Genomic DNA, 55499 nt, shown 5'->3' with positions numbered 1-55499 from the left:
GCCAGCGCGCGATCCGCATGGCCTCGTCCAGATGGCTGCGGGGCACACCGTGCACGAGGTGCACGAAGCGCTCGGGCGGATGGTCCGCCGTCCACTCGGCCACCTGTGACCACCGGTAGTCGGTCCACGGTCCGCTGAAGGTGACCAACTGGTCGGCGATGTCGGCGTATCCGCGGTACGGATGTGTCCCGTGGCCGAGGACCAGATGCCCGCCGGGCACGATCGTGTCCAGCGTCGCCGTCGTGAGCCTGACGTCCGCGAGGTACGGGGCCTCCGCCGGACACCGGTCCAGATAGAAGCCGTCGACGCGGTACCAGTCGTGGAAGTCGTGCGCGTCGCTGACGATCTCGCCGAAGCTCCGGGCGCCGTACGCGAGATCGAGATGCCCAAGCACCCGCACGCCCGCGTTCCTGAGCCGGCCCGCGGCCTCCAGACAGTGCGGGTCCGGCATACTGCCCGGCCCGTCCGCGACGTTCAGCACGGCCCAGTGCAACGGCGTTCCGGGGCGGGTCAGTTCGGCCCACTCGACCGGGGCGAGCAGTGGATGGGCGTAACCGGGGATGCCGAAGCCGAGCCCGGCGGCGCCGGTGGCCGACGGGCTGCTGTCGGCGGATCTCAGATGCGGCATGCCGCCTCCATCCAGATGTCGGCGAGCGACTCCTCCAGGTTGATACGGGGACGCCAGCCGAGCCGGTCGCGCGCGGTGCGGACATCGGCCTGCTGCCAGCCGCCGCAGCCGTCGGGGTACGGGAACGGGCCGCCGCCGCCCAGCTGCTCCGACGGGTGCTCGCCGCGCTGCGGGCCGAGCGTGCCGTGCCCCTGCGGGGGGCGGGGCGGACCGGTGGGAGTGTCCAGCTCGTGCAGGGCGCCGCCGTATCCGGCGACCCTCGCGAGGACCGCCGCGGCGTCCCTGAGCCGGACCGCGCGCCCCGTACCGATGTTGACGACGCCCTGTGCGGCGGAGAGCGAGGCGGCGTGCACGGCGCGCGCCACGTCGCGTACGTCGACGAAGTCGCGCTGCACGCCGAGTCCGCCGAGCTTCAACTCGCCGTCACCGGACTGCATGGCGCGGCGCATCGCCTCGGCGAGCCGGCCGAGCGGAGAGCCCGCGGGCGTGCCGGGCCCGACGGGTGAGAAGACCCGGAGCACGACGGCGTCGAGCCCGGCGCCGAGCACCAGCTCACTGGCGGCCAGCTTGCTCACACCGTACGGGCCGCCGGGCCGGGGCACCGCGTCCTCGGCGGTGGACGAGCCGGGCTGGGAGGGCCCGTACTCGGAGGAGCAGCCGAGCTGGACGAGGCGGGCGCCGCAGCCGCTGCGACGCAGCGCCTCGCACACCGTCGCCACGGCGACGGTGTTGTGCCGGGTCAGATCGCGGGCGCCGCCCCGGGTGGCGCCGGCGCAGTTGATGACGACTCCGGGGTGGACGGCGTCCAGGAAGCGGGTGAGGGCTCCGGGACTGCCTCCGGCGAGGTCGAACCGTACGTCGGCGTCGTCGCCTCTGCCGAGTGCGGTCAGATGCACGGCCGGGTCGGCGAGCAGCCGGTCGGCGACGAAGCGCCCGAGGAAGCCGTTGGCACCGAGCAGCAGGACCCTCATCGCGCCGCCCCTTGGTTCCGACGCGCCGGTGCTGGGGGTTGAGGGGTCATGTTCTGTCGTCTCCTTAGAGGTGTTGCCGTGTGCTTCGGGTTACGCCCGCGGCGTCGGCTCCGCGGGAGGTCGGTGGGTCCGGACGAGCGGCCCGGACGGGCGTGCGCCGGAGGCCGGTGGCCGCCGGTCACGTGTGGGCCGAGGCCCGGGACAGTGCGACGGTGGCGTGGATCAGCAGTCCGAGCGCGGCGGCGCCGCAGGCGAGGGCAGGTACGGCTCCGGCTCCCCACGCCTCGACGAGGGCCCGGACGGGGGCGGAGACGGACGCGAAGCCGGGGACGCGGCCCGCGGTCGTAAGAAGGAGGGCCGCCGCCTCGACGGCGCAGGCGGTGGCGAGGCCGGTCGCCGCCGCCCCGGGGAAGCCGTGGACGGTGAGCAGCCGGGCGAGGAGCAGCAGACAGCCGAGGGCGACGGTCGTGACGGGGTGGCCGGTGCCCGCGCCCCGGTCACCGCCGAGGACGAGTTCGGCGAGGACGGCGAGAACGGCCAGCGCGACGGCGTACAGCGCGAGCAGGCCGAGCAGCACCGGCCGGGTCCGGGAGGCGAACTCGGCCAGCGATCGGCTGTGGGCGAGCCTGCGCCGCGCCTGTACGGCCAGCAGATGGGCGCACCACGCGGCGGGGGCCACGGCGAACGCCAGGGCGACGAGCGGCGCCGCGGCGTGGGCCAGGGGGTCCGTCCCGTGGGGCCCGTCGCCGGCCGTCGCGTGCGTCAGCACGTCGCCGTACAGCACGTACGCCAGCAGCCAGCACACCCACAGGCGGGAGACGCCTGCCGTGTGGCCCTCGACGCGCAGCGGGCCGCGCCGGAGGGCGACGGTCAGCGCGACGGCGAGGGCGACGCCCCCCACCAGGCCTGTCGCGGGCCGCAGCCCCCCGGCGGCGCTGTCGGCGCCGTCCGCGTAACGCAGGGCGACGACGGCCGTGGCGCACACCGCGCCCGGGAGCAGGGTGCGCAGCGCCCACCCGGCGCGCGGATCGGTGGAGCGCGCCGGGTGGGGTGTGGTCGCCTCCGCGGTGTCCCGGCCGCCGTCGGCGGAGCGCGGCACGCGCGCGTACAGCTCCTCGGCGAGTGAGAAGACGTCCCGGTGCCGGAAGCGGGCGGCTGCCCGGTCGGTGACGCCGTGCGCCTCCAGTCCGGCCGCGATCTCCAGCGGGTCGACCGCGTGCTCGCACAGCTCGCGGTGGCTGTGCATCAGCGTCTTGACGGGGTCGGCCGGGCCGGGACGCCGCGCGAGTCTCGTCGTGAGCACGGGGGTGCTCGCCCCGTCGGGGGTGCCCGTGTCAGACATCGCTCTCCCCCAGGGCCTGTCCGGCGCCCACTCCGACCGCCTCCGTAGGACGCGGCGCTCGCGCGGCCACGGGTGAGGAGGCGGGGTGGGACGGCAGGGTCGTCGTCGCGGGGGGCGCCGGCTGCCGCGGTGCCGGCATCGGTACGGTCGTCGCCTGTCCGGCGGTCCAGTGGCCGGGTACGTACGCCTCCGCCGGGTTGGCGAACGGCAGCGGCTCGCCGTGCGCGTCCACCGTCTCGGCCGGGCGCCGGACCGGGGTGTGCGAGATCAGCTCCAGGTAGATGCGGCGGAACGCCGCCAGGTTCTGCTCGACGGTGAAGAGTTCGAGTGCGCGGGCCCGCGCGGCGGCGCCCAGCCGTGTCCGCCGCTCCGGGTCGCGCAACAGCGCGACACAGGCGTCGGCGAGCGCCCGCGGATTGCGCGGGGGCACGACGAGTCCCGTACCGCCGATGACTTCGACGACCGCGCCGACGTCGGTGGAGACCGTCGCGCGCCCGCAGAACATCGCCTCGACCAGGCTGACCGGGAAGCCCTCGACGATGCTGGACAGGACGACCACACCGCCCGCCGCGTAGGCGTCGACCAGCTCCGGGGCGCCCGGCCCGCCGACCTCCTCGAAGGAGACGCAGTTGTCGCCCACGGCGTGCGCGTCGGCCGCCTCGTCGGGGAACAACTGGGCAGCCAGCGCGCGGCAGTGGGCGAGATAGGCCGTCGCCTCCGCGCCCCGCGCCGCCGCTCCGATGATCCGCAGCCGTGCCTCCGGCTCCTCCTTACGGATGTCGGCGAAGGCGTGCAGCAGGGAGATGAGGTCCTTGGCGGGCTCGATCCGCCCGACCCAGACGAGGGTGTTCGGGTCTCCGTCGTCATCGCCGCCCCGACCGCCGCCGCCACCGCGTTCACAGCCTTCGCCCAGGGCGGAGAAGCGGTCCGTCTCCATGCCGGGGTAGACGGTGCGCAGTTTGGCGCGGTCGGCGCCGCAGCGCTCCTGCCACCGTCTGGCGTGCGTGTTGCCGGGGGTGATGACGGTGGCCTGCCGGTAGACCTCGGCCGCGAGCAGGCCCTGGAAGGCCGCGAGCAGGGCGCGCACCGGCGCGCGCAGGGGCGCGTCACCCCCGGGTCCGGCGGCCAGATAGTGGGCGCGGAGCTGGACGCCGTACTCGGTGACCAGCAGCGGCGCGCCGAAGAAGCGTTTGCCCAGAAGTCCGGGCAGGGCGGCGGATCCGCCGGTCGTCGCGTGACAGAGATCGACGGCCCCGAGGCCTTCGTCGTCGTACCAGTCGAGGGAGAGCGGGCGCAGCGCCCGCTCCAACTGGTCGGCGAAGACCAGGTAGTCGCAGACGGTGGCGCCGCGCACGCTCCGGCGTGCGCGGGGGGTATGGCAGGCGGATTCCAGGATCCGGAGGGCGGCCTCCGAACGCAGAGCCGTGGACAGGCCGCCATGGTCGCGCGCCAGTTCCGCGAGCCCGTACAGCCCTTCGGCGAAGGCGCTCGCGTCGCGCGCGCCGTCGCCGCGCGCGCTCTGGGCCGCGCTCCCGCCGCCGGAAGCGCCGTCGTCCGGGGCGCAGACGGCGGTGATCAGATCTCCGAAGTGCCCCACGAAGCGTCGTCGTTCGCGCCGTCCGTACGCCCTCCCGTCGCCTTCCGCCGACCAGAGGGACGCGGTGCGCACCCGCAGTACGGAGGGCGGGAGCTGGATCCAGCCTCTGCCCTCCTGGTGGGCGCTGCGGCTGAGCGCGTAGATGTCGAACTCGTGCTGCGCGAGCCCGCGTACGAGCCGGTCGCACCAGAGCCTGGACTCACCCGTCGCGTACGGGTAGCCACCGTCCGTGAGTAGTCCGATCCGCACGAGCACACCCCCGATCTCCCTTGTGGGAAGCCGCCGTTGGATCGGCGACTCACAGCGGGACGACCGTAAGCGGACATGACGGTGGAACGACGGACGGTTGTCCGTCGCACCACCAGAAGGGGTGAATGCACGTAACTTTCCCACCGCGGTAGCGTTCCGTCGCGGTAAGGGCTCATCCGGTCACTGTGCGTCAAGCCAGGGCCGACGCCTCAATTGCCCGGGAACGCCCAGGGGTTGGGCCTGCACTTCACGCCGCCGAGATCGAGCGTCTTCGTCTGCTGCTGCATCACCGGCGCGAGCGCGCCCGGTGTCTGGCAGCTCACGTGGCCGTACCCGAGCCGGTGCCCGATCTCATGGTTGATCAGCATCTGCCGGTAGGCGAGCATCGCCTTGGAGCCGTACGTCTTGGCCCCCCGCGCCCAGCGAAACGCGTTGATCATCACGCGGTCGGTGGAGGCGGAGTCGCAGGACACGTTGTCGACGGTGGTGTCCAGTCCGGACTTGGCGCACCACTCGGCCGTGGTGCCGGGGCTGGCCAGCGTGATCACGAAGTCGGGCGAGCCACCGGCGATCCGCTCGAAGGTCATTGCCCCGTTGTGGGCCCAACTCCGGTCGTCGTTCAGGGTTTTCTGTACGGCGTCGGCGAACAGCTTCGGGTCGAGCCCGATGCCCTTCTCGACATCGATCCGGTATCGGACCTTACGGCCCTCCCCTGGCGCCTTCGCCAGTCCCGGCACCGCCTCGAACTCGCCCGAGCCGTTCAGATCGGCGGCCAGCGGGAACTGCCTGGCCATCAGCTGGGAGTAGGTGGGCGGCGGCGCCGGCACCTTCGCCACGGGCTCCTTCGGCGGGGTCGCCCTGCCGTCCGAGCGCGAGGCGGGTTCGTCGCCGTCGCGGGCGAGCCCGCCGGAGGGCAGCGCGTCGGCCCGCGGTCCGTCGCCGTCGGTGACCTGACCGGCCACCACGACCACGAGCACCGTGGTCACCGCCGCGGCGACGATCCCGGTGAGGGTGCGGCCCAGATTGCCCTTCTCCGGCCGCTCCTTGGAGCCGTCGGCGTCCAGGGCGGCGTCGGGGTCGTCCCGGTCGGAGCCGCGGCCGGAGTCGGCGGCGGAGGCGGCACGGGGGCGGCTGCTCTCGTCGTCCCAGTCGGTGACGGAGGCGTACGGATCCGGCCGCCACTGCGCCGAGTCGGTGTCGAAGCCCGTGGCACCGCCGCCTCCGTAAGGAGAGGGCGGTGTGTCGAAAGCGTCGATGAACTCACGGCGCGGTCCCGGGACGGGGACCTGGCGCTGGCCGGTCGGCGCCGTGCGCGGCTGCCTGCGCGGCCCTCCCGGCCCCTGCGGCTGCGGAGCGGGCCCCCCGGGGCCCTCCGGATACGGAGGCCGCTGCTGACCCTGACCACCCCGGCCCGGCCGGCCGGCCGGCCAGTCCCCGTACCGCTGTTGACCGCCCCAGCCGCCGCCCTGTTCACGGTGCTCGGGATGCCCGCCGCGTACCGGCACGCCGTGCGCGGGGGTGCCGTACGGCGGTGCCGTCCGTTCCCGCTCGCCTGGGGGCGGCGTGGGCCGCGCCTCCCGTTCGCCGGCCGGCGGCCCGCTCGCGGCGGGCGCGCGCTTCCTGCCGTCGGACGCCTTGGGCGCGGGGCCTTTACGGCTGTGTCGTCCCACGCCCCGGATCAGCTCCCGCCACTGTCGTTGTCGCCTTCGTAGTCACCGTCGCCGCGGCTCGCGCCACTGCCACTGAAGACGCCGCCGTCCCTACCGTCATTACGGCCGGGACGCCCGTTCGTCTCATCCGTCGCCCGGTCCGACTCCTCGATCAGGCTCCGCACCGCCTCCGCGACCACTTCCGGGTACTCCATCATGGCAACATGACCGGCGTCCGGAAGCGTCAGGAGCCGCGAATCCCGGAAAGCGGCGGACGCCTTTCGTGCCATTCGGTACGAAACAAGCTGATCCCGCCCTCCGTACACCAGCAGTGTCGGCGCGAGGACCCGCTCCGCCTGCCGCCACAGCCCCTGCTGTCCGCCGAGAGTGTAGGCGTCGACGATGCCCCGCGCGGAACGGGTCATCGCCTCCCAGAAGTACGGAAGACCCTGCCGCCGCTCCATCTCCTCCACCGCGTGCCGCAGCCCTTCCTCCGAGACCCTGCTCGGGTCGCCGTAACAGAGGGCCATCACCCCGCGGGTGCGCTGCTCGGCCGACCACTCGCGGGTCATCCGCCCGAACAGCGTGGCGACACCGGGCAGGGCCAGCAGGGCGGTCGGCACGGCGCTGCGCTGCACGCGGATCTCGGGCAGCGCGGGTGACACGAGGGTGAGGGTGCGCACCAGGTCGGGACGGGCGGCGGCGACCCGGGTCGCGACGGCGCCTCCCATGGAGTTGCCGAAGAGATGCACCGCGCCGTGCCCGCCCGCGTCGAGCAGCCGGACGACGGCACGCGCGTGGGCGGTGATCGAGTAGTTGCGGTCCTCGGGCGGCGGGGAGTCCCCGAAGCCGGGCAGGTCGACCGCCTCGCCGTCGACCACGTCGGCCAGCAGCGGCATCAGGTCGGACCAGTTCTGCGAGGACCCGCCGAGGCCGTGCACGTACAGCGCGCGCGGCACTCCGGGGCGCGTGGGGGGCCGTGAGCGCACGTTCAGGGTCAGCCCCGGCAGCGCGACCGACCGCAGCCGCTCGCCGTCGGCGACCCTGACGGCACTCACGCGCGGAACGGCGGCGGCGAGTGTTTCCGGCAGCTCGGTCGAAGACATGCGGCAATGTTACGAGACGATCACACGCGGGTCCGCGTGTTCGCGGTCACAGGACGCATAGCGTCGCGGGTACGGACCTCCTACCCTCGTAAGTACGCGTACGTATTCGTCTCGTTTCGCGAAAGGCACACGGAAGACGACCGGAGAAGAAAGGGCGCCCCCATGCCGGCGGACCCGAACGACCCGGACACATTCCCGAACGACAGCGACGACGGCATCGACCAGGAAGAGCGGGCCGCCGGGGCGGACTCCGGTGAACTCGAAGAACTCGACGAGGAGACGCCGGAGGCCGACGCCGCCGAGCAGCACAGGGACGTGCGCCCGTCGGACGACGATCCACCGGCCCCCATCGGTACGGAGGAGGCCGACGAGGCCGACGCCGCCGAACAGGCGCGTATCGTCTCTCTCGACGAGGACGACTACCGCTGAGCATCCACTCAGGACCGGGTTCGCCTTTTGTCAGCATTGGATACTTTTCTCCGTCGCCGCCCTCGCGGCCGGACGGACAACCGGCTCCCGTGAGTGTCCGGTCCGTGAAATTCTGCGACCTGACCACGCACAGCCGGGTTACCCAAAAGTACGATGGCAAGGCGGCGCACAGCGCGCACGGAACGATTCTGGGAGGCGGCGTGACAGCCATAGAGCAGACCGAGGCGGCGCGCCCGCGAGGCACGCGCCTGCCCCGCCGCGCTCGACGCAATCAGCTTCTGGGCGCGGCTCAGGAAGTCTTCGTCGCACAGGGTTACCACGCCGCGGCGATGGACGACATCGCGGAGCGGGCCGGGGTCAGCAAGCCCGTCCTCTACCAGCACTTCCCGGGGAAGCTGGACCTCTACCTGGCGCTTCTCGACCAGCACTGCGAGGCGCTGCTGCAGGCCGTACGTACGGCCCTGGCCTCGACGACCGACAACAAGCTCCGGGTCGCGGCCACGATGGACGCGTACTTCGCCTACGTCGAGGACGAGGGCGGCGCGTTCCGGCTGGTCTTCGAGTCCGACCTGACGAACGAGCCCGCCGTGCGTGAGCGCGTCGACCGGGTGGCGCTCCAGTGCGCGGAGGCGATCTCCGACGTGATCGCGTCGGACACGGGCCTCTCCAAGGAGGAGTCCATGATGCTGGCCGTCGGGCTCGGCGGCGTCTCCCAGGTGGTGGCGCGCTACTGGCTCTCCAGCGAGTCGGTCATCCCGCGCGACAAGGCCGTGGAACTTCTCACCTCGCTCGCCTGGCGCGGCATCGCGGGGTTCCCGCTGCACGGCAGCGAGCAGCACCCCGGCGCCTGACCGGGCGCGCGGCGCCTGGCGGAGGGCCCGGAGCGGTCCACCGACGAACGGGCGGCCCTCGTCGTCCGTGTTCGCTGCGGGCGTGTCCCACCACCGTCCTGAGCGCCTTCCCGCCGGGCTAATGTGTGCTGCGTACCGCGCGGTTGACCGCGCAACGCACCGACCGTTCGGAGGGACATAGCGGTGGAGGTCAAGATCGGCGTGCAGCACACGCCCCGCGAGATCGTTCTGGAGAGCTCGCAGTCCGCCGAGGACGTCGAGAGCGCCGTGGGCGACGCACTCGCCGGCAAGGCGAAGCTGCTCAGCCTCACGGACGAGAAGGGGCGGAAGGTGCTCGTACCGGCCGAACGGATCGCGTACGTGGAGATCGGCGAGCCGACGACCCGACGGGTGGGCTTCGGCGCGCTCTAGCTCGAATCGGCGCAACGGCACCACAGAGCGACAGCAGGAGTGGCCCGGCGGAAGATTCCGCCGGGCCACTCCTTTCGTCGTCTCCTGGTGTCGCGGAGGGTTGCTCGGTGTGCACTCCGGGTAGACGGGCTACGACCCAGTCGGCCAGCGCGCTTGGTGAGGTGATCAGCGGTGATCTTGGAAGCTCTCGGTGCGGTCCTGCTCGGACTCGGTGCTTCGTGGGCCGCGCTCCAGCGGCTGCCCCACCGGCTCCCCTCGCGCCGCCTCGTGCTCGCCGCGGGGTCCCTGGGCTCCCTCTTCGGCGCGATGCTCACGCACGCGGCGCTCGGCCCCGGTCATGTCGTCGCGACGCTGATCGGCGCGGTCGCCGTCGGGGTGGTCCTGCTCTCGCTGCTGCTCCGCCCGTCGAGCGCGGTCCTGCGCCGCCCAATGCCTTCCTGATCCGATCCGCCGGGCGCGGAAGCCCGGAAGCCCGGCAGCGGGGAACGGCGGCGGCGCGGGAGCGGCGGCGGCCTCAGGCGGCCAGTCCGAGGGCCGCCATCCGCTTCGTGTGCGCCTCGGTGATCCGCGAGAACATCCGGCCCACCTCTGCCAGGTCGAAGCCGTCCGCGACCCCGCCCACGAGCATCGTGGAGAGCGCGTCCCGGTCCGCGACCACGCGCTGCGCCTGCGACAGTGCCTCACCCATCAGCCGTCGCGCCCAGAGGGCGAGCCGCCCGCCGACCCGCGGCTCGGCCTCGATCGCCGCCCTGACCTTCTCGACCGCGAAATTGCCGTGCCCTGTGTCGTCGAGCACAGCGAGCACCAGACCGCGGGTGTCGGAGTCCAGCCGCGCGGCCACCTCGCGGTAGAAGTCGCTGGCGATCGAGTCGCCCACATATGCCTTGACCAGGCCCTCCAGCCAATCCGATGGCGCGGTCTGGCGGTGGAAGTCGTCCAGCGCGGTGGCAAAGGGATCCATCGCGCCCGTCGGATCGGCGTCAATTTCGCCGAGCCGGTCGCGCAGCCTCTCGAAATGGTGGAATTCGGCGGAGGCCATCTTCGCGAGTTCCGCCTTGTCGTCCAGAGTCGGCGCGAGTTTGGCGTCCTCGGCGAGCCGCTCGAAGGCCGCCAGTTCGCCGTAGGCGAGCGCTCCCAGCAGATCCACGACCGCGGCCCGGTACTTCGGGTCGGCGGAGGCGGTCGCCCAGTCCTGGGCGGCGATCCCGGTGAGTTCCGCGGGCGCGGAACCGGTCGGGGTCCCAGGTGTGGACTTGGGCTCAATGGCGTTGTCAGACGTCTCCATGGAGCGCACAATAGCCCGCTCGGCGCATGGCGTAGAGCCCACTTCGCGCACCGTTCAAGAGCCCGGTCGGGCAGTGCCCTCGCACCGTTCCGACGAATTCGTCCAACACACCTGCGCGATTCCGGGGTACAGTGGTAATGCGCCTGCCGAGTATTCGGTGGGCCATCGCAGTGTTTGACCGGGAGATCTGTCCCGGACAGGCCCCATGAGGATGCCCGGTCGGTGGCCCGATCGGCTCCGACCCCGACCGCCCTCCGCGCGGACCGTGCGCACAGCTGCGTACGACCTGCAGATGAGGGGCCCCCTCAGCGGCACGAGCGCTCGAGCGACGGCAGTGGTCCCGCGCCATCCGGCCAATCCACGGCCGGCCGAGTACCCAGGTGCGGTACGACCCCCAGCGTTCGCCTCGGGTCGCGTCTCACAGAAGAGGCAGCACCCTGACTACGACTTTCCGAGACCTCGGAATCCTCCCCGAGACGGCCGAAGCACTAGAGGCCGTCGGCATCATGTCTCCCTTCCCCATCCAGGAGATGACCCTCCCGGTCGCACTGTCCGGCAAGGACGTCATCGGCCAGGCCAAGACCGGCACGGGCAAGACGCTCGGCTTCGGACTGCCGCTCCTGGAGCGTGTCACCGTCCCCGCCGACGTCGAGGCGGGCCGGGCCGTTCCCGAGCAGCTCACCAACGCCCCGCAGGCCCTCGTGGTCGTCCCCACCCGCGAGCTGTGCCAGCAGGTCACCAACGACCTCCAGACCGCCGGCAAGGTGCGCAACGTGCGCGTGCTGGCGATCTACGGCGGCCGTGCCTACGAACCGCAGGTCGAGGCCCTCAAGAAGGGCGTCGACGTGATCGTCGGCACCCCGGGCCGGCTGCTGGACCTGGCGGGCCAGCGCAAGCTCGACCTGTCGCACGTGCGCGGGCTCGTCCTGGACGAGGCCGACGAGATGCTCGACCTGGGCTTCCTGCCCGACGTCGAGCGGATCATCCAGCTGCTGCCGGCCAAGCGCCAGACGATGCTGTTCTCGGCGACCATGCCGGGCGCGGTCATCGGTCTCGCGCGCCGCTACATGTCGCAGCCGACGCACATCAGCGCCACGTCGCCGGACGACGCGGGCGCGACGGTCGCCAACACCACGCAGCGTGTCTACCGCGCCCACTCCATGGACAAGCCGGAGCTGGTCGCGCGCATCCTCCAGGCCGAGGGCCGCGGGCTCGCGATGATCTTCTGCCGTACGAAGCGGACGGCCGCCGACATCGCCGACCAGCTCGCCCAGCGCGGCTTCGCCTCGGGCGCCGTCCACGGTGACCTGGGCCAGGGTGCGCGTGAGCAGGCGCTGCGCGCGTTCCGCAACGGCAAGGTGGACGTTCTCGTCTGCACCGACGTCGCCGCGCGCGGTATCGACGTCGAAGGCGTGACGCACGTCATCAACTATCAGTCGCCCGAGGAGGAGAAGACCTACCTCCACCGCATCGGCCGCACCGGCCGCGCGGGCGCGTCCGGCATCGCCGTGACGCTCGTCGACTGGGACGACATCCCGCGCTGGCAGCTGATCAACAAGGCGCTGGACCTGGGCTTCCCGGACCCGCCGGAGACCTACTCGACCTCGCCGCACCTCTTCGAGGAGCTCAACATCCCCGCGGGGACGAAGGGCATCCTGCCGCGTACGGACCGGACACGTGCCGGTCTGTCCGCGGAGCAGGTCGAGGACCTGGGCGAGACGGGCGGACGCGGCCGTAAGTCCGGCGCTCCGTCCTCCTCCGCCCGGTCGGCGGCCGCCACCGCGGTGCAGGAGGAGCGTCCGGCCCGTACACGTACACCGCGGCAGCGCCGCCGCACGCGCGGCGGGACTCCCCTGGAGGCCGGCGAGGCGCAGACGCAGACAGTGGCGGCGACGGCTCCGTCGGCGACCGGAGCGGTCGACACCGCCGAGGGCGTGGACGCGGCCGAGCCGCGCATCCCGCGCCGCCGCCGGCGTACGCGCGTGGCCGTGCCCGCCGAGGCGGCGGCAGCGGTCGCCACGACCGTGGCGCAGCCGGGGAGCGACCTGTTCGTCGAGCCGGTGGCCGAACAGGGCGACGCCGACGCCGAGGTGGTCACCAAGCCGCGCCGTCGTCGTACGCGGGCCGCCAAGCCCGCTGTCGAGGCCGTGGAGACGGTCGAGAGCGCGGCGACGGCCACGGTCACCGACGCGGGGACCGAGACCAAGCCCCGGCGCCGTACGCGGGCCGCCAAGGCCCCGGTCGAGGCCGGCACGGCGAAGGCCGCGGAGCCGGCGGAGGGCGACGCCCCCGCCGCCGAGGCCAAGCCGCGCCGGCGCCGTACGCGCACGGCGGCCGCCCAGCCCGAGAGCTGACCCGCACGCCCGATGGCCCGGCCCCCCTGTGGGTGCCGGGCCATCGGTGTGTTCGCGGCCCCTCGGCCGCGCCTCCTGGGGAGGGCCCGGGCGGGTGAGGCGGCGGTGGGTGCGGGGACTTACGCTCGTCGCATGAGCAGGCCGCCCACGTTCACTCCGCCGCCTTGTGCCCGCGCGCTCCAGTTGCCGACGCGCCGCGGGCACTTCGCCGTGCTCGACGCGCGCCCCGAGGGGACGCCTCGGGGCACCGCCCTTCTGATGCCCGGATTCACCGGCAGTAAGGAGGACTTCATCGCGATGCTGGAGCCGCTCACCGCGGCCGGCTACCGCGTCGTCGCCGTCGACGGCCGCGGGCAGTACGAGTCCGAGGGACCTCACTCCCAAGAGGCTTACGCCCAGGAGGAGTTGGCGGCGGACGTACTGGCGCAGGCGGACGCGGTCGGGGCGCCGGTCCATCTCGTGGGGCACTCGCTGGGCGGGCAGATCGCCCGCGCGGCCGTCCTGACGGACGCGGAGCCGTTCCGCACGCTGACGCTGATCTCCTCGGGCCCCGCCCGTATCGCCCCTTCCCAGGAGGAGCGGGTACGGCTGCTGAGCGAGGCCCTGGCGCTCACGAACATGGACATGGAGCGGGTCTGGGAGGGCATCCAGGCGATGGAGCCGCCGGAGGAGACCTCCGTCGACGGCACGGATCTGCGCCGCCGCTGGCTGCGTCACAACCCGGTCCAACTGATCACCACGGGGCGGCAGTTGACGGTGGAGCCGGACCGGGTGGCCGAGCTGGCCGCCGTAAGTCCGCTCCCCAAGCATGTGATGTCCGGCGTGCGGGACGACACCTGGCCGGTGCCGCTGCTCGACACCATGGCGCGGCGGCTGGAGGCGCGCAGGACCGTGATCGAGGGCGCCGAGCACTCGCCGAACACCGATCAGCCGCTGCGTACCGCGGCCGCGCTCAGCGCCTTCTGGGACGACTCCGAGCGCTGAGGGGGACCCCGGGGGCCGGAGGGCTCAGAACTGCGTCTGCAGGTGCTGCCAGAACCCGTCCCGCAGTGCCCGCCGCAGGACGGCGTGCCCCCGCAGCGACCGTTGCAGCAGTTTCTCCGCCTCGATCAGCAGGTCCTGGTCGACGGGGCCCGGCAGATACGGATGGCCCGGCAGCAGTTCGGCCATCGCCACCCGCCCGCGCCCGACCAGCCATGTCGCGGCGATCTGCGCGCCGATGAAGCGCACCTGGTCGCGCGAGGGCGGCGGGTCGCCCTCGTTCTCGTACGTGGTGACCGCCCGCCGTGTCACGTACGGCCGCCAGAAGTCGAGGTCGAAGGTGCGCTGGCTGTCGACCTCCCACAGCAGCGGCTCGGCCTGGTTGCGTCCCTCGCCGGCCTCGATGCCCCAGAGATGGACGCGTGCGCCGTACCCCTGCGCGGCCTCCACCGCCGACACCAGGTCCTCGTCGCCGCCCACGAGCGCGGCGTCGCTGATGGCGCGGTGTCTGGCGAGCGATTCGAGATCCGTGCGGATCAGGGAGTCGACGCCCTTCTGCTGGTTGTTGGCGTTGAGATTGGCGAGGCGGACCTTGACGTCGGGCAGTTCGGCGATGGCCTGCTGCTCGGGCGTGTGGATACGGCGCCGCGCGCCGTCGTACCAGTAGACCCGCAGCAGCCGACTGTCCGCGAAGATCGTGCGCGCCTTGTCGATGAACGCCTCGATGAGCCCCTCGGCGTCGAGATCGAAGGACCGCCGGTCCTCGGTCCCCGCCACCAGTAATCCTGCCGCAGCGTAGACGTAACCCGCGTCGACGAATATGGCGTGGGTGGACGGGGTCTTCGCGACCTCGGCGAGCATCCGCTGGAGCAGTTCGTTGGTGCGCTCCAGGCGGGCGCCGACCTCGGCGATGTCGGGATTGATCTCTGCCTCGCTCATACGCGGTCCATTGTCCGTGGGTACGGCTTTACTCGCCAGTAATTAGCCATCCGAAAAATTTCTTTAGTGTAGGGAATGTTTGCAGAGGGCAAGGCGTTGTCGCCTGATGTAATCAACGATGGGTCATCCGTCACACACAGTTCTCCTACGGAGGATCAGACGAAGGGAGAAGCGATATGCGCTTCGAGATCATGCGACTGAACGATGCTGACGGCACCGCCGTCGACAGCACCGTCGTGGACGCCGCCTCCGTCAATCAGATCGTGCAGCAGGCCGCCTCAACAGGGCAGCGCCTCTACATCCGCCCGGCCGAAACCCCGGCCTCGTAATTCCCGGATCCCCCCGGATCCACTGATCGGCTACATGTCGAGACGCCCCCGTACGGAGATCCGTACGGGGGCGCTTTGGTCTCACGCGGCCTGGACGACCTGGGTGACGCCGTTGATGATCTGCTGCACGGCGATGGCGGAGAGCATCATTCCGGCGAGCCTGGTCACCAGCACCACACCGCCGTCCTTGATGAGGCGGATGATCACCAGCGAGTAGCGCATCGTCAGCCAGAGCACGGCGTGCATCGCCACGATCGCCGCCCACACCGAGACCCGCGCCGCCGTGCCGTCGGCGTGCTGGACGGCGAGGATGACGGAGACGATCGCGCCGGGGCCGGCCAGGAGCGGCATGCCGAGCGGTACGAGGGCGACGTTGACGTCCTTCGTCTGCTTGGGCTCGTCGTTCTTGCCGGTGAGCAGATCGAGCGCGATGAGCAGCAGGAGCAGTCCTCCCGCGATCATTAGCGCGGGAACGGAGACATGCAGATAGTCGAGGATCTGCTGGCCGAGGAGGCCGAAGACGGAGATCACACCGAAGGCGACGGCCACCGCCTGCCAGGCCATCCGGCGCTGGACCTTGGCGGGGCGGCCGGAGGTGAGGCCGAGGAAGATCGGTGTGATCCCGGGCGGGTCCATGATCACGAAGAGGGTCAGGAAGAGGGAGCCGAAAACGGCGGCGTCGAACACGGTGTGGCCTTGCGGGAGGAGGGCGGGGCGGGATTCGGGGCGCGGTACGCGGCCGGGCGCGGCGCAGTACACGGCCCCGGACGGCGCGGCACGGGGCGCGCGCTACGACGGGCACGTGGTGCGGGTCGGTCAGGCGTGTCCGCCCGTGCCGGGCACCGGGAAGGCGCCCGACGCACGCCGGACGATCTCGCCGTAGATCTCCGGGTCGGTGCTGTACTCCCCGAGCCGGACGGTCTTCCGGCTGCCGTGGTAGTCGCTGGAGCCGGTCGTGAGCAGACCCAGCTCGGCGGCGAGTCCGCGCAGCCGGGCGCGCGTGGGCTCGTCGTGGTTCATGTGGTCGACCTCGATGCCGTCGAGTCCCGCCTCGGCCAGCCGCACCAGCGCCGACTCGGCGACGACGGCGCCACGGGTCACGGCCAGCGGGTGGGCGACGACGGTGACGCCGCCGGCGGCCTTGACCAGCCGGATCGCGTCGAAGGGGTTCAACTCGTGCCGGGGCACGTGCACCCGGCCGTGGTCGGAGAGCCACTGGGAGGAGAACGCCTCGTCGACCGAGTCCACGACGCCCAGTTCGACGAGCGCCGAAGCGACGTGCGGGCGGCCGATGGAGCCGTCTCCGGCGATCCGGGCGACCTGCTCCCAGGTGATGGCCACGCCGAGCTCCTGGAGCTTGGCCACCATCGCCCTCGCGCGCGGCACCCGGTCGTCGCGCACCAGTTCGCGCTGGCGCAGCAGTTCGGGCTCGTCGGCGTCGAAGAGGTACGCCAGCATGTGCAGGCTCACACCGTCGGTGCGGCAGGAGAGTTCGGCGCCGGTGACGAGGGTGAGGCCGGTGTCGAGATCGGCGAGGGTCTTGAGCGCCTCGGCGTGGCCCCGGGTCGTGTCGTGGTCGGTGAGGGCGACGACGTCCAGACCGGCGGCCACCGCGTTGCGTACCAGCTCGGCCGGGGTGTCCGTACCGTCCGACGCCGTGGAGTGGGTGTGCAGGTCGATGCGCACGACGCGTACTCCCGGGGCTCGGGCGGGCAGGGACGCTCCAGGATAACGGGCGTTCGAAGACGTCCCGGACGGTCGGACCCGTGTGCGAGCCGGTCCGGCCGGCCGCCGGTCAGCTCAGCAGGCGCGGCGAGAGCGCCCCGCAGGGCAGCAGATCCACTTCGGCCCCGGCGTCCCGCAGATCGGTGAGCACCAGTTCGTCGTACATCAGCAGCCCCGTCTGCTCGGGCCAGACGATCGCCCAGAGCCAGAGTCCGAGCGCCTCTCCGGCGAAGACCGCGCGGTCCGGCGGCGCGTCGGGCACGTGCCAGAGCGGGGTGGGGCGCCCGGCGGCCAGCAGTTTGGCGTGCGGAGGCTTGTCGGCGCAGATGTGCGGGCCTGGGTCGGGCCCGTCGATCCCGGCGTAGCGGGCCCCGAGTCCGACGCCGAGCTCCTCGGCGACCAGCAGCAGTTCTCCCGACCCGCCGAGCGGGCCGGGTCCCGAGCACGCGACGGCGGTGGCCCGGCCGCCGCTGCGGTCGTCACCCGCGTACGCGACACCGGTGTAGAGCCAGCCGACCGGGAGCGGCCAGGGCATCCAGACGGGGACTCGGGCGCGGTTCACCACGACCCCGAGGGCTTCGACGCTGGGCGGTATGACCGGCTGCAGCGGATGCACGGTGCCGTGCATGTCGCACTGCCAGGAGTCGGCGAAGAGACCGGGCGCCCTGACCCGGCCACCGCACTTCGGGCAACCTGGTTCGCCCCTCATAGCGCCCCACGGTCCTCCCCGGCCGACGCCCCGTCAAGGACGATCACCCGTCCGGCACAGAACGGCGGCAAATCCCGGCGGCCTGTACGAGACGGGTCCTCCTCACGGCGGCGTACGGGGTTCAGCGGCGCACGTACGCCGCCGCGTCGGACGGCGCGACGCCGGCCGGCCGCGACCGCCGGGACGAAGAGCGGGTCAGTCCAACGCGACCGAGCCGCGCAGCGGGTCGCGCAGATCCGTCCCGTGCGCCAGCCACCGCTCCTGGAGCGCCTGCGCGCCCTTCACCCGCTTCCACGCGGCCTCGTTGGCCGTCATCGGGAGCAGCGGCAGGAACCGTACGGGGTCGAGCGGCGCGTCCAGCTCCAGATCGGGGACCAGCCCGCCGGACTCCGCGACGAGCACGGAGCTGAACTGCGCGCCCGGCCACAGGGGTTCGCCGACCTCCAGCGAGGCACCGGGGGTCACCACCAGCCCCTCGACCTGGGGGGACGCGGCCAGTACGGCGAGGGGGCGCAGCACCTTGTCGGTGTCGGCGAGCCCGGCCCGTACCGACAGGACCAGCTCGGCGCGCGGCCCCCGGGCCGGGTCGGGCACGACGACGGTGGGGTCGGCCATCGGCCGCGCGGACATCCCGAGCGTGGCGTAACGCACAACGGCGCCCCCGGAGCCGGTGCCGTCTCCGGGGGCCGCGGAATCCCCGTCCCTCTCCCGGTCCCCCGGGTCGAGAAACCGCAGGACCTCGACCCGGTCCGTGCCCACGAACGTCATCGCCGCGCGCGCGTCCGGCTCGCCGAGCGCCGTACGCAACCGTGCCTCGACCAGAGAGAGAACTTCTGCCATCCGGTGAGCATAGAACGCCGTCTTAACGGGCAGGAGACGGAATTGGCGTCGATCGGCTGCTAGTCTGGGCCGCCGGTCGGGCAGCACGCGGAAAGCGTCGCCTTCCAGTCCCGACATACGTCATCCCCTACGGGGGACCGGCAGGAGGAGGTGGGGCTGCGGTGGATCGAAGTCACCCGGCCAGTACCAGCCGCTCTTCCTCGCGCTGTACCGCCTCTCGCATCTGAGGCCCTGCCCCGTACAGGCCCGCGGCTTGTCGCACGACGGAAGAGCACCGCACCAGCTCTGTTTTGCCTGTCTGTAGCGAATGCCGTCACCGCGTCCTCGCGGTGCCGCCCGCTTTGCGGACGTATGCGCGCCGCGTCGTGTCACGCCGTCTCGATCCTTGTCGGCACGTACGCGCCTCACGTCCTCGTTCCGGGCTGCGCCACGCCCCGCCGACGGCCTCTCCGGGAGGAGCCAGCCATGTCGATGATCCGTGACCTGCGTGCGGCGGTCCGTCCGTCCCTGCGCAAGAGCAACACCGCGTACAGCACGTACGACTCCACGCGCGACCCCTCGGCCTCCAGCGCCGTCGTCGACTGCGCCGTCTACCGCGGCGGCCGCCGGGTGAAGGACGAGCCGTGCCTCACCCCGCACGAGGCGATGCTGGAGGTGCGACGGGGCGGCGGTTTCGCCTGGATCGGTCTCCACGAGCCGACCGAGGCCGAATTCGCCGGTATCGCGGCCGAGTTCGGGCTGCACCCGCTCGCCGTCGAGGACGCCGTGCACGCCCACCAGCGGCCCAAGCTGGAGCGGTACGACGACACCCTCTTCGCCGTCTTCAAGACCATCCACTACGTCGAGCACGCCGAGCTCACCGCGACCAGCGAGGTCGTGGAGACGGGCGAGGTGATGTGCTTCACCGGCCGGGACTTCGTCATCACGGTGCGGCACGGCGGCAAGGGCTCGCTGCGCGCGCTGCGCCACCGCTTGGAGGAGGACAGCGAGCTGCTGGCCAAGGGCCCGTCGTCCGTGCTGCACGCCATCGCCGACCATGTCGTGGACGGCTACATCGCGGTGGCGGCGGCCGTGCAGGACGACATCGACGAGGTCGAGATCGATGTGTTCTCGGCGCCCGCGAAGGGCAGCCCGCGCGGCTCGGACGCGGGGCGGATCTACCAGCTCAAGCGTGAGGTGCTGGAGTTCAAGCGGGCCGTGGCACCGCTGCTGCGGCCGATGCAGCTGCTGAGCGAGCGCCCGATGCGGCTGGTCGAGCCCGACGTGCAGAAGTACTTCCGCGACGTCGCCGACCATCTGGCCAGGGTGCACGAGGAGGTCGTCGGCTTCGACGAGCTGCTGAACTCGATCCTCCAGGCCAATCTGGCTCAGGCGACCGTCGCGCAGAACGAGGACATGCGCAAGATCACGTCCTGGGCGGCGATCATCGCCGTACCGACGGCCGTCTGCGGGGTCTACGGCATGAACTTCGAGCACATGCCCGAGCTGGGATGGAAGTACGGCTACCCGATGGTGCTGGGCGGCATCGCCGTCGTCTGCCTCACCATCCACCGGATGCTGAAGCGCAACGGGTGGCTCTAGCACGCTCTAGGCTGCCGGGCATGACAGAAACCCTGCCCGGCTCCCCCCTCCTCGGCAAGGCGCTCGTCGAGGAGGCCACCAAGAAGTCCGGTCTCATCTGGGTGCGGGCGGGCGGTCCCGCCCGTGCCCTGTGGCACGTCTGGCTCGACGGCGCCGCGCTGGTCGTCGGGGACGGCGACGGCGAGCAGCCGCTGCCGGGGCTGACCGACGGCTCCACCGCCGAGGTGACCGTACGGAGCAAGGACAAAGGCGGGCGGCTGGTGGCCTGGACCGCGTCCGTCACCGAACTCGCTCCTCGTACGGAGGCGTGGGAGACGGCCGTCGCCGAACTGAAGGGCAAGCGGCTGAACGCGCCGGACTTCGACGGGATGACCGACCGGTGGGCGCGGGAGTCGCGGGTGCTGCGGCTGGAGCCGCGCGACGCGATCACCGAGATGCCGCACGGCTCGCAGGCGGCGGCGCCGCTGCCCACACCGGCGACGACGCGTCAGCCGGCGCCGGCGGCCGTGCCGCGTCTGCTGTTCAAGCGCGCGAAGAAGAAGGGCTGAGCCCGTCCGGGCCGGCTCAGCTGCTCGGCAGCGTGCTGCCGTAGTCGACCGTCTCGCCCTTGGAGGGCGCCTTCAGTGGGAAGTCCTTGCCCCAGTCGCTGAGCGTGAGTGTTCCCGCGCCGCCCGCGCGGGCCAGCTGGAGCGGGTACGGCGTGCCTTCCAGGGAGACGTTCAGCGAGCCGCCGGCGCCGTCGCTGCCGTTGACCTCGATGGTGCGTATACCGCCGATCTCGGATCGGTCGCCCTTGCCGAGCTTGCCGTGCAGCCCCAGCAGCCCGTCGAGCAGCACGGTCTTGTCGGTGAAGCCCCGCAGCTGGTCGTAGGACGGGTCGTCCTCGGGGACCTTCACGTACTTGTCGTCGAGCTTGTCCGCGGCCTCGGAGTCGGCCTCGCTCGGCGGGGTGCTCGTGCCCTCGCCGCCCTTGCCGTCCGGGTGGGTCCAGAATTCGGCGTCCGCCTTGAGGAACAGCTCGTCCCCGACCCGCAGCAGCTCGAACGTGCCCAGGGCCTCGGAACTGACCGATCCGGTACCGCCGGCCTCCTTGAGGGACATGCTGAGCTTGTACGTCTGCCCGTCGGTGACGACCGTGCCCGCCAGGCGCACCGCGTCCGCGCCCCGGGCCGCCGTCTTCGCCTTCTTCTCGATCCCGGCGGGCGACAGTTTGCCGACGCCGTTGGTGCCCGCGTCCGGATCCTCGTCGCCGCCGCACGCCGTGAGCGCGACGGTCATCCCGACGCAGAGAGCCACCGGAAACGCGGTCCGGCCAAGACGGGCAAGGGACCGGGAAAGGGTCACGAACGCACTGCCTCTCATGCGAGACGGGGGACGGCAGACCGCAGCGTACCCGTGCCGCCGACACCCATCGACAACGAGCCCCGGCGGCGGATCGCCCGTACCGTACGGACGGATCCGGCGGGGCGGCACGGAGTGGTACGGGCTAGCCTGAACCCGTTGTCGCGGTCGATACGGGGACAGCCACGGACACGGCAGGGACAGTCGCGGGCAAGGAGGAGCGCATGATGGCGTCGGGCGCCTCCCGGGTCTTCGTCTCGCACCTCGCCGGTGTGCCGGTCTTCGACCCCAACGGTGATCAGGTGGGGCGGGTACGTGACCTGGTGGCGATGCTGCGCGTCGGCGGCCGGCCGCCGCGCGTGCTCGGCATGGTCGTCGAGGTGCTCAGCCGACGGCGGATCTTCCTGCCGATGACCCGCATCACGGGCGTCGCGTCGGGTCAGGTGATCACGACGGGCGTGGTCAACATGCGGCGCTTCGAGCAGCGCCCCACGGAGCGGCTGGTCCTGGGCGAACTGCTCGACCGCCGCGTGGAGCTCGTGGAGAACGGCGAGCGGGTGACCGTCCTCGATGTCGCGGTCCAGCAGCTGCCCGCCCGCCGCGAGTGGGAGATCGGGAAGGTCTTCGTCCGGCGCGGCAAGAGCGGCGCGCTGCGCCGGCGCGGCGAGACGCTGACCCTCGACTGGTCGGCGGTCACCGGCTTCACGCTGGAGGAGGACGGCCAGGGCGCGGAGAACCTCGTCGCGACCTTCGAGCGGCTGCGCCCCGCCGACCTGGCCAACGTGCTGCATCATCTATCGCCCAAGCGGCGCGCGGAGGTGGCCGCCGCCCTCGACGACGACCGGCTCGCCGACGTCCTGGAGGAGCTGCCCGAGGACGACCAGGTGGAGATCCTGGGGAAGCTGAAGGACGACCGGGCCGCCGACGTCCTGGAGGCCATGGACCCGGACGACGCGGCCGACCTCCTCGCCGAACTGCCCGAGGAGGACAAGGAGCGGCTGCTGGCGCTGATGCGGCCCGGCGAGGCCGCCGACGTACGCCGGCTGCTGGCGTACGAGGACCGGACGGCGGGCGGTCTGATGACCACCGAGCCGATCGTGCTGCGTCCGGACGCGACGGTCGCCGACGCGCTGGCGCGGGTGCGCCGGCAGACCCTCTCGCCCGCGCTGGCCGCCCAGGTCTATGTGTGCCGGGCGCCGGACGAGACACCGACGGGCAAGTATCTGGGCATGGTCCACTTCCAACGGCTCCTGCGCGAGCCGCCGTTCACCCTGGTCGGCTCGATCGTGGAGAGCGACCTGCCGCCACTGGCCCCCGATACGCCGCTGCCCGAGGTCACCGGCTATCTCGCCGCGTACAACATGGTGGCCGCGCCGGTCGTGGACGAGAGCGGTTCGCTGCTCGGCGCCGTGACCGTCGACGACGTCCTGGACCACCTGCTGCCCGACGACTGGCGGGAGACCGGGTTCAACGGCGTGGAGGAGGCCGCGAGTGGCCACTGAGCGCCCGGACAGGGAGTCGCCGAGGGAACGGGCCGCCGCGGGCTCGGGAGCGAGCACGGCGCCGCGCGGGCCGCGCGGACGGCTCGACCAGCCGCGTACGCCGAGGCGCAGGCTCCTGCCCGAGTACGACCCCGAGGCGTTCGCCCGGTTCTCGGAACGGATCGCGCGCTTCCTGGGGACGGGCCGCTTCATCGTCTGGATGACGCTGATCATCATCCTCTGGGTGCTGTGGAACGTCTTCGCGCCCGAGGAACTGCGGTGGGACGAGTACCCGTTCATCTTCCTGACCCTGATGCTGTCCCTCCAGGCCTCGTACGCGGCCCCGCTGATCCTGCTGGCACAGAACCGCCAGGACGACCGGGACCGGGTCACCCACGAGCAGGAGCGCAAGCAGAACGAGCGCTCCATCGCCGACACGGAGTACCTGACCCGTGAGATCGCCTCGCTGCGGATGGGGCTCGGTGAGGTCGCCACGCGCGACTGGATCCGCTCGGAACTCCAGGACCTGGTACGGGACCTGGCCGAGCAGCATGTCCTGCTGCCCGCGGAGCGGACGCGCGGACGTGACGAACCAGACCGCCCGGAGGACTGACGCCCTTTCCGGAGCGTGCGCGCCGCGCCGTACCATCTCCGTATGGCTACCGACACGCACGGGACCGTCGCTCCCGCGGAGGACGCGGTGCGCGCAGCACTGGCGACGGTGAACGACCCCGAGATCCACCGGCCGATCACCGACCTCGGCATGGTCAAATCGGTCGACATCGGGGCGGACGGCGCGGTGGCCGTCACGATCTATCTCACGGTGTCCGGCTGCCCCATGCGCGAGACGATCACCACGAACGTGACGGCGGCGGTCGCCTCGGTCGCGGGCGTCACCCGCGTCGACGTCACGCTGGACGTGATGAGCGACGAGCAGCGCAAGGAGCTCGCGACGTCGCTGCGCGGCGGTACGGCCGAGCGTGAGGTGCCGTTCGCCAAGCCCGGTTCGCTGACCCGGGTGTACGCGGTGGCCTCCGGCAAGGGCGGCGTCGGCAAGTCGTCGGTGACGGTCAACCTGGCGGCCGCGATGGCCGCCGACGGTCTGAAGGTCGGCGTCGTCGACGCGGACATCTACGGGCACAGCGTGCCGCGCATGCTGGGTGCGGACGGCAAGCCCACCCAGGTCGAGAACATGATCATGCCGCCGTCGGCGCACGGTGTGAAGGTCATCTCGATCGGCATGTTCACCCCGGGCAACTCGCCGGTGGTGTGGCGCGGGCCGATGCTGCACCGCGCGCTCCAGCAGTTCCTCGCCGATGTGTTCTGGGGCGATCTGGACGTGCTGCTGCTGGACCTGCCGCCGGGGACGGGCGACATCGCGATCTCGGTGGCGCAGCTCGTGCCGAACGCAGAGATCCTGGTGGTCACCACCCCGCAGCAGGCCGCCGCCGAGGTGGCGGAGCGGGCGGGTTCCATCGCCGTACAGACCCATCAGAAGATCGTCGGCGTGGTCGAGAACATGGCGGGCCTGCCGTGCCCGCACTGCGACGAGATCGTCGACGTGTTCGGGACGGGCGGCGGCCAGCGGGTCGCCGAGGGGCTGACGAAGACCACGGGCGCCTCGGTGCCGGTGCTCGGCTCGATCCCGATCGACGTACGGCTGCGGGAGGGCGGCGACGAGGGCAAGCCGGTCGTGCTCTCCGACCCCGACTCCCCCGCGGGTGCGGCGCTGCGCTCGATCGCCGGCAAGCTCGGCGGCCGGCAGCGCGGTCTGGCGGGCATGACGCTGGGTCTGACGCCGCGCAACAAGTTCTGACAGCTCCGGCACGCGTAAGGGGCGCCCGCCAATGGCGGGCGCCCCTTACGCGTGTGACGGACGGCGTCCCGCGGCTACTGGGGGGCGTACGAGTTGATGTCCTCGATCGCCGAGAAGCCGAGGCCGTACGCGCTCATGCCGCGCCCGTACGCGCCGATGTGCACCCCGCTCCCGGTCGCTTCGCCGGGGCTCGTCGAGCCGGCGAGCACCCAGCCGAATTCGGATTCGCGATAGTGGAACGTGGTCGGCACCCCGTCCACGGGGAGCGAGAGCACCGACCAGGCGGAGCCGTTCAGATCGTCGGCCAGCGCGAAGGCCGTCTCGGTCTGCTGGTCCAGCCAGTCGTCGCGCAGCGAATGGTCGAGCTGTGCGGGCCAGGTGGACAGCAGCAGCGCCGAACCGGCCAGCCAGGCCGCCGAGGACACCGTCGTGGCGTCGAGGATGCCCGTGCCGTCACCGCTGTGCCGTACGGGGCTCGCCGCGACCGTGACGACCGCAGCGAAGCGTTCCTTCTCCGCGCCTGACGCGTCCGGTCTTATCGACGGCTCGTCGCCGTGTCCCGTGGAACCGTGCTGGACGGTGCCGTCCGCCGCCGTGCCCACCTGCATCAGCCACCGGGGGCCGGTGAACGCGTCGTCCAGTCCGTACCAGGGGAAGTTCGCCCGCAGATAGCCCTCGACCGTGCGCCTGGCTCCCGACACCCCGTTCGCCGTGCCGGCCGCGCCATGGGCCCCTACCCGACTTGTCGTCTCCATCTGTCCGGACCGCCTCCTCTATCTCGGAGTCCGGAGCGGCCCGCCCTCACGGACGTCTCACCACCGGACAGATGGAGGATAGCCACCCGTTACCTGTCGGCCGGGCAGGGCGGGGCTCAGGTGGCGTCTGCGTCGAAAGGAGGACGATCGGCCTGCTGGGGCTTTTCGGGCTTCTTGAGCAGGTCAGCGGTGCCGGAGGGGCTTTTCGTCAGGCTGGTCGCCGGTGTGTCGCTTGCGCCGGTCGGGTCGTCCTTGCCGTGCACCGAGTCGGCGACGTCGTTGATTTCCTTCTTGAGGTTGAAGCTGCTGCGGATCTCCTTCAGCCCCAGATCGTCCTCATGCTCCGACAACTGCTTCCGGACGAATTTCTTCGGGTTCAGGTCCTCGAAATCGAAGTCCTTGAACTCCGGTCCCAGCTCGGAACGGATGTCCTCCTTGGCGTTGTCGGAGAACTCGCGCACCTTGCGGATGAAACGGGAGACGTCCTGGATGACCTTGGGCAGCTTGTCCGGGCCGAAGACGAGCACGGCGAGAATCACGAGCGTCACCAGCTCAAGCGCGCCTATGTCATTGAACACCTAGCTGCTCCTTGTGTTCTCCGTGCCCGCAGGCGAGACCTCGTCGGCCTGGCCTGTGGTGGGTCGAGGCCCGGGCCGCTCCACGGTACCCGGCGGACCTGGCCGGACGGTACCTTCATTCGACACTCACCTACCTTCCGCGCTGCCGAGGACCAGAGTCATGGTCTGCTCTTTACCTCCGCGCTTCAGAGTGAGCTCCAGTTCGTCACCGGGGCGGTGCGAGCGGACCTTCACGATCAGCTCCTCGCCGCTGTGCACCCGCTGGCCGTCCACCTCGGTGATGATGTCGCCGGTCCTGATGCCCGCCTTCGCGGCCGGGCCGCCTTCCTCCACCGCGGGTCCGCCCTCGGCGCCCTTCGCGCCGACCTTGGCGCCGTCGCCCGTGTACTCCATGTCGAGCGTGACACCGATCACAGGGTGCGATGCCTTGCCGGTGTTGATCAGCTCTTCGGCGACGCGCTTGCCCTGGTTGATCGGTATCGCGAAGCCGAGCCCGATGGAGCCGGCCTGGGCGCCGTCCGGAGTACCGCCGCCGTCGGCGCCGCGGATCGCGCTGTTGATGCCGATGACCTGGGCCTTCGAATTCACCAGCGGACCGCCGGAGTTGCCGGGGTTGATCGGCGCGTCGGTCTGGAGGGCGTCGACGTAGCTGATGTCGCTGCCGTCGCCGTTCTCGCCGCCGGCGGTGATCGGGCGCTCCTTGGCGCTGATGATCCCCGCCGTGACGGTGTTCTGGAGGTCGAAGGGCGCGCCGATCGCCACGACCGGGTCGCCGACCTGGACGTTGTCGGAATTGCCGAGCGGCAGCGGCTTGAGTCCGGAGACTCCGGTGACCTTCACCACGGCGAGGTCGTAGCCGCTGTCCTTGCCGACGAGCTTCGCCTTGGCGGTCTCGCCGCCGCTGAAGGTGATCGAGATGTCGCCGGAGTCGCCGGCGGGGTCGACCACGTGGTTGTTGGTCAGGATGTGGCCGGAACGGTCCAGGACGAAGCCGGTCCCGGTGCCCTGCTCACCGCCTCCGCTGACATGGAGGGTGACGACGCTCGGCAGGGCGCTGGCGGCGATCCCCGCGACGCTGTCGGCCGGGCGGCCGCCGCTGTCGTTGCCCGCCTGGGGCAGTTCGACGCTGCTGAGGCCGCCGTTGCGCTCGATGTACGAGCCGACGCCACCGCCGATGACGGCGGCGCAGAGCGCGAGCGCCAGGGCGCCCACGAGGCCGATGCCGCGGCGCTTTCTCCGCGGCTCGCCCGGGTCGGGGTGCGTCAGGGTCTGCTGGCCGGGTGCGCCCCAGGGGTCGTACTGGAGCCACTGGTTTGGCGGGGGGTGCGGGCCCTGGGGCGGGGGGAGTTGCTGGGTCCCCGACTGCGTGTGGGCGACAGGGCCCGGGTGGCCGTGCTGCGGGTGGGGCTGCGACTGCTGCGGGGGTACCTGCCCCGGCATGGGCTGCTGGGCACCCTGGGGCGGGACGCCGTACCCCGAGGCCGGTTGGGGCTGGGGCTGGGGTGCGCCGGGGCCGGGCGCACCGGTCTGCCCGGTGTAGTGCTGCGGCGGGATGGGTGTGCCCTGCGCGGGGGTGGGCACCGGTCGCTGCACGGGAGGGGCGGGCGCCCAGGGGCCGGGGCCGCCGTAGGGCGGTGTGCTGTACGGGTCGGGCTCGTGCAGCGGCTGCGGGCGGCCCTGCGTGCCGGTCGGCGTCTCCGCGGTGCCGCCTGTTCCCGTCGCGGCGCTCACCGCGGAGGGGGTGCGCTCGGGCGGGGCGAGCAGATGGTCCTCCGGATCCGGATCCGGGTCGGCGGCCCGCTCCGGGGCGCCCGCTCGCACGGGCGCGCTTTCGGCAGGCTCGGTGCCCGGCGTGCGGTCGGGACCAGGGACTTCATCGGTGACCGGCGACAGTTCCGTCGTCTCCTCAGTGATCCGGTGCTCCGGTACGTCGGAGTCCCGCGGTATCGCGCGCCCCGACGCCGGGCGGCTCCACCACTTCGCCTTGGGTCCGGTGGCCTTGCCGTCGTCCATGCTCTCCCCGCACCTGCCTCGTCCGTGCCCCGATCAGGGCACCCGTGCAGGGATTCAACCAGGTTTACGAATGTTCGCGCAGGGACCCTGTCACCGACGCTGCGAAAGCGGCACACCGGGCTGCGTGGGCGCGGCGAGGTGGGTGGGGTCCGGTGTGGCGGTGGGGGTGGTCAGTCCTGGATTCGCGGCCAGCTGAAACGCCGTCCCCGTGGGACGTATCAAGGGCGCTGCGGGGTAGTGGTTGAGCACCGCCGACTGGAACGGGTGGGGCATGAGCGGGGTCTTCATCGTGCCGGGAGCGAGCACCGGCGCGCTGTCGACGGACTGCGGAAGGATGGCACTCCGCTCGCCGCCCTGCCTGCCCCGCGCTCCGCTGCCGGGCGGTGTGGTCGCCCTGGTCAGCGGCGTGACGCTGTTGGGCGTGCCCGCCCCGCGCGCCGTGGTGTCCGCCGTGGCACCCATGGGCAGCGCGCCGCCCAGGGCCATCGCGGCGAAGGACACCGCGCTCGCGGCGGCGAAGGCGAACCTCCGGCCGCGCCAGGGTGAACGCTCGGCCTCCACGCGGCCGACCTCGTGGATCCTGAAGCCGGCACCGGAGCTGGAGCCGCCGCGCAGGGGGGATCCATGGGGTCCCGCGCCGCGGTAGCCGAAAGCGTCGCTCCGTACGCCGAAGACACCGCCGCTGAACGCCGAACCGTCGAACGGACCCGGGGTCTCGTCCTCGTCCTTCTCGGTGGCCCCGCCGGGCAGCCCCTGGAGACGGGCGAGGAACCCTTCGGACAGCGGCGGCGGCGCCGACTGCGCGAACGCGTTCTTCAGCCGGCGCTGGGCGTCTGCCTCCGCCTTGCACTTGGCGCAGGTCGCGAGGTGCGCAAGCACCCGCTCCCGGGCATCGTGACCGAGCTCCCCGTCCACCAGGGCGGCGAGCCGGTCCCCCAGGTGCTGCTCCGCGGGGGTCGGACCTGTGCCACTCACGCGAGTCCGCCCTCCCCGGCCACGCTCGCGAACGTGCGCTGCTCGGCCCGAGCCTCGGGAGAACGGTGCTGAAGGGCCTTGCGCAGATGCGAACGGCCACGGTGGATCCTGCTGCGCACCGTGCCGAGCTTCACGCCGAGCGTGGCGGCGATTTCCTCGTACGACAGTCCCTCGATGTCGCACAGGACGACCGCGGCCCGGAACTCGGGAGCGAGGGTGTCCAGCGCCTGCTGCACGTCCGCGTCGAAGTGGGTGTCGTGGAAGACCTGCTGCGGTGAGGGCTCACGGCTGGGCAGCCGCTCCGCCGCGTCCTCACCGAGCGCGTCGAAGCGGATCCGCTGCTTACGGCGGACCATGTCCAGGAAGAGATTGGTGGTGATGCGGTGCAGCCAGCCCTCGAACGTGCCGGGCGTGTACGTGGACAGCGACCTGAAGACCCGGACGAAGACTTCCTGGGTCAGATCCTCGGCATCGTGCTGGTTGCCCGTGAGACGGTAGGCAAGGCGATACACGCGGGCGCTGTGCGTGCTGACGATCTCCTCCCAGGTGGGAGGCGTCCACGCCTGCGATTCCGCATCCGATGCGAAGGTCGCCGTAACTGCGGAGTCGGTCGAGCGAGAACGGTCAGCGAAGTTGGTCACGGATTTCGGCTCACCGGCCGACCTGAGAAAGCGCTTCAACGCTCCTCCCCGATCCGCAGGCGCAGCCGCACCTCCCCTATCGACTCTGGTGGTGTCCAGCGGAGCACCTACCATAGCTACCTCGCCCGTTAGCTCCGGATAAGAATCTTTGCCTGAATTTGCGACTGGTCCCAGGTCTTCATCCATGCGTTCCCCCACCCCTTCTTAACGCCCGGTCCCATCAGCGGGTTCCCGCGTGCAGCGGATACAGTCACCGGTGCGCCAACTACGGGGACAGGAGAGGGTCATTACCGCCAACCGGCAGACAAGCTGGGCGTTCGCCGACGCTTTTGTCGCCGAGGACGAGGCACTGCGCTGGGCCCGCGACAGGGCCCGGGACATGGGGCTCCGCTCGGTGTCACCAGGCACGGGCGCCGCGCTTCGTCTGCTTGCCGCCACGGCGGGCGCCAAGGCGGTGGCGGAGATCGGCACGGGTACCGGCGTCTCCGGCATCTATCTGCTGAGCGGTATGCGGTCCGACGGCGTACTGACCACGGTCGACACGGAGCCGGAGCGGCAGCAGTTCGCCCGCGAGGCGTTCCGCGCGGCCGGCTTCACCAACAATCGCGCCCGCTTCATTCCCGGCGGGGCCCGTGACGTACTCCCGCGCCTCGCCGACGGCGGATACGACCTCGTCTTCTGCGACGGTGACCGGCTCGAGTGCCTCGACTATCTCGCTGAATCGTTGCGCCTTCTGCGACCTGGGGGCCTCGTCTGCTTCGAGGGGGTCTTCGCGGACGGCCGCACCGTCGATTCGGCGGCCCAGCCCCACGAGGTGCTGCGGCTGCGTGAGCTGCTGCGCACGGTGCGGGAGATGCAGGACGAGCTGCTGCCGTCACTGCTGCCCGTAGGCGACGGACTGCTCTGCGCCGTACGCCGCTGAACCTCGGCCCTTCCTAGGAGGACGCACGAGGCGGGAAGGGACATAAAGCTGCCCCGGCACGGAGGTAGGTCCGCGACGGGGCAGCACGAGAGTGCGCGTTCTGTCCGCGTCAGCCGACGACCTTCTTCAGAGCGTCACCCAGCGCATCCGCCTCGTCGGGGGTCAGCTCGACGACCAGCCGACCGCCGCCTTCGAGCGGAACGCGCATGACGATGCCCCGCCCCTCCTTGGTCACCTCGAGCGGGCCGTCGCCCGTCCGCGGCTTCATGGCCGCCATGCTCGTTCCCCTTCCTGAAACCAGCTCATCGCAGCCGGCGGCCCCATGACAGGCGCTGTGTCACCGGCATCGAACACATTGCTTCCAGGCCATTATCCCGCATGGCGGGACCCGATGACCAACATCGGACGGCATCGCTTGCGCAACGCGCTCTCTCAAAACGACTCAATTCGGCGATCCGCCTGCGATACTTCGCCGCTGTTCACGGCTTCACGGCCGTGGATTCTTTGACGCAGGTCACATGCCGACCTGCGGTGATCTCCGCCATGCTGGGGCCGGACAGGACAGTTGGACGGGCAGTCAGAGCCGCAGAGGAGATCCGATCATGGCCGACACGGTGCTGTACGAGGTGGGCGACGGGCTCGCGACCGTCACGATCAACCGGCCCGAGGCCATGAACGCGCTGAACGTCGCGGCCAAGGTCGCCCTGCGGGAAGCGCTGCGTACCGCCGCGGACGACCCCGCCGTACGGGCCGTGCTCCTCACCGCCACCGGGCGGGCCTTCTGCGTGGGGCAGGACCTGAAGGAGCACGTCTCCCTCCTGGCGGCCGACACGGCCGACGGCAGCGGCGGGACCATGCGGACCGTGGGCGAGCACTACAACCCCATCGTGCGGACCCTGACCGAGATGGCGAAGCCGGTCGTGGCGGGGGTCAACGGGGTCGCGGCCGGAGCCGGGCTGGGCTTCGCGCTCGCCTGCGACTACCGCGTCGTCGCCGACACGGCCTCCTTCAACACCTCGTTCGCGGGGGTGGCACTGACGGCCGACTCCGGCGTGTCGTGGACGCTGCCCCGGCTGATCGGCGCGAGCAGAGCGGCCGACCTGCTGATGTTCCCGCGCTCGGTCACGGCGGGGCAGGCGTACGAGCTGGGGATCGTCAACAAGCTGGTCCCCGCGGCCGACCTCGCCGCAGAGGCGGCGGCGGTCGCGCGCGCCCTCGCGGAGGGCCCCACGCTGGCGTACGCGGCGCTGAAGGAGTCCCTGGCGTACGGCGCCGGCCATTCGCTGGCCGAGACGCTGGAGAAGGAGGACGAACTCCAGAACCGGGCGGGCGCGTCGCAGGACCACGGCATCGCGGTCCAGGCCTTCCTCGACAAGGCGAAGCCCCGCTACGTGGGCCGCTGACACGGCCCGGGACTCCCGGCGGCGGCGAACCGCCGGGAGCCCCGGGCCGTTCGAAGGCGGAGGGTCGGCGTTGTGGATGGACCGGCCGTACGCGCACGATCCGACGGCGCGGTGCGGCGCCGTACAGGGCCGGGCCGGCGAGGGTCCGCCGGCCCGGTCCTACGCCGCCTCGGCCAGCTTGCGGCGGACCAGGCAGCCGGCCAGGTGGTCGTCCACCAGGCCGCACGCCTGCATCAGCGCGTACGCCGTCGTCGGGCCCACGAACCGGATGCCGCGCTTCTTCAGCGCCTTGGCCAGCGCGGTGGACTCGTCGCTGACCGGCGGGACGTCCGCGACCGTCTTCGGTACCGGGCGCGTCGCCGGGTCCGGGGCGTACGACCAGATGAGCGTGTCCAGCTCCCCGGCGGACCAGCCGGCCAGCTCGCGCGCGTTGGCGAGGGTGGCGTCGATCTTGGCGCGGTTGCGGATGATGCCCTCGTCGGTCAGCAGCCGCGCGGCGTCCGCGTCGGTGAAGGCGGCGACCGCCGGGATGTGGAATCCGGCGAAGGCCCGGCGGAAGCCCTCACGGCGGCGCAGGATCGTGATCCAGGAGAGGCCGGACTGGAACGCCTCCAGGCACAGCCGCTCGAAGAGCGCGTCGTCGCCGTGGACGGGGCGCCCCCACTCCTCGTCGTGATACTTCACGTAGTCCTCGGTCGACAGGCCCCAGGGACAGCGCAGCTCGCCGTCCGGCCCCGCCACCGCTCCGCCGTCGGTCACCGCCTGTCCTCCTCGCCCGGGTTCTTGAAGAGGTCGGGCCCGCCGACCGCCGCCGCCTGGGCGCCCGCCAGGGTGGACTCCAGCTCGGCGATCCGGGAGTCCCTCTCGGCCAGCTCTGCGCCGACCCTCGCCAGCACCTCGTCCACGTCCGCCATCCGGTAGCCCCGGAGGGCGAGCGGCAGCCGCAGGGCCTCTATGTCGGCCCGGCCCACCGGGCGTGTCGTGGGCAGCGGGTCCACGAGGAGTTCGGGCGCGGCCTCGGGCAGCACCTCGCGGTCGCCGCCGCCGACCACCGCGAGGGTGACCGAGGCCACCACCACGACCATCGCGATGAGCAAGAACAAGAACACGTGCTTCTCCCCGGGGCAGGAAAACGTCCGGTGCCGATCGTGCCATGCGGGACCGACAGTTAGGGTCTGTTGGCAACGGCACGGACGGCTGGAACGGGCGGTGACCAGGGGATGAGCAGCGGCACTCTGCGGCTGGGACGGCGGGAGTTCGGCCCGTACGAGCCGGTGATCATGGCCATCGTCAACCGGACGCCGGACTCCTTCTACGACCAGGGCGCGACCTTCCGCGACCAGCCCGCGCTCGACCGGGTGGAGCGGGCGGTGTCCGAGGGCGCCGCGATCATCGACATCGGCGGGGTGAAGGCCGGACCGGGTGACGAGGTGACGGCGGAGGAGGAGGCGCGCCGGACGGTCGGCTTCGTCGCCGAGGTCCGCAGGCGCTACCCGGACGTGGTGATCAGCGTCGACACCTGGCGGCACGAGGTCGGCGAGGCCGTCTGCGAGGCGGGCGCCGATGTGCTCAACGATGCCTGGGGCGGGGTGGATCCGGCGCTCGCCGAGGTCGCGGCCCGGTACGGCGCGGGGCTGGTCTGTACGCACGCGGGCGGGGCCGAGCCGCGGACCCGGCCGCACCGGATCGCCTACAACGACGTGGTCGCGGACATTCTCCGGGTGACGCTCGGGCTGGCCGACCGGGCCGTGGAGCTGGGCGTGCGCAGGGACGCGATCATGATCGATCCGGGGCACGACTTCGGGAAGAGCACCCGGCATTCACTGGAGGCGACCCGCAGGCTCGACGAGATGACGGAGACCGGCTGGCCGGTGCTCGTGTCGCTGTCCAACAAGGACTTCGTCGGCGAGACGCTCGACAGACCGGTGAAGGAGCGGGTGATCGGGACACTCGCGACGACCGCCGTCTCGGCCTGGCTCGGCGCGCGGATCTACCGCGTGCACGAGGTGGCCGAGACGAAGCAGGTGCTGGACATGGTGGCGTCCATCGCGGGCCACCGGCCCCCGGCGGTGGCCCGCCGGGGACTGGCCTGAGCACTACTTGCCGGTCTCCTTGGTCACCAGCGCCACCGCCTCGTCCACGTCGTCCGTGACGTGGAACAGCAGCAGGTCCTTCTCGGACGCCTTGCCCTGCGCCACGACGGTGTCCCGCAGCCAGTCGATGAGCCCGGTCCAGTACCGCGTCCCGAAGAGGACGATGGGGAAGCGGGTCACCTTGCGGGTCTGGACCAGCGTGAGCGCCTCGAACAGTTCGTCCAGCGTGCCGAGGCCGCCGGGCAGCACCACGAAGCCCTGCGCATACTTCACGAACATCGTCTTCCGGACAAAGAAGTAACGGAAGTTGACCCCGATGTCGACGTGCGGGTTGAGCCCCTGCTCGAAGGGCAGCTCGATGCCGAGCCCCACGGAGATGCCCTTGGCCTCCCGCGCGCCCTTGTTCGCCGCCTCCATCGCGCCGGGGCCGCCCCCGGTGATCACCGCGAAACCGGCCTCGACCAGTGCCCGGCCGATCCGGACGCCCGACTCGTAGTCCGGCGAGTCGACGGGCGTGCGGGCCGATCCGAAGACGCTGATGGCGCTGGGGAGTTCGGCGAGCGCGCCGAAGCCCTCCACGAACTCGGACTGGATGCGCATGACCCGCCAGGGATCGGTGTGCACCCACTCGGAGTCGCCCTCGGTGTCCAGCAGCCGCTGGTCGGTGGTGCCTGCCTGCACCTGGTCCCGGCGACGCAGCACCGGCCCGAGACGCTGCGTGTCCGGCTTCCGTGCTTCCTCAGGACTGCCCATGGACTGCTCCCTCCGCTGCTGTGCCAGTTCCGGGCCAGCGTAGATCCATGGAGGTGACAAACGGCGAAATTCCGGCGGACGGTCCGGCTCCCCTGCCCTGCCGACCGCCGTATCCCGCCGGACACGACCCGCCCGGGGCCGTCCCGGGCAGGTCCGCCGGACACCCCTCAGGCGCTCAGCCACTCCCGCAGCCGGTTCTCGCAGTGCGTGATCCGCTCGACGGCCACGTGCTCGTCGCGCTTGTGGGCCAGGAGCGCGTCCCCCGGGCCGTAATTGACCGCGGGCACCCCCAGCGCGCCGAAGCGCGAGACGTCCGTCCAGCCGAACTTGGGCTGCGCGGTGCCGCCCACGGCCGCCATGAACGCGGCCGCCGCGGGGTGCGAGAGACCGGGCAGGGCCGCGCCCGAGTGATCGTCCACGACGAACTCCCGGACCCCGCAGTCGGCGAACACCTCGCGCACGTGCGCCACCGCCTCCTCCTCGCCACGGTCCGGCGCGTAGCGGTAGTTGACCACCACGGTGCAGGCGTCGGGGATGACGTTGTTCGCCACACCCCCCTCGATCGCCACGGCGTTCAGCCCCTCCCGGTACTCCAGTCCGTCGATCACCGGGCGGCGCGGTTCGTACGCGGCGAGGCGGGCCAGGATCGGCGCGGCGGCGTGGATGGCGTTCGACCCCATCCAGCCGCGCGCGGAGTGCGCGCGCTCGCCCTCCGTACGGAGGTGGACCCGCAGCGTCCCCTGGCAGCCGCCCTCGACCTGCGCGTCCGAGGGTTCGAGCAGGACGGCGAAGTCCGCCTCCAGGAGGTCGGGGCGGGCCGCGGCCACGTGCCCCAGGCCGTTGAGGTCGGCGGCGACCTCCTCGTTGTCGTAGAAGACGAAGGTGAGGTCGCGGTTGGGCTCGGGGACGGTCGCGGCGATGCGCAGCTGGACGGCGACGCCCGACTTCATGTCGGTGGTGCCGCAGCCCCAGAGGATGCCGTTCTCGTCCAGCCTGGAGGGCACGTTGTCCGCGATCGGGACGGTGTCGATGTGGCCGGCCAGGATGACCCGCTCGGCCCGCCCGAGATCCGTACGCGCCACGACGTTGTTGCCGTACCGCTCGACGGAGAGATGCGGCAGCGCGCGCAGCGCCTCCTCCACGGCGTCGGCGAGGGGCTTCTCGGCGCCGCTGACGGACGGGATGTCGACGAGCCGGGCGGTGAGCTCCGGGGCGTCCAGCGTGAGGTCCAGCGTGGTTCCGGGCTTTGTTTCAGGCATGGCCAGACCCTACGACGTGGCCCGTGTCCGGCGGGGGCGGCAGGGGAAGGGCGAACGGGTCCTGGCCCACCGGCGGGGCCGGTACGGTGGGCGGCGTGTCCGAGACCGCCCCCTCTCCCCGTCGCGGCCGACTCCTGCGTATCGCGGCCGGGTTCGCCGTGCTCGTCGCGCTGGCCGGCTACCTCGTGGTGCGCCACATCTCCGGCGACGGCGGCCCGCCGCGCTGCACCGCGCGGGCCACCGACTCGTCCGACGGCGACGTCCCCACGTACGAGATGAGCCCGGAGCAGGCCGCGAACGCCGCCACGATCTCCGCGGTCGGCACCACCCGCGGCATGCCCGAGCGCGCCGTCACGATCGCTCTGGCGACCGCTCTCCAGGAGTCGGCGCTGCGCAATATCGACCACGGAGACCGGGACTCCGTCGGCCTCTTCCAGCAGCGCCCTTCGAAGGGCTGGGGGACGGTGGAGCAGATCCTCGACCCGGTGTACTCGGCCGGGAAGTTCTACGCGGGACTCGCCGAGGTCCCCGGCTACTCACGGCTTCCTCTTACGGAGGCGGCGCAGCGCGTCCAGCGCAGCGGTTTCCCGCAGGCGTACGCGAAGCACGAGCCGGACGCGACGCTGCTGTCCGCCGCGCTCACCGGCCGGGCGGCCGCGACGCTGACCTGCACGGGCGGGAGCGACGGCGAACCGGGCGATCCGGCGAAGGTACGGGCGGCCCTGACGCGCGCCTTCGGGCCCGAGGTCCTGCCGAAGGCCGACGCCGCCGACGCCGCCAGCACGTCCGCGGAAGGCGGCGAGGCGCCGGGACGGGCCGACGGACAGGCGGGCGGCGAGAGGGCCGAACAGACCGACGTCAAAAGCCCGGCCGAGGTCGCGGTGCCGGTCGGCGGCTCGGACGAGGCGCGCGGCTGGGAACTCGCCCACTGGGCTGTGGCGCACTCCGCCGATCTGCGCATCACCGAGGTCTCCGTGGGAGACCGGGTGTGGAGCGTGGAGAGGTCCGACCAGGGCTGGCGGAAGACCGACGGCGCATCGGGCCCGGAGAAATCCGGCGGGAACGACGTTCGAATGCGGATCGCGCAGTAGTACGTCCGGGTCGCCCGAACGGAGTAGCTCCGGCATATCCGAACGGCATTGCGCGGCCCCACTCGGCGATTCCGTGGCGTGTCGCCAAATTCCTTGTCACAAAAGCGAAGTGACGGTTCGCCAGATCTCCGCACCGAGGATCCTTTGACCGTTTTTATCCGTAACCGATAATGCGACGCATTACCAATTCTTTACCCTCGCGCACCGCAACCTCCGATGCCCTTCGAGGGGTTGTCACAGCGTCCGATCGCTGGACACGACAATTTCCTCTCCCGCTCGAAGGAGCATCATGTCCCTCCCCCTGACCCGTCGGATCGCCCGTGCCGCGCTGCTCATCGCGGCGGGCGCAGCCCCCGTGGTCGGTGCGGCCGGCTCCGCCAGCGCAGCAGCCCTCCCGCAGACCGCCGACCTCGGCAGCGTCTCCCAGCTGGACGGCGCCGCCCTTGGTGAGACGCTCGACAACGGCGCGCGTCAGGCGACCGGTCTGGCGGGCGAGGCGGGCAGCGAGACGATCGCCGCGTCCGTCCCGGCGGCCGGCAAGACCCTCGGCGGCGTGGCCAAGTCCGCCACCCCCGTCGCTCAGCGGGCGGCCGGTGAAGCCGCCGGCGGCGCGGGTCAGACCCTCGGTGACGCGGCCACGTCCGTCACCGAGAACGGCCTGCCGACCGACTCCCTCGGAAACGGCCTGCCCACCGACAAGCTGCCGGTCAACACCCTGCCGCTCGGCTGATACAGGCCGGTCCGGCAAGCACGGACACACGCGAAGGGGCCCGGGGAGCACGTGCTCCCCGGGCCCCTTCGCGTCGCTCCGGACCCCCACGCGTCGGACGGGCCTCAGCCGAGCCTCTTGACCGCGGCCTCCACACGCTCGTCGGTCGCCGTGAGCGCCACCCGTACGAAAGCCGCGCCCGCGGGGCCGTAGAAGTCCCCCGGCGCCACCAGGATCCCCAGCTGCGCGAGGTGCGCCACCGTCTGCCAGCACGGCTCGTCGCGCGTCGCCCACAGGTACAGGCTCGCCTCGCTGTGCTCGATCCGGAAGCCGTGGCCCACCAGGGCAGCGCGCAGGGCGGTACGGCGGGCCGCGTACCGCGCGCGCTGCTCCGCCACGTGGGTGTCGTCGCCGAGCGCCGCGACGGTCGCCGCCTGCACCGGCGCCGGCGTCATCATGCCGCCGTGCTTGCGGATCTGGAGCAGCTCGCCCAGGACGGCCGCGTCGCCCACGACGAAGGCCGCCCGGTAGCCGGCCAGGTTGGAGCGCTTGGAGAGCGAGTGGACGGCCACGACGCCCTCGTACGAGCCTCCGCAGACGTCCGGGTGGAGCACGGAGACGGGCTCGGCCTCCCAGCCGAGTTCCAGATAGCACTCGTCGCTGACGAGCAGCACGCCGTGCTCCCGGGCCCAGGCGACGATCCGGGTCAGCTCGGCCTTGTCCAGGACCCGTCCGGTCGGGTTCGACGGCGAGTTGAGCCAGAGCAGCTTCAGGCCCGCCGGGTCGAGTTCGGTCGGGTCCTCGTAGGAGACGGGCTCCGCCCCGGACAGCCGGGCCCCCACCTCGTACGTCGGGTAGGCCAGCCGGGGGTAGGCGACCCGGTCGCCGGCGCCGAGGCCGAGCTGGGTCGGCAGCCAGGCGACCAGTTCCTTGGAGCCGACCACCGGGAGGACGTTGGTGTGCGCGACGTCGCGCGCCCCGAGCCGCCGTTCCGCCCAGCCCGTCAGCGCGTCACGCAGCTCGGCCGTGCCCCACACCGTCGGATAGCCGGGCGAGTTCGCCGCGCCGACCAGGGCCCGCTGGATCAGCTCGGGGACCGGGTCCACAGGCGTCCCCACGGACAGGTCCACGATGCCGTCCGGATGGGCCGACGCGGTCGCCTTGTGGGGCTCCAGCTTGTCCCAGGGGAAGACCGGAAGTCGCGAAGAGACTGCGGACACGGTGCTCACTCTCTCGGTGGTGCTCAGTTGTCGGTACGACAAGGGAAACACCTCGGTCCCGTACGGCGAGTCGCCGTACGGGACCGAGGGCACGCTCGTCAGTCGTTCTGAGGCTGCGGCGGCAGTGCGGCGATGAAGGGGTGATCACGCTCGATCAGACCGAGCTTGGACGCACCACCGGGAGAACCGAGCTCGTCGAAGAACTCGACGTTCGCCTTGTAGTAGTCCTTCCACTCCTCCGGGGTGTCGTCCTCGTAGAAGATCGCCTCGACCGGGCAGACCGGCTCACAGGCGCCACAGTCGACGCATTCGTCCGGGTGAATGTACAAGGACCGGGAGCCCTCGTAGATGCAGTCGACCGGGCACTCTTCGATGCACGCCTTGTCCTTGAGATCCACACAAGGCTGCGCGATGACGTAGGTCACGCTGTCGTTCCTCCTCGATAGGGCGCGGCGGGCCATCTGCGGCTCCGTCCACGGGCGCGCGGGAGCGCGGCGTCGTCGATGCCCGCACCTAGTATCTCCGTTCCTGGGCACGATCCGCACAGGAGGGGCGCACAGAGCTGTGGAATTCACAACCGGAGGACGGCTGACGGTCCGGATCACCCCCGCCGACGTGGGGAAACGCGTGTCCGTCCGCCGTCTGACCGGCTCCATGGACGGCATGGAGAAGTTCACCGACACGGTCGGTGTGCTCACATCCTGGGACGACAATGTGGTCCTCATCACACGCCGTACGGGTGAAACGGTCCGGATCGCGGAGTCCTCGCTCGTCGCGGGCAAGGTCGTCCCGGCCGCGCCGGCCCGGCGGAGGGGCCCCGCCGCCTCCTTCGGGGAGCTGGCCCGGGTGGCCGCGCGTGCGTGGCAGCCGGTGGAGCGCGAGGCGCTCGGCGACTGGGAGTTGAGGGCGTCCGGCGGGTTCACCCGGCGCGCCAACTCGGTGCTGCCGCTGGGCGAGCCGGGAATGGCCCTGGACGAGGCTCTGAGGCGCGTACGGCGCTGGTACGGCCTGCGGAGCCTCCCCGCGTACATCCAGACCGCCACGGGCGCCGAGGGGACGCAGGAGCTGCTCTGCACCGAGCTCGAGGCGCGCGGCTGGCGGCGGGAGGTCACGGCCGAACTGCGCGTCGGCGCTCTCGCGCCGCTGGTGGACGGCGGGCCGGACACGGACGCGGCGCCGGTGCGGCTCGGCCGCTCCTTCGACGAGGGGTGGCTCCGCCGCTACCAGCGCTTCGACGAGCCGGGTCCGCATGTGCTGGAGGTGCTCGGCGGCGGGCCGTCCGTCTGGTTCGCCTCGGTCGACGGCGACGGCGGGGTGCCCGCCGCGATCGGCCGGTGTGTGGTGGACGGGCGCTGGGCGGGCTTCATGGCCGTCGAGGTCGATCCCGACCGGCGGCGGCAGGGGCTGGCGAGCGCCGTGATGCGCGCCCTGGCCGCCCGCGCGCTGGAGGAGGGCGCGTCCGCCGCATGGCTCCAGGTCGAGTCGGACAACGAGGCCGCGGGCGCGCTGTACGACGGCATGGGCTTCGCCACGCATCACCGGTACCACCACTTCCGACCCGCGTGAGGAGCGACGGACCGAGCATGGAACCACCTCAACCGCCCTCGTCCGACCTGCGGAGCCGGTTCGCCGCAGAGGCCCGTGCCGAACGGCCCGACGTCGCCCTGCTCTGCCTCCTCATCGGTACGGAGGCCGACCCGGCGCTGGGCGAGGACGGGATCGACGCGGCGCAGATCGAGCTCGACCGGCTGGCCGGGATGCTGCCCTTCGGGCTCGACGGCCCGCGCGCCTGGGGCGCGGCGCTGGAGGACCTGCTCGGCACGCGCCTCGGCTTCCGGGGCACACCGGGCGAGTACGGGCGGCTGGAGGCCTCCCTGCTGCACGAGGTCCTGCGCCGCCGACGCGGGTTGCCGATCCTGCTCTCGGTGCTGTGGACCGAGGTCGCGCGCCGCGCGGGGGCGCCGGTGTACGGGGTGGCCCTGCCCGGTCACTTCGTCGTCGGCATCGGCCCGGCCGACGACCCCGACGAGGGGGTTCTGGTCGACCCGTTCACGGGCGGCAGGATCCTGACCCGGCAGGACACCGAGACGCTGGTGAGAGGGGCCACGGGCGCCCCGCTGGTGCCGTCGATGCTGAGCCCGGCCGAACCGCTCCACGTCGTGATCCGCATCCTGAACAATCTCCGCGCGTGGGCGTCGACGCGCCCGGAGCGCGGCGATGTCGCGCTGTGGGCCCTCGAACTGAGCCTCCTGCTGCCGTCCCACCCGGCCCGGCTCCGCTACGAACGCGCCCAACTGCTGGTGCGGCGCGGGGACTTCCTGACGGGGGCGGCGGAGATGGACGAGTACGCGGAGGTGGTCGCCGCGGTGGAACCGGCGACGGCGGAGGCCATCCGACACAAGGCACGGGCCGCCCGCGCGATGCTGAACTGAGCGCCGCCGGCGCCACGGACGCACGCACCGGGCCGGGCCCACGAACGCGAACACCGGACGGGCCGCGCACGCGACCCGTCCGGTGCCTGTGTGGAGCGTCTACCCCTGCGGGTCGAGCTCGATCTCCGCGGTGCGTTCCTCCGGCGTCGTGCCCAGCAGCGGCTTCTGCATCGCCTGCGCCACGTCCGCCGCCGACACCGGGTGTTCCTTGCCGTCGGCCTTGGTGATCGTCAGGCCGTCGAAGACGCCGTCCAGCAGCTCCTCGATCGCCGCCCTGTCGTAGACCTCGACCAGCTTGCCGTCGATCGGCTTCATGGAGAGGATCCGCGGCAGCGACCGGTCGGGGCCGAACTGGATCTGCTTGCCGCCGGCCTTGATCGTGATCAGGCCCGACATCGCGGGTTCGGCGAACTCCTTCATCGCCCGGTCGAGTTCGGCCTGGTCGATCGTCGGTTCGCGGCTGCTGATGGGCAGTTCGACACTGTTCGGCCTGCCCGTCTCTACCTGGGCGCGGTAGGCGTCCCGTACCGAGATCATCGAGCGCTCGACATCAAGTGCCTTGCCCGCCTTGCCCGGTACGGCGACGGCCTTGCCCGGCTCGAACTTGATCGTGCCGTCGGCCGCCGAGCCCGAGTCGCCCGCGAGGTCGGTGAGCGCGACGCGCAGCTTCTCCTCGTCGACCGGGATCACCGGCTCGGTGACCCGTTCGCCCCCGAAGAGCGAGCCGATCACGGAGACCGGGTTGTAGTCGCTGCCCGCGGCGTTGCGGACCGTCGCCTGGCTGTCGAAGGTGAGGCCCGCCTTGTCCGGCCCGAGCTCCTCCTTCTTGCCGCCGACGGTCAGCTGGAGCGGCGCGGTCGACCGCTCGCCGAGTGTCGCCTCCAGCTTGTCCACCGCGTCGTCGCGGGTGCCGCCGCCGATGTCCACCCCGAAGACGGTGGTGCCCTTGGGAACGTCGGAGTGGTTCAGCAGCAGTCCGGCGCCGTAGGCGATCGCGACCAGCGTGATGATGCCCGCGCCGGCCGCCATCAGCTTCGAGCGGCCCTTCTTCTTCTTGGGAGGCGGGCTCGTCGTCCGCGCGGGGCCGGGGCTCGCGGGCGTGCCGGACGCCGGTCCGGGCGGGCCGGGGAAGTCCGGCGACGAGAAGTCGGGGTTGCCTCCTCCGTGGGAGGAGGGCCCCGCGGACATGGGGCCGCCGGCCGACGGGCCGGGAGGCGGGGGCAGTTGGCCGTCCTGGAACCGGCCGGCGGACGGGTCGGTGCGCGGCACCGCGCCCGTCTGTGATCCGGCGGGCGGGAACGGCGAACGGTTGTCGGAGGGCACCACCGGGATACCGCTGGAGAGCGTGTCGCCCGAGACATGGATGCCGGCCCCGCCCGGAGGCTCGGGGGCGGGCTGCTGCGGGGTCAGGATCGCGGTGTCGTCGGACATGCGCGGCGCCCCGCCACGGTCGTCCCGGTCGTCACGCCGGGCCGGCCCCGAGGGGCTTCCCGGCGGGCCCGTGGGGCCGCCCGAGGCGCCCAGGTCGGCGCCTGGCGGCAGGTCCAGGAAGGCCAGCGACGAGGTGCCGCTCGCCGGGCCCGTGGTCGGCCCGTCGGGCGCGCCGACGCCGAACGCCGGTGTACCGCCCCTGCCGGGCGGCATGAAGGCGTTGCCCCCGGAAGCCGGCGGGCGCGGAACGCCCGCGCCGCCCCTGGTGTCCGGCCCGCTGTCTGAGCCGTACGGAAGGTCGGTACGACCGCCCGTGCCGGGGCCGGGAGCGGGAGCGGGCGGTGGGACCTTCGGGCCCGGTGCCGTCACGGCGGCTCCGGCGCCCATCCCGCCGGCGAGCGTGCCCCCGCTCGGGGGCTTGCGCGGCGCGAACCAGTCGCTCGCCGGGGGCTTGTCGGCCGCCGGCGCGTCCTCGTCGGGCGCACCGGCCTCGGGGGCCGCGCCGCCGGAGCGCTTCATGCCGCCCGTGTCGTCGTCGCCCCGGCCCGGCCGCGCGTCGGGGCCGGCAGGTGCGCCCGATCCGGACGGGCCGCTGTCCGTGTCGCTCATGGGCGTACGCATGACGACGGGCGGAATCGGCCGCGAACCCGGGATGTTGATCCGGATGCGCGTGGTCAGAGTGGTCTCGGTCTTCGGCTCTTCCGGCTGGGCCGGGGCCTCGGCTGTCTCCTCCGGAGCGTCCTGCTCAGGATGCAGCGACGGATACTGGCGGGATCCGTACGGCGGTGTCCCCGAGGGGTACGCGGCTCCGCCGCGCCCCTGGGGCCCGGAGGACGAACTGTCAGTTTCACGACTCAAAGCAGGTTCTCCCGGGTTGGCTCCGCCGCCCGTTCTTACTGGTACTCAACTGTGTGGGTCCCCCAAGCCGGAGGCCAGGGGACGGCCCGGAGCGCGCACCACCATACTGTCCTGCGCCGGAACTCACCCGACGACCGGGGGAAGCGTTTATTCCACCGACCGTACGGACGTGGTCAATTCGGGCCGACGGGTCACTGGACGGGCGTATCACTTTCCAAGTCGGCCGGACTCCGTAGCCGGTTGCGGTGACCGCGACATGGTGGCACACATCACAGCCACCAGTGCACCGCCCAGCAGATAGACGACAGGGCCGAGCCCCGCGTCGAATACGCCGTCGCCCTCCGGCCGCCCGAGACTGAGCACGATGACGGCGATCAGCCAGCCCGCCGCGGGAGCCCCGACGCCGAACGCGGTCCCGGTCGCGGTCCGGCCTCCGTAGAAGAGGCCCGCGGAGCCCACCAGCGCGAGGACCAGGCCCCCGGGGAACCAGCCGCTCTGGAGAAGCGCGCCCGCCGTGCCGACCGCGACGCCGAGGACCAGGAGACCGAGGTAGGCGGCGATGCGCCCGGGTCTCGGCGGCGACGCGAGCCAGAGGCCGGGTACGCCGTGGCCTCCGGCGCCCGCTGCCGTCCCGCCACCCGCGCGGGTAGCCCCGGCCGCACCGGCGCGGACAGCGGCGCCTCCGCTCGCGCCGCTCTTCGCCTTCGGGCGTCCCGCGCCCTCGCGCCCGCTCACACGCCCACCCCCGCGAAGAGATCCGTCTCACGCACGCCGGGGTCCGCGCCGGAGGCGCCCCGCGCCAACTGGTAGTGCTCCGTGCTGAAAAGAGGCTGTCCGAGGCCGTTGGAGAGCGCGAAGAACGCTCCGTCCACTGCGATCTGCGTCACATGGGCGCGCATCGCACCGGCCTTGCGTGCCGCGTACGCCGTCCCGTCGATCTCCGCCGTGATCTCGGCGTCGTCCACCACCCCGGGGACGTCCCCGATGTCCGCCACGCCGTCGAAGGCGATCCCGGAGGCGCGCAGCCGGGCGAAACCCTCCTCGGCGGCCGAGCGCGCCACCCTGTTCCAGTAGATCTTCGCGATCGTGTGCGGGACGCCGAGTCCGGGCCGGAAATCTCCGTCGGCGGCCAGCTCGGCGGCGCGCGTGGCGACGCGGTGGGCCTGGATGTGGTCGGGGTGGCCGTAGCCGCCATCGGGGTCGTACGTCACCAGCACCTGCGGCCGTACGGAGCGGATCACCTCCACGAGGTACGCGGCGGCGCCGTCCACGTCCGCGCCCCAGAAGGCGTCCTCGCGGTCGTTCTGCGGGAGGCCCATCATGCCGGAGTCCTTGAAGCGCCCCCGGCCGCCCAGCAGCCGGTGGTCGGTGACGCCGAGCTCTTCCATGGCCGCGGCGAGCTCGCCCTCGCGGTGGGCCCCGAGCGGGCTGAAGGCGCCCGCGGACCCCTCGCCGGGCGCCAGATGGGCGAGGGAGGGCGGAATGACCTCACCCTCCTCACCCAGGGTGCAGGTCACCAGGGTGACCTGGGCACCTTCGGCCGCGTACCTGGCCATCGTGGCACCGTTGTTGATCGACTCGTCGTCGGGGTGCGCGTGGACCAGGAGCAGACGACGGCCGGGAAGATCGGTCATACCCACAGCGTACGAGGCGCGCCCTCACGGACAAGTCCGGGCGGCGCCACCGCGCGGACACGGCCCGGAACCGGCGGACACGCCCGGCAGGATCGGACAGACCCTAGAACTGGAGGTCGCCGATCATCCCCGCCACATTGGTGGTCAGTTCGGTGATCGAGGGCGCGATCGACGAACTGGCGAGATAGAAGCCGAGTAAGACGCAGACCAGCGCGTGTCCACCCTTGAGTCCGGATTTCCGGATCAACAGGACGACGATGATCGCCAGCAGCACAGCCGCCGAAATCGAGAGTGCCACGGCGGTTCACCTCCACAGAAGGTCGGCGGGTATTCGAGCGGGACGGGCAACACGCATGTGCCGGCGGGTACTTACCCACCTGACGCTATGGATCATAACTTTCCGCAGGAACGCATCGATCGGTGCACGGCAGCACACGGGGGCGCACGAACGACTGGCACGGACGCTAGGTTCGGTCGTATGACCTCGAGGCAACAACTCTCCTTTCCTCGCCAGTACGCGAGGACCCAGCGGTTCACGCTGGGTGCTCCGCGGGCCTTCACGGTGTCCCCCGACGGTTCGCGGGTGGCCTTCCTCCGTTCCGCCTCAGGAACGGACCGGACGAACCGTCTTTGGGTGCTCGATCTCGACGACAGATCGGGTACGGCGCGCGAGCGGATCGCCGCCGATCCGGAAGCCCTGCTGGCGGGCACACCGGAGGAACTCTCGGCCGAGGAGCGCGCCCGCCGGGAGCGGAGCCGCGAGGGGTCGGCGGGCATCGTCGGCTACGCGGTGGACGGCGCCGCCGAGTTGGCGGCGTTCGCCCTGTCGGGACGGCTGTTCACCGCCGAGCTGCGGGCCGGGACGGCGCGCGAACTGCCGGTACCGGGACCCGTGCTCGACCCGAGGCCGTCGCCCGACGGGCGGCACATCGCCTATGTGGCCGGGGGCGCGCTGCGGGTGACGGGCGCCGAGGGCGACGGCGACCGTGAGCTGGCGGCGCCGGAGGACGGGCAGACGACCTACGGTCTGGCCGAATTCATCGCCGCCGAGGAGATGAGCCGGTCACGCGGTTTCTGGTGGTCGCCGGAGTCGGACCGGCTGCTGGTGGCGCGGGTCGACGGGGCCGACGTACAGCGCTGGTGGATCGCCGACCCCGCGCACCCGGACCGGGAGCCGTCGACGATCGCCTATCCCGCGGCCGGTACCCCCAACGCCGACGTGCGGCTTTACCTGATCGGCCTCGACGGTTCGCGTACGGAGGTGGTCTGGGACCGGGCCAGGTCGCCGTATCTCGCGGCCGTCCACTGGTCGTCGGCGGGCGAGCCGCTGCTGCTCGTCCAGGCGCGGGACCAGCGCGACCAGCGCTGTCTGTCGGTCGACACGGCGAGCGGCGAGACGCGGCTCGTACGGGAGGAGACGGACCCGGTATGGCTTGAACTGTTCGCCGGTGTACCGGCCTTGACGCCCGGCGGCGAGCTGGTGCGGATCGTGGACACCCCGGACGGCACGGAGGCCGGGGGCAGCGCGCGGGTGCTGGTCGTCGGCGACCGGGCGCTCACCGGGCCGGAGTTGCAGATGCGCGCGGTGCTCGACATCGGCGAGCGGGACGTGCTGGTGTCGGCGGCGGCCGGCGAGGCCGCCGAGTCGCCGGAGATCGGCGAGGTCCACGTCTACCGGATCCCGTACGGCGCTCCCGAAGCCATCGCGGGCGAAGCCGGCGCTGACGAGGCGGGCGAGACCGGGGAGGCCCACGCCTGGGGGCCCGAGCGCGTCTCGGAGGGCGTCGGGGTGCACAGCGCGGTCCGAGCGGGCGGCGTGACGGTGCTGGCGTCGGCCCGGCCCGACGTCAGCGGATCGGTGGTCCAGGTGGTGCGGGAGGGCAAACAACTCGCCGTCATCGCCTCGTACGCGCAGCAGCCGAATCTCACCCCGCGCGTGCAGCTCACCGAGGGGGGCGCACACCGAATTCCGTGCGCCGTCCTCCTGCCGACGGGATATCGGGAGGCGGACGGTCCGCTTCCGGTCCTGCTGGATCCCTATGCGGGACCGCACGGCCAGCGCGTGCTGGCCGCGCACAATCCGTACCTCACGTCCCAGTGGTTCGCGGATCAGGGTTTCGCCGTCGTCGTCGCGGACGGCCGCGGCAGTCCGGGCCGCTCCCCCGGCTGGGAGAAGGCGGTGAAGGACAATCTGCCGCTCACCCTGGACGACCAGATCGAGGCGCTCCAGGCACTCGCCGGGCGGTTCCCGCTGGATCAGTCGCGGGTGGCCATCCGTGGCTGGTCGTACGGGGGTTACCTCGCCGGACTCGCCGCGCTGCGCCGTCCCGACATCTTCCACGCGGCGATCGCGGGCGCCCCGGTGACCGACTGGCGGCTGTACGACACGCACTACACCGAGCGCTATCTGGGGCATCCGTCGGAGGCGCCCGAGGTGTACGCGGTCAACTCGCTGGTCACGGACGACGGGCTGGCGGAGCCCGCGAGCCAGGCCCGGCCGATCATGATCATCCATGGTCTGGCCGACGACAACGTCGTGATGACGCACACGCTGCGGCTGTCGTCGGCGCTGCTGTCGGCGGGCCGGCCGCACGAGGTGCTGCCGCTCACCGGGGTGACGCACATGACGCCGCAGGAGCAGATCGCGGAGAACCTGCTGCTGCTCCAGGTGGACTTCCTGAAGCGCTCGCTCGGGATGCCGTAGGGAGGCCGCACAGGCACGCCGTCGGGGCGCGGGGTGGTTACGCCGTACGCCCGGCCGGTGTACTCACCAGCCGGGCGGCGGCGACGAGGGCGGCGGCGGACCGAAACCGCCGCCGCTGCCGCCGCTCGGACCGCCGTGACCACCGCTGTAACCACCACCGCCGTAACCACCGCCACCGCCACCGGCCGCCGGATATCCGTACCTCCCCGGCTCCGGCGGACCGAACGCCGGTCCGTACGGGCCGGCCCCCGGCACGTCCGACTCGCCCCTGCGGGCGAGCGCGAACAGCGTGAGACAGCCCGCGCCGAGCCCGAACAGCAGGCTGGCGAGGGGGAGTTGTTCGATCGTTGCCAACTCGCCGAAGCGGCTGAGCTGTTCGTAGCGCAGAGACGCCGCCAGGGCCGCGCCACCCACGCCGACCAGCAGCGCGGCGGCCGTCATGCCGAGCGGCCGTGAGAACGGCGTGTGGAAGAGCGTCCCGCCGGCCGCCACCGCGCAGAGCAGCACGATCGCCGCGTTCAGCCAGCCGGGCGGTGTGCCGAGGAGCGGCATCAGGACCGACTCGCCCGTCAGCCGGTCGAGATAGGCGTCGAGACCGAGCCGCTGCCCCCAGTAGACCTCCCAGGCCGCCCAGATGCCCGCCGCTGCGCCCAGCAGCAGGAAGGCGGCCACGGAGACGCCCTGGGTGGGGCGGGTGGGCCTCAGCCCGTACGCGGAGTCCGGCGGCCTGCGCCCGGCCACGGCCGTGACGAGCAGCGCGACGCCCGCCCCGAGGACGCCGAAGGCGCAGAGCAGCGCGCGGGTGCGCAGTTCGTCCGAGGCGCGTCCGTCCATCCAGGACGAACCGAGCACCCACAGGCCCGGCAGCCGGACGGCGAGCGTGAGGACGCCGGCGGCGAAGAGCGCGGAGGCGGCGACCGCCGAGCGCACCGAGGCGACGGCCACGACGGCGTACACGACGAGCAGTACGGGGTCCAGCAGGGAGGTCGCGGGCGGGGCGGCGGCGACGGCGGCGCCCTGGTCCGCCCAGTGCCACCACAGATCGACCGGCCGGTCGGCCACCCTGAGATCCCGCACGATCCACGCGGCGGCGACGACGGCGAGAGCGGCGCAGAGCACCGCGCCCGTGATCCTGGCCCCGCGGGTGAATATCACACCGCGATGGTCCCGGCTGGACGCTCCGGGAACAAGACCACCGGACGCACTCCGGCGGCCCCCGGCCCCTCACGGCACATCCGGACCCGACGCATCGGCCCCTGCTGCCGTGGGCGACCGGCCGGGACCTCAGGATCCCGGCCGGTCCAACGGCACCCGCACGGCCGTACATCGACCAATGTGGCCCGTCCGTATATCGGCGAGGCGTCGGCCAAGTTTCCTCCGTGTCAACGGGACCGACGTCTCAATCACATCTCCTTGTCCGGATCCGGACCCTGCTCCCCCGCATCGGCATCCCCGGCGCCCCCGTCACTCTCCCTCTCCCCGTCTCCGTCCCGGCTCTCGTCACCCGCCCCGTCCCCGAGGCCCTCCCCGTCGCCCTCCCCCGGCGCGGACGTGGTCGGCACGATCTGCCGTTCCTCGGCGAAGTGACATGCCGAGTCGTGCTCCGCGGGCCCGTCCGTCCCCCGGAACACCGCCGGCACCGCGAGCAGCGGCACCTCCAGCGCGCACCGCTCCTGCGCCTTCCAGCAGCGGGTACGGAACCGGCAGCCCGACGGCGGATGCGCCGGCGAGGGCACCTCGCCGGTCAGGATGATCCGCTCGCGGCCCTCGCGCGCCTCGGGGTCGGGCACGGGCACCGCCGAGAGCAGCGCCTGGGTGTACGGATGGGTGGGGTGGTCGTAGATCTGGACGTCCGTGCCGATCTCGATGATCCGCCCGAGATACATGACACCCACCCGGTCGGAGATGTGCCGGACGATCGACAGGTCGTGCGCGATGAAGACGTAACTCAGGTCGAACTCGTTCTGGAGGCGCTCCATCAGGTTCACGACCTGCGCCTGCACGGACACGTCGAGGGCCGAGACCGGTTCGTCGGCGACGATGATCTCCGGGCGCAGGGCCAGCCCGCGCGCGATGCCGATGCGCTGGCGCTGGCCGCCGGAGAACTGGTGCGGGTACCTGTTGATGTACTCGGGGTTGAGGCCGACCACGTCGAGCAGGTCCTGCACCATGCGCCGCCGGTCGCCCTTGGGCGCCACCTCGGGGTGGATGTCGAAGGGCTCGCCGATGATGTCGCCCACGGTCATTCGGGGGTTGAGCGAGGTGTACGGGTCCTGGAAGACCATCTGGATGTTGCGCCGTACGGCCTTCAGCGCGCGGCCCGACATCTGGGTGATGTCCTCGCCCTTGTAACGGATCTCGCCGGCCGTCGGCCGCTCCAGGTTGACCAGCATCCGCGCGACGGTCGACTTCCCGCAGCCGGACTCGCCCACGATGCCCAGCGTCTCGCCGGCCGCCAGACCGAAGGAGACGCCGTCGACCGCCTTGACCGCCCCGATCTGCCTCTTGAAGAGGATGCCCTGGGTCAGCGGGAAGTGCTTCACCAGATCCCGCACCTCCAGGATGGGCTCAGACGTCATCGAGGGTCTCCCTCCAGAAGAAGCAGGCGCTGCGCCTGTTCTCGTCGACCTCGAAGAGCGGCGGCACGTCCGTGCGGCAGATGTCCTGCGCTCTCGGGCACCGCGGGTTGAAGGCGCAGCCGGGCGGGATCCGCGTCAGGTTGGGCGGCAGGCCCTTGATCGCGTACAGGTCCCGGCCCTTCTGGTCGAGCCGGGGGATGGAGTCGAGCAGACCGCGGGTGTACGGATGGGCGGGGGCCTTGTAGATGTCGTGGACGGGGGCGGTCTCAACGATCCGGCCCGCGTACATGACGGCGATCTTGTCGGCGACGTCGGCCACGACACCGAGGTCGTGGGTGATCAGGATCAGCCCCATGTTCAGCTCGCGCTGGAGATCCGCGAGCAGCTCCATGACCTGGGCCTGGACGGTCACGTCGAGCGCGGTCGTCGGCTCGTCGGCGATGATCAGCGAGGGTTCGAGTGCCATCGCCATGGCGATCATGATGCGCTGGCGCATACCCCCGGAGAACTGGTGCGGGTAGTCGTTCACGCGCTCCTTGGCCGCGGGGATCCTTACCCGCTCCATGAGTTCGACGGCCCGCGCCCGCGCGTCCTTGCGGGACATCCCCCGGTGCACGATGAACATCTCGCCGAGCTGCGCGCCGACGGTCAGCACCGGGTTGAGCGAGGAGAGGGCGTCCTGGAAGATCATCGCCATGTCGGCGCCGCGGATCTTCCGCCGCTCGTCCTCCTTGGTCTTGAGCAGGTCCCTGCCCTTGAAGACCACTTCGCCGCCCGCGATCCGGCCGGGCGGGACGTCGAGGATGCCCATGATCGCCTGGGCGGTGACGGACTTGCCGGAGCCCGACTCGCCGAGCACGGCGAGGGTCTCGCCCGCGTCGACCGAGTAGCTGACCCCGTTGACGGCCTTCGCGACACCGTCGCGGGTGTGGAACTCCACCTGCAGTTCGCGCACTTCGAGCAACATGGACCGGCTCCTCAGCGCAGCTTGGGGTCGAGGGCGTCGCGTACCGCGTCGCCGAGCATGATGAAGGCGAGCACGGTGATGGCCAGGGCACCGGCCGGCCAGAGGAGCATGTGCGGGGCGTTGCGGATGAATTTCGACGCGTCGGAGATGTCGATGCCCCAGGAGACCGAGGGCGGTTTGAGGCCCACGCCGAGGTAGGACAGGGTCGCCTCCAGCGCGATGTAGGTACCGAGCGCGATGGTCGCCACCACGATCACCGGGGCGACGGCGTTGGGCAGGACATGGCGCAGCATCATCCGTGAGTTGGAGGCGCCGAGGGCGCGCGCCGCCTGGACGAAGTCGTTCTGCTTGATGGTGATGACGGAGCCGCGGGCGATGCGGGAGATCTGTGGCCAGCCGAGCAGCACCATGAATCCGACCACCGGCCAGACGCTGGAGCTGGTGACGACGGAGAGCAGGACGAGACCGCCGAGCACCACCGGGATGCCGAAAAAAATGTCGGTGACCCGGGAGAGGATCGAGTCCCAGAAGCCGCCGAAGAAGCCGGCCAGTCCGCCGAGCGCGGTTCCGACGATCGCGACGCCGAGGGTGGCGCAGACGCCGACGGTGACCGAGGCGCGGGCGCCGTAGACGGTACGGGTGTAGACGTCGCAGCCCTGGGAGGTGAAGCCGAAGGGGTGGCCTGGCTGGGAGCCTTCCTGGGCCTTGGCGAGGTCGCAGGAGAGCGGGTTGCCGGAGGCGATCGCCTGGGGCCAGATCGCGATGAACACCAGGAAGAGGATGATCAGGCCCGAGACGATGAAGATCGGGTTGCGGCGCAGATCGCGCCAGGCGTCCGACCAGAGGCTGCGGGCCCGCTCGTCGGGTCCTCTGTCGCCGGGCCCGGCCGGTTCGACCGTCTCCCCGTCGCTGGTGGCGAGATCCATCGAGGCGCCGAAACCGGTCGGGGCGATGGCTCCCTCGTCCTTGGGGGGAACTGGCTCAGGCATAGCGGATCCTCGGGTCGAGTACGGCGTACAAAAGGTCGACCAGCAGGTTCGCGAGCAGGAAGATGATGACGAGGATCGTCACGAAACCGACGACGGTCTGGGTGTTCTGGCGCAGGATGCCCTGGTAGAGCTGGAAGCCGACGCCGTGGATGTTGAAGATCCGCTCGGTGACGATCGCGCCGCCCATCAGGGCGCCGATGTCGGTGCCGATGAAGGTGACCACCGGGATCAGTGAGTTGCGCAGCAGATGCCGGGTGATCACGCGATGCCTCGGCAGGCCCTTGGCGACGGCGGTACGGACATAGTCGGCGCGGGTGTTCTCGGCGATGGACGTCCGGGTCAGCCGGGTGACGTACGCCAGTGACACGGAGGCCAGTACGAGGCCGGGCACGATCAGTTCGTCGAGCGGGGCCGCCGAGGAGACCGACGGGGAGATGAGGTCCCACTTCACGCCGAAGAGCAGCTGCACGATCAGGCCGGTCACGAAGGTCGGTACGGAGATGACGACCAGGGTCAGGAGCAGGACGCCGCTGTCGACGGGCCGGCCGCGCCGCAGTCCGGTGAGGACGCCGAGCGTGATGCCGATGATGATCTCGAAGACGATCGCGACGATCGTCAGCCGGATGGTGACCGGGAAGGCCGTGCCCATCAGCTCGGTGACCTCCTGGCCGTTGAAGGCCGTACCGAAGTCGCCGGTGAAGACGTTGCCCATGTAGATCGCGTACTGCTGCCACACCGGCTTGTCGAGACCGAACTCGCGGCGCAGCTGGGCCGCGGTCGCCGGGTCGCACTGCCGCTCGCCGCAGAGACCCGCGATGGGGTCGCCCATCACGTTCACCATGAGGAAGATCAGCAGCGTGGCTCCGATGAAGACCGGGATCATCTGCAGCAGACGCCGGATCACATAACGTCCCATGAAGGGCTCCGGGGGTCGTGGTCGCTCGGGCCTGACGCCCTAGGTCGTACGTGGCGGGAGAAGGGATGCGGCCCGGCGCGGGGAGTGCGCCGGGCCCTACGACCTCCGGGCGTCAGTTGACCTTGATCTCGTTGTAGACCGGGACGCTGAAGGGGTTCAGCTTCACGTTGCTCAGCCGCTCCGAGAAGCCGGCGCTGCCGTTCTGGTACCAGAGCGGGATGGCGGCCATGTTGTCCCGTACGACGCCCTCGGCCTGCTGGAACTTCTTGACCGCGGCCGGTTCGTCGCTCTCGGCGTTCGCCTCGTTGACGAGCCTGTCGAAGTCGTCGTTGGTGAACTTGCCGTCGTTCGAAGAGGCGTTGGTGAAGTAGAGCGGCTGGAGGAAGTTCTGGATCAGCGGGTAGTCCATCTGCCAGCCCGCCCGGAACGGGCCGGGCATCTTCTGCTGGGTGATCTGGCTGCGGAAGTCGGCGAAGGTGCCGATGGGCCTGCCCACGCACGCCCGGTCGTTGCCGAGGGTGTTGTTGATGCTGTTGCAGACGGCGTCGATCCAGTCCTTGTGGGAGCCGGTGTCCGCGTTGTACGAGAGCTGGATCCGGCCGCCCGGGAGGCCGCCGCCGTCGTTGATCAGCTGCTTGGCCGCGGCGGGGTCGAAGTCGCAGGCCTTGCCGCAGAGGCCGGCCCGGAAGCCGCCCGACTCACCGAGGACGGGTGAGGTCCAGTCGGAGGCCGGGGTGCGGGTCTTCTGGAAGATCGTCTCGGTGATCTGCTTGCGGTTGATCGCCATCGACAGACCGGTGCGGACCTTCACGGCGTCCGGGGTGTTCCATGCCTTGTCGTAGAAGGGGAAGGCGAGGGTCTGGATGATGCCGGCGGGGGTGTTGATGTAGCGGGGTCCCAGGTCGGCGGGCGCGTTCTTGAGCTGGGAGGCCGGGACGTCGTCGACGAGGTCCAGGTTGCCGGCCGTCAGGTCGGTGTAGGCGGTGTTGTTGTCGGTGTAGACCTTCAGGTCCACGCCGCCGTTCTGCGCCTTGTCCGGGCCGGGGTAGTTGTCCCACTTGCGCAGGGACATCTGCGAGCCCTTGGTGTACGAGTCGATGGTGTACGGCCCGTTGCCGACGGGCTTGGCGAGCCAGCCCGCGTGGTCCTTGAAGAACGCGGAGGGCAGTGGCGCGAACGCGGCGTACCCGAGGGTGTCCGGCCAGGTGGAGAACTTCTGGGAGAGCTTGACGGTGAAGGTCTGGGGACCGGTGACCTTGAGGCCGGAGAGCGTGGCGGCGGTGGGGCTTCCCGAGTCGGGGTGGACGGCCGTGTAGCCGTCGATCTGGCCGAAGAAATAGGCGTTGCGCTGGTTGTTCTTGAGATTCGCGCCGTAGTTCCAGGCGTCGACGAAGGACTTGGCCGTGACCTTCTCACCGTTGCTGAAGGTCCACCCGTTCCTGACGGTGATGGTGAAGTTCGTCGAGTCCTTCGTCTCGATCTTCTGGGCGAGCATGTTCTCGGCCCTGGCGGTCTTCGGGTTGTACCGCTTCAGACCCCGGAAGACCATGTCGAGGACCTTGCCGCCCTGGACCTCGTTCGTGTTGGAGGGCTCCAGTGGGTTCTGCGGGTCGCCCCAGGACGAGCTGAGCACCCCGTCGGCGCCGCTCCCGCCGCCGCTGCCGCCCCCGCCACCGCCACAGGCGGTCGCGGTGAGGGCGACCGCGAGCGCACCTGCGGCCCACTTGGCGTGCGTGGCTCCGCGCATGGGGTTCCTCCTGAGTCCTGACTATCACTTAGGCCCAAATATCACTCTCTTTCAGATATCGCGCATGTATTGGGCACCCGTGCGGGGAACGGGCGGCCGGGCCGTCTCCGCCCGGTCCCGCGGACATGACGGAGGCCCGGACCGCGTACGGACGCTGTTGGTTAATTCGGGCCTCGCTTCGCCCCGTCGACTGGTTGGTCGGCGGGGCGAAGTGCT

General features: G+C 71.6%; 55 protein-coding genes (1 of these 55 running past the window's edge). 20 read left to right on the top strand and 35 right to left on the bottom strand.

Features of this window, described 5'->3' with window-relative positions; genetic code table 11:
• The 6 genes from IEY79_RS34195 to IEY79_RS34170 form a co-directional block, all read right to left on the bottom strand.
• Positions 1 to 628: the 5' portion of a spherulation-specific family 4 protein gene (locus IEY79_RS34195; protein WP_189111555.1), read on the bottom strand. It extends 134 nt beyond the left edge of the window; the window shows 628 of its 762 coding nt (coding positions 1–628); it begins with the start codon at positions 626 to 628; the stop codon falls past the left edge of the window.
• A complete protein-coding gene (locus tag IEY79_RS34190; protein WP_189111554.1) occupies positions 616 to 1599 on the bottom strand; it encodes an SDR family oxidoreductase in 984 nt (327 codons plus the stop codon). The genes IEY79_RS34195 and IEY79_RS34190 overlap by 13 nt, the downstream gene beginning before the upstream one ends.
• Before the next feature lie 178 nt (positions 1600 to 1777).
• The gene (locus IEY79_RS34185; protein ID WP_189111553.1) at positions 1778 to 2941 is read right to left on the bottom strand and encodes a hypothetical protein; all 1164 of its coding nucleotides are present in this window, start codon (positions 2939 to 2941) and stop codon (positions 1778 to 1780) included.
• On the bottom strand, positions 2934 to 4787 hold the full coding sequence (locus IEY79_RS34180) for a DUF3492 domain-containing protein (RefSeq protein ID WP_189111552.1): 1854 nt from the start codon (positions 4785 to 4787) through the stop codon (positions 2934 to 2936). The genes IEY79_RS34185 and IEY79_RS34180 overlap by 8 nt, the downstream gene beginning before the upstream one ends.
• Before the next feature lie 209 nt (positions 4788 to 4996).
• Positions 4997 to 6457, bottom strand: a complete 1461-nt coding sequence (locus IEY79_RS34175; RefSeq protein ID WP_189111551.1) for a DUF3152 domain-containing protein — start codon at positions 6455 to 6457, stop codon at positions 4997 to 4999.
• Between the two features lie 8 nt (positions 6458 to 6465).
• The gene (locus IEY79_RS34170; protein ID WP_189111550.1) at positions 6466 to 7542 is read right to left on the bottom strand and encodes an alpha/beta fold hydrolase; all 1077 of its coding nucleotides are present in this window, start codon (positions 7540 to 7542) and stop codon (positions 6466 to 6468) included.
• A 162-nt stretch (positions 7543 to 7704) separates the two neighbouring features.
• Between IEY79_RS34170 and IEY79_RS34165 the strand changes: the two genes are divergently transcribed.
• From IEY79_RS34165 to IEY79_RS34150, 4 genes are all read left to right on the top strand, one after another.
• On the top strand, positions 7705 to 7971 hold the full coding sequence (locus IEY79_RS34165; protein WP_189111549.1) for an Rv3202a family protein: 267 nt from the start codon (positions 7705 to 7707) through the stop codon (positions 7969 to 7971).
• A 200-nt stretch (positions 7972 to 8171) separates the two neighbouring features.
• Positions 8172 to 8822 carry a TetR/AcrR family transcriptional regulator gene (locus tag IEY79_RS34160; protein ID WP_189111548.1) on the top strand — a complete coding sequence of 217 codons (651 nt, stop codon included), beginning with the start codon at positions 8172 to 8174 and terminating at the stop codon, positions 8820 to 8822.
• A 183-nt stretch (positions 8823 to 9005) separates the two neighbouring features.
• A complete protein-coding gene (locus IEY79_RS34155; protein ID WP_189111547.1) occupies positions 9006 to 9233 on the top strand; it encodes a DUF3107 domain-containing protein in 228 nt (75 codons plus the stop codon).
• Between the two features lie 171 nt (positions 9234 to 9404).
• Positions 9405 to 9674 (top strand): hypothetical protein, encoded by a 270-nt coding sequence (locus tag IEY79_RS34150; RefSeq protein ID WP_189111546.1) that lies wholly within the window; start codon positions 9405 to 9407, stop codon positions 9672 to 9674.
• Between the two features lie 73 nt (positions 9675 to 9747).
• Here IEY79_RS34150 and IEY79_RS34145 read toward each other — a convergent pair whose 3' ends face one another.
• Positions 9748 to 10518 carry a ferritin-like fold-containing protein gene (locus tag IEY79_RS34145; RefSeq protein WP_229701361.1) on the bottom strand — a complete coding sequence of 257 codons (771 nt, stop codon included), beginning with the start codon at positions 10516 to 10518 and terminating at the stop codon, positions 9748 to 9750.
• 506 nt (positions 10519 to 11024) lie between these two features.
• Between IEY79_RS34145 and IEY79_RS34140 the strand changes: the two genes are divergently transcribed.
• Positions 11025 to 12872 (top strand): DEAD/DEAH box helicase, encoded by a 1848-nt coding sequence (locus tag IEY79_RS34140; RefSeq protein ID WP_229701360.1) that lies wholly within the window; start codon positions 11025 to 11027, stop codon positions 12870 to 12872.
• Between the two features lie 132 nt (positions 12873 to 13004).
• On the top strand, positions 13005 to 13856 hold the full coding sequence (locus IEY79_RS34135) for an alpha/beta fold hydrolase (RefSeq protein ID WP_189111545.1): 852 nt from the start codon (positions 13005 to 13007) through the stop codon (positions 13854 to 13856).
• Positions 13857 to 13880: 24 nt separating this feature from the next.
• Here the strand turns inward: IEY79_RS34135 and IEY79_RS34130 are convergent, their stop codons facing one another.
• The gene (locus IEY79_RS34130; protein WP_189111544.1) at positions 13881 to 14792 is read right to left on the bottom strand and encodes an NYN domain-containing protein; all 912 of its coding nucleotides are present in this window, start codon (positions 14790 to 14792) and stop codon (positions 13881 to 13883) included.
• A 176-nt stretch (positions 14793 to 14968) separates the two neighbouring features.
• Here IEY79_RS34130 and IEY79_RS34125 point away from each other — a divergent pair, with 176 nt between their 5' ends.
• Positions 14969 to 15121 carry a DUF8834 family protein gene (locus tag IEY79_RS34125; protein ID WP_189111543.1) on the top strand — a complete coding sequence of 51 codons (153 nt, stop codon included), beginning with the start codon at positions 14969 to 14971 and terminating at the stop codon, positions 15119 to 15121.
• A gap of 81 nt (positions 15122 to 15202) precedes the next feature.
• Here IEY79_RS34125 and IEY79_RS34120 read toward each other — a convergent pair whose 3' ends face one another.
• From IEY79_RS34120 to IEY79_RS34105, 4 genes are all read right to left on the bottom strand, one after another.
• Positions 15203 to 15808 (bottom strand): MarC family protein, encoded by a 606-nt coding sequence (locus IEY79_RS34120; protein WP_189111542.1) that lies wholly within the window; start codon positions 15806 to 15808, stop codon positions 15203 to 15205.
• A gap of 129 nt (positions 15809 to 15937) precedes the next feature.
• Positions 15938 to 16807, bottom strand: a complete 870-nt coding sequence (locus IEY79_RS34115) for a PHP domain-containing protein (RefSeq protein ID WP_189111541.1) — start codon at positions 16805 to 16807, stop codon at positions 15938 to 15940.
• 109 nt (positions 16808 to 16916) lie between these two features.
• On the bottom strand, positions 16917 to 17555 hold the full coding sequence (locus IEY79_RS34110) for a DUF6758 family protein (RefSeq protein WP_189111540.1): 639 nt from the start codon (positions 17553 to 17555) through the stop codon (positions 16917 to 16919).
• Between the two features lie 195 nt (positions 17556 to 17750).
• Positions 17751 to 18395 (bottom strand): suppressor of fused domain protein, encoded by a 645-nt coding sequence (locus IEY79_RS34105; protein ID WP_189111539.1) that lies wholly within the window; start codon positions 18393 to 18395, stop codon positions 17751 to 17753.
• A 465-nt stretch (positions 18396 to 18860) separates the two neighbouring features.
• On the opposite strand from IEY79_RS34105, the gene IEY79_RS34100 reads away from it, so the two are divergent.
• Entirely contained in the window at positions 18861 to 19976 is a 1116-nt protein-coding gene (locus IEY79_RS34100) for a magnesium and cobalt transport protein CorA (protein WP_189111538.1), read from the top strand.
• Positions 19977 to 19996: 20 nt separating this feature from the next.
• Positions 19997 to 20524 (top strand): hypothetical protein, encoded by a 528-nt coding sequence (locus tag IEY79_RS34095; RefSeq protein WP_189111537.1) that lies wholly within the window; start codon positions 19997 to 19999, stop codon positions 20522 to 20524.
• 16 nt (positions 20525 to 20540) lie between these two features.
• Here IEY79_RS34095 and IEY79_RS34090 read toward each other — a convergent pair whose 3' ends face one another.
• Positions 20541 to 21338: a hypothetical protein gene (locus IEY79_RS34090; protein WP_373292679.1), complete on the bottom strand. Its 798-nt coding sequence runs from the start codon at positions 21336 to 21338 to the stop codon at positions 20541 to 20543.
• Between the two features lie 206 nt (positions 21339 to 21544).
• Here IEY79_RS34090 and IEY79_RS34085 point away from each other — a divergent pair, with 206 nt between their 5' ends.
• The 3 genes from IEY79_RS34085 (at position 21545) to IEY79_RS34075 (ending at position 24614) form a co-directional block, all read left to right on the top strand.
• The gene (locus IEY79_RS34085; RefSeq protein ID WP_189111568.1) at positions 21545 to 22819 is read left to right on the top strand and encodes a magnesium transporter MgtE N-terminal domain-containing protein; all 1275 of its coding nucleotides are present in this window, start codon (positions 21545 to 21547) and stop codon (positions 22817 to 22819) included.
• On the top strand, positions 22809 to 23411 hold the full coding sequence (locus IEY79_RS34080) for a DUF1003 domain-containing protein (RefSeq protein ID WP_189111535.1): 603 nt from the start codon (positions 22809 to 22811) through the stop codon (positions 23409 to 23411). The genes IEY79_RS34085 and IEY79_RS34080 overlap by 11 nt, the downstream gene beginning before the upstream one ends.
• 87 nt (positions 23412 to 23498) lie before the next feature.
• A complete protein-coding gene (locus IEY79_RS34075) occupies positions 23499 to 24614 on the top strand; it encodes an Mrp/NBP35 family ATP-binding protein (protein WP_189111567.1) in 1116 nt (371 codons plus the stop codon).
• 74 nt (positions 24615 to 24688) lie between these two features.
• On the opposite strand, the gene IEY79_RS34070 is transcribed toward IEY79_RS34075, so the two are convergent.
• The 5 genes from IEY79_RS34070 to sigE form a co-directional block, all read right to left on the bottom strand.
• Positions 24689 to 25369, bottom strand: coding sequence for a hypothetical protein (locus IEY79_RS34070; RefSeq protein ID WP_189111534.1), 681 nt, complete (start codon positions 25367 to 25369; stop codon positions 24689 to 24691).
• Positions 25370 to 25485: 116 nt separating this feature from the next.
• Entirely contained in the window at positions 25486 to 25947 is a 462-nt protein-coding gene (locus IEY79_RS34065) for a sec-independent translocase (protein ID WP_189111533.1), read from the bottom strand.
• 126 nt (positions 25948 to 26073) lie between these two features.
• Complete coding sequence (locus tag IEY79_RS34060; protein ID WP_189111532.1) at positions 26074 to 27960, bottom strand: S1C family serine protease; 1887 nt, start codon at positions 27958 to 27960, stop codon at positions 26074 to 26076.
• Positions 27961 to 28050: 90 nt separating this feature from the next.
• Positions 28051 to 28935, bottom strand: coding sequence for an anti-sigma factor family protein (locus tag IEY79_RS34055; RefSeq protein ID WP_189111531.1), 885 nt, complete (start codon positions 28933 to 28935; stop codon positions 28051 to 28053).
• Entirely contained in the window at positions 28932 to 29690 is a 759-nt protein-coding gene (gene sigE, locus IEY79_RS34050) for an RNA polymerase sigma factor SigE (protein ID WP_189111566.1), read from the bottom strand. The genes IEY79_RS34055 and sigE overlap by 4 nt, the downstream gene beginning before the upstream one ends.
• Before the next feature lie 142 nt (positions 29691 to 29832).
• Between sigE and IEY79_RS34045 the strand changes: the two genes are divergently transcribed.
• Positions 29833 to 30498 carry an O-methyltransferase gene (locus tag IEY79_RS34045; RefSeq protein WP_189111530.1) on the top strand — a complete coding sequence of 222 codons (666 nt, stop codon included), beginning with the start codon at positions 29833 to 29835 and terminating at the stop codon, positions 30496 to 30498.
• Positions 30499 to 30607: 109 nt separating this feature from the next.
• On the opposite strand, the gene IEY79_RS34040 is transcribed toward IEY79_RS34045, so the two are convergent.
• Complete coding sequence (locus IEY79_RS34040) at positions 30608 to 30775, bottom strand: DUF3117 domain-containing protein (RefSeq protein WP_003966491.1); 168 nt, start codon at positions 30773 to 30775, stop codon at positions 30608 to 30610.
• A 325-nt stretch (positions 30776 to 31100) separates the two neighbouring features.
• On the opposite strand from IEY79_RS34040, the gene chcB reads away from it, so the two are divergent.
• Positions 31101 to 31901: a 2-cyclohexenylcarbonyl CoA isomerase gene (gene chcB, locus IEY79_RS34035; RefSeq protein ID WP_189111529.1), complete on the top strand. Its 801-nt coding sequence runs from the start codon at positions 31101 to 31103 to the stop codon at positions 31899 to 31901.
• Between the two features lie 159 nt (positions 31902 to 32060).
• On the opposite strand, the gene IEY79_RS34030 is transcribed toward chcB, so the two are convergent.
• Both IEY79_RS34030 and IEY79_RS34025 read right to left on the bottom strand, forming a co-directional pair.
• On the bottom strand, positions 32061 to 32660 hold the full coding sequence (locus IEY79_RS34030) for a DNA-3-methyladenine glycosylase I (protein WP_189111528.1): 600 nt from the start codon (positions 32658 to 32660) through the stop codon (positions 32061 to 32063).
• Positions 32657 to 33010, bottom strand: coding sequence for a DivIVA domain-containing protein (locus IEY79_RS34025; protein WP_189111527.1), 354 nt, complete (start codon positions 33008 to 33010; stop codon positions 32657 to 32659). The genes IEY79_RS34030 and IEY79_RS34025 overlap by 4 nt, the downstream gene beginning before the upstream one ends.
• Before the next feature lie 111 nt (positions 33011 to 33121).
• Between IEY79_RS34025 and folP the strand changes: the two genes are divergently transcribed.
• Entirely contained in the window at positions 33122 to 33994 is an 873-nt protein-coding gene (gene folP, locus IEY79_RS34020) for a dihydropteroate synthase (protein ID WP_189111526.1), read from the top strand.
• A 3-nt stretch (positions 33995 to 33997) separates the two neighbouring features.
• Here the strand turns inward: folP and IEY79_RS34015 are convergent, their stop codons facing one another.
• Positions 33998 to 34747: an LOG family protein gene (locus IEY79_RS34015; RefSeq protein WP_189111525.1), complete on the bottom strand. Its 750-nt coding sequence runs from the start codon at positions 34745 to 34747 to the stop codon at positions 33998 to 34000.
• Between the two features lie 167 nt (positions 34748 to 34914).
• Positions 34915 to 36006 (bottom strand): succinyl-diaminopimelate desuccinylase, encoded by a 1092-nt coding sequence (gene dapE / locus IEY79_RS34010; RefSeq protein WP_189111524.1) that lies wholly within the window; start codon positions 36004 to 36006, stop codon positions 34915 to 34917.
• A 95-nt stretch (positions 36007 to 36101) separates the two neighbouring features.
• Between dapE and IEY79_RS34005 the strand changes: the two genes are divergently transcribed.
• Together IEY79_RS34005 and IEY79_RS34000 are read left to right on the top strand one after the other, a co-directional pair.
• Positions 36102 to 37097, top strand: coding sequence for a VldE C-terminal domain-containing protein (locus IEY79_RS34005; RefSeq protein WP_189111523.1), 996 nt, complete (start codon positions 36102 to 36104; stop codon positions 37095 to 37097).
• 289 nt (positions 37098 to 37386) lie between these two features.
• Positions 37387 to 37827: an ATP-binding protein gene (locus tag IEY79_RS34000; protein WP_189111522.1), complete on the top strand. Its 441-nt coding sequence runs from the start codon at positions 37387 to 37389 to the stop codon at positions 37825 to 37827.
• 104 nt (positions 37828 to 37931) lie between these two features.
• On the opposite strand, the gene dapC is transcribed toward IEY79_RS34000, so the two are convergent.
• Together dapC and fdxA are read right to left on the bottom strand one after the other, a co-directional pair.
• Positions 37932 to 39026: a succinyldiaminopimelate transaminase gene (gene dapC, locus IEY79_RS33995; RefSeq protein WP_189111521.1), complete on the bottom strand. Its 1095-nt coding sequence runs from the start codon at positions 39024 to 39026 to the stop codon at positions 37932 to 37934.
• A gap of 98 nt (positions 39027 to 39124) precedes the next feature.
• On the bottom strand, positions 39125 to 39451 hold the full coding sequence (fdxA, locus tag IEY79_RS33990) for a ferredoxin (RefSeq protein ID WP_189111520.1): 327 nt from the start codon (positions 39449 to 39451) through the stop codon (positions 39125 to 39127).
• Between the two features lie 139 nt (positions 39452 to 39590).
• Here fdxA and IEY79_RS33985 point away from each other — a divergent pair, with 139 nt between their 5' ends.
• Positions 39591 to 40592: a GNAT family N-acetyltransferase gene (locus IEY79_RS33985; protein WP_189111519.1), complete on the top strand. Its 1002-nt coding sequence runs from the start codon at positions 39591 to 39593 to the stop codon at positions 40590 to 40592.
• A 17-nt stretch (positions 40593 to 40609) separates the two neighbouring features.
• Positions 40610 to 41458, top strand: a complete 849-nt coding sequence (locus IEY79_RS33980; RefSeq protein ID WP_189111518.1) for a transglutaminase family protein — start codon at positions 40610 to 40612, stop codon at positions 41456 to 41458.
• Between the two features lie 99 nt (positions 41459 to 41557).
• Here IEY79_RS33980 and IEY79_RS33975 read toward each other — a convergent pair whose 3' ends face one another.
• From IEY79_RS33975 to IEY79_RS33960, 4 genes are all read right to left on the bottom strand, one after another.
• A complete protein-coding gene (locus IEY79_RS33975; RefSeq protein ID WP_189111517.1) occupies positions 41558 to 43747 on the bottom strand; it encodes a peptidoglycan binding domain-containing protein in 2190 nt (729 codons plus the stop codon).
• A gap of 207 nt (positions 43748 to 43954) precedes the next feature.
• On the bottom strand, positions 43955 to 44308 hold the full coding sequence (locus IEY79_RS33970) for a DUF6113 family protein (RefSeq protein WP_189111565.1): 354 nt from the start codon (positions 44306 to 44308) through the stop codon (positions 43955 to 43957).
• A gap of 170 nt (positions 44309 to 44478) precedes the next feature.
• Positions 44479 to 45381 carry an N-acetyl-1-D-myo-inositol-2-amino-2-deoxy-alpha-D-glucopyranoside deacetylase gene (mshB, locus tag IEY79_RS33965; RefSeq protein WP_189111516.1) on the bottom strand — a complete coding sequence of 301 codons (903 nt, stop codon included), beginning with the start codon at positions 45379 to 45381 and terminating at the stop codon, positions 44479 to 44481.
• Positions 45382 to 45484: 103 nt separating this feature from the next.
• Positions 45485 to 45679, bottom strand: coding sequence for a DUF2304 family protein (locus IEY79_RS33960; RefSeq protein ID WP_189111515.1), 195 nt, complete (start codon positions 45677 to 45679; stop codon positions 45485 to 45487).
• Between the two features lie 180 nt (positions 45680 to 45859).
• Between IEY79_RS33960 and IEY79_RS33955 the strand changes: the two genes are divergently transcribed.
• Entirely contained in the window at positions 45860 to 48085 is a 2226-nt protein-coding gene (locus IEY79_RS33955) for a S9 family peptidase (protein WP_189111514.1), read from the top strand.
• 63 nt (positions 48086 to 48148) lie between these two features.
• Here IEY79_RS33955 and IEY79_RS33950 read toward each other — a convergent pair whose 3' ends face one another.
• The 6 genes from IEY79_RS33950 to IEY79_RS33925 form a co-directional block, all read right to left on the bottom strand.
• On the bottom strand, positions 48149 to 49240 hold the full coding sequence (locus IEY79_RS33950) for a hypothetical protein (protein WP_189111513.1): 1092 nt from the start codon (positions 49238 to 49240) through the stop codon (positions 48149 to 48151).
• A 248-nt stretch (positions 49241 to 49488) separates the two neighbouring features.
• On the bottom strand, positions 49489 to 50664 hold the full coding sequence (locus IEY79_RS33945; protein ID WP_189111512.1) for an ABC transporter ATP-binding protein: 1176 nt from the start codon (positions 50662 to 50664) through the stop codon (positions 49489 to 49491).
• On the bottom strand, positions 50654 to 51631 hold the full coding sequence (locus tag IEY79_RS33940; protein WP_189111511.1) for an ABC transporter ATP-binding protein: 978 nt from the start codon (positions 51629 to 51631) through the stop codon (positions 50654 to 50656). Before IEY79_RS33940 ends, IEY79_RS33945 begins: the two co-directional genes overlap by 11 nt.
• A gap of 11 nt (positions 51632 to 51642) precedes the next feature.
• Complete coding sequence (locus IEY79_RS33935) at positions 51643 to 52620, bottom strand: ABC transporter permease (RefSeq protein ID WP_189111510.1); 978 nt, start codon at positions 52618 to 52620, stop codon at positions 51643 to 51645.
• On the bottom strand, positions 52613 to 53536 hold the full coding sequence (locus IEY79_RS33930) for an ABC transporter permease (protein WP_189111509.1): 924 nt from the start codon (positions 53534 to 53536) through the stop codon (positions 52613 to 52615). Before IEY79_RS33930 ends, IEY79_RS33935 begins: the two co-directional genes overlap by 8 nt.
• Positions 53537 to 53648: 112 nt before the next feature.
• Complete coding sequence (locus IEY79_RS33925; RefSeq protein ID WP_189111508.1) at positions 53649 to 55283, bottom strand: peptide ABC transporter substrate-binding protein; 1635 nt, start codon at positions 55281 to 55283, stop codon at positions 53649 to 53651.
• Between the last annotated feature and the right edge of the window lie 216 nt (positions 55284 to 55499).

The sequence above is a fragment of the Streptomyces camponoticapitis genome, assembly GCF_014646115.1.
Classification (GTDB): domain Bacteria; phylum Actinomycetota; class Actinomycetes; order Streptomycetales; family Streptomycetaceae; genus Streptomyces; species Streptomyces camponoticapitis.
Note: the sequence above shows the minus strand (reverse complement) of the source record. Positions and strands in the feature narration are given on the sequence as shown.

What these genes read in the sequence shown, in the direction of transcription:
- IEY79_RS34190 (WP_189111554.1), bottom strand. Translation starts at nt 1,599, where the DNA reads ATGAGGGTCCTGCTGCTCGGTGCCAACGGCTTCCTCGGGCGCTTCGTC.
- IEY79_RS34185 (WP_189111553.1), bottom strand. Translation starts at nt 2,941, where the DNA reads ATGTCTGACACGGGCACCCCCGACGGGGCGAGCACCCCCGTGCTCACG.
- IEY79_RS34170 (WP_189111550.1), bottom strand. Translation starts at nt 7,542, where the DNA reads ATGTCTTCGACCGAGCTGCCGGAAACACTCGCCGCCGCCGTTCCGCGC.
- IEY79_RS34165 (WP_189111549.1), top strand. Translation starts at nt 7,705, where the DNA reads ATGCCGGCGGACCCGAACGACCCGGACACATTCCCGAACGACAGCGAC.
- IEY79_RS34145 (WP_229701361.1), bottom strand. Translation starts at nt 10,518, where the DNA reads ATGGAGACGTCTGACAACGCCATTGAGCCCAAGTCCACACCTGGGACC.
- IEY79_RS34140 (WP_229701360.1), top strand. Translation starts at nt 11,025, where the DNA reads ATGTCTCCCTTCCCCATCCAGGAGATGACCCTCCCGGTCGCACTGTCC.
- IEY79_RS34135 (WP_189111545.1), top strand. Translation starts at nt 13,005, where the DNA reads ATGAGCAGGCCGCCCACGTTCACTCCGCCGCCTTGTGCCCGCGCGCTC.
- IEY79_RS34130 (WP_189111544.1), bottom strand. Translation starts at nt 14,792, where the DNA reads ATGAGCGAGGCAGAGATCAATCCCGACATCGCCGAGGTCGGCGCCCGC.
- IEY79_RS34125 (WP_189111543.1), top strand. Translation starts at nt 14,969, where the DNA reads ATGCGCTTCGAGATCATGCGACTGAACGATGCTGACGGCACCGCCGTC.
- IEY79_RS34110 (WP_189111540.1), bottom strand. Translation starts at nt 17,555, where the DNA reads ATGAGGGGCGAACCAGGTTGCCCGAAGTGCGGTGGCCGGGTCAGGGCG.
- IEY79_RS34105 (WP_189111539.1), bottom strand. Translation starts at nt 18,395, where the DNA reads ATGGCAGAAGTTCTCTCTCTGGTCGAGGCACGGTTGCGTACGGCGCTC.
- IEY79_RS34100 (WP_189111538.1), top strand. Translation starts at nt 18,861, where the DNA reads ATGTCGATGATCCGTGACCTGCGTGCGGCGGTCCGTCCGTCCCTGCGC.
- IEY79_RS34095 (WP_189111537.1), top strand. Translation starts at nt 19,997, where the DNA reads ATGACAGAAACCCTGCCCGGCTCCCCCCTCCTCGGCAAGGCGCTCGTC.
- IEY79_RS34090 (WP_373292679.1), bottom strand. Translation starts at nt 21,338, where the DNA reads ATGAGAGGCAGTGCGTTCGTGACCCTTTCCCGGTCCCTTGCCCGTCTT.
- IEY79_RS34085 (WP_189111568.1), top strand. Translation starts at nt 21,545, where the DNA reads ATGGCGTCGGGCGCCTCCCGGGTCTTCGTCTCGCACCTCGCCGGTGTG.
- IEY79_RS34070 (WP_189111534.1), bottom strand. Translation starts at nt 25,369, where the DNA reads ATGGAGACGACAAGTCGGGTAGGGGCCCATGGCGCGGCCGGCACGGCG.
- IEY79_RS34060 (WP_189111532.1), bottom strand. Translation starts at nt 27,960, where the DNA reads ATGGACGACGGCAAGGCCACCGGACCCAAGGCGAAGTGGTGGAGCCGC.
- sigE (WP_189111566.1), bottom strand. Translation starts at nt 29,690, where the DNA reads ATGGTAGGTGCTCCGCTGGACACCACCAGAGTCGATAGGGGAGGTGCG.
- IEY79_RS34040 (WP_003966491.1), bottom strand. Translation starts at nt 30,775, where the DNA reads ATGGCGGCCATGAAGCCGCGGACGGGCGACGGCCCGCTCGAGGTGACC.
- chcB (WP_189111529.1), top strand. Translation starts at nt 31,101, where the DNA reads ATGGCCGACACGGTGCTGTACGAGGTGGGCGACGGGCTCGCGACCGTC.
- folP (WP_189111526.1), top strand. Translation starts at nt 33,122, where the DNA reads ATGAGCAGCGGCACTCTGCGGCTGGGACGGCGGGAGTTCGGCCCGTAC.
- IEY79_RS34015 (WP_189111525.1), bottom strand. Translation starts at nt 34,747, where the DNA reads ATGGGCAGTCCTGAGGAAGCACGGAAGCCGGACACGCAGCGTCTCGGG.
- dapE (WP_189111524.1), bottom strand. Translation starts at nt 36,006, where the DNA reads ATGCCTGAAACAAAGCCCGGAACCACGCTGGACCTCACGCTGGACGCC.
- IEY79_RS34000 (WP_189111522.1), top strand. Translation starts at nt 37,387, where the DNA reads ATGTCCCTCCCCCTGACCCGTCGGATCGCCCGTGCCGCGCTGCTCATC.
- IEY79_RS33980 (WP_189111518.1), top strand. Translation starts at nt 40,610, where the DNA reads ATGGAACCACCTCAACCGCCCTCGTCCGACCTGCGGAGCCGGTTCGCC.
- mshB (WP_189111516.1), bottom strand. Translation starts at nt 45,381, where the DNA reads ATGACCGATCTTCCCGGCCGTCGTCTGCTCCTGGTCCACGCGCACCCC.
- IEY79_RS33955 (WP_189111514.1), top strand. Translation starts at nt 45,860, where the DNA reads ATGACCTCGAGGCAACAACTCTCCTTTCCTCGCCAGTACGCGAGGACC.
- IEY79_RS33945 (WP_189111512.1), bottom strand. Translation starts at nt 50,664, where the DNA reads ATGACGTCTGAGCCCATCCTGGAGGTGCGGGATCTGGTGAAGCACTTC.
- IEY79_RS33940 (WP_189111511.1), bottom strand. Translation starts at nt 51,631, where the DNA reads ATGTTGCTCGAAGTGCGCGAACTGCAGGTGGAGTTCCACACCCGCGAC.
- IEY79_RS33935 (WP_189111510.1), bottom strand. Translation starts at nt 52,620, where the DNA reads ATGCCTGAGCCAGTTCCCCCCAAGGACGAGGGAGCCATCGCCCCGACC.
- IEY79_RS33930 (WP_189111509.1), bottom strand. Translation starts at nt 53,536, where the DNA reads ATGGGACGTTATGTGATCCGGCGTCTGCTGCAGATGATCCCGGTCTTC.
- IEY79_RS33925 (WP_189111508.1), bottom strand. Translation starts at nt 55,283, where the DNA reads ATGCGCGGAGCCACGCACGCCAAGTGGGCCGCAGGTGCGCTCGCGGTC.